This window comes from Skermanella stibiiresistens SB22 (assembly GCF_000576635.1).
GTDB lineage: Bacteria > Pseudomonadota > Alphaproteobacteria > Azospirillales > Azospirillaceae > Skermanella > Skermanella stibiiresistens.
Genome location: NZ_AVFL01000044.1, coordinates 1 through 42056, shown reverse-complemented (window position 1 = coordinate 42056; position 42056 = coordinate 1). Strand labels below are relative to the sequence as shown.

Annotated in this window: 44 protein-coding genes; 27 read left to right on the top strand and 17 right to left on the bottom strand. The window is 60.9% G+C overall.

Features of this window, described 5'->3' with window-relative positions:
* The first annotated feature begins 636 nt into the window (after positions 1 to 636).
* On the top strand, positions 637 to 2493 hold the full coding sequence (locus N825_RS32180; RefSeq protein WP_157619685.1) for a DUF4214 domain-containing protein: 1857 nt from the start codon (positions 637 to 639) through the stop codon (positions 2491 to 2493).
* Between the two features lie 23 nt (positions 2494 to 2516).
* Here the strand turns inward: N825_RS32180 and N825_RS32175 are convergent, their stop codons facing one another.
* Together N825_RS32175 and N825_RS32170 are read right to left on the bottom strand one after the other, a co-directional pair.
* On the bottom strand, positions 2517 to 2756 hold the full coding sequence (locus tag N825_RS32175) for a hypothetical protein (protein ID WP_037460802.1): 240 nt from the start codon (positions 2754 to 2756) through the stop codon (positions 2517 to 2519).
* A 453-nt stretch (positions 2757 to 3209) separates the two neighbouring features.
* The gene (locus tag N825_RS32170; protein ID WP_037460799.1) at positions 3210 to 3755 is read right to left on the bottom strand and encodes a recombinase family protein; all 546 of its coding nucleotides are present in this window, start codon (positions 3753 to 3755) and stop codon (positions 3210 to 3212) included.
* A 207-nt stretch (positions 3756 to 3962) separates the two neighbouring features.
* On the opposite strand from N825_RS32170, the gene N825_RS38295 reads away from it, so the two are divergent.
* From N825_RS38295 to N825_RS32135, 8 genes are all read left to right on the top strand, one after another.
* On the top strand, positions 3963 to 4316 hold the full coding sequence (locus N825_RS38295; protein WP_084165261.1) for a type II toxin-antitoxin system RelE/ParE family toxin: 354 nt from the start codon (positions 3963 to 3965) through the stop codon (positions 4314 to 4316).
* Positions 4313 to 4618 (top strand): helix-turn-helix domain-containing protein, encoded by a 306-nt coding sequence (locus N825_RS38290; protein WP_084165260.1) that lies wholly within the window; start codon positions 4313 to 4315, stop codon positions 4616 to 4618. The genes N825_RS38295 and N825_RS38290 overlap by 4 nt, the downstream gene beginning before the upstream one ends.
* A 423-nt stretch (positions 4619 to 5041) precedes the next feature.
* Complete coding sequence (locus N825_RS32160; protein ID WP_157619684.1) at positions 5042 to 5362, top strand: helix-turn-helix domain-containing protein; 321 nt, start codon at positions 5042 to 5044, stop codon at positions 5360 to 5362.
* Between the two features lie 108 nt (positions 5363 to 5470).
* Entirely contained in the window at positions 5471 to 8926 is a 3456-nt protein-coding gene (locus N825_RS32150) for a DUF7146 domain-containing protein (protein WP_198039001.1), read from the top strand.
* Positions 8923 to 9174, top strand: coding sequence for a hypothetical protein (locus N825_RS39380; protein WP_157619683.1), 252 nt, complete (start codon positions 8923 to 8925; stop codon positions 9172 to 9174). The genes N825_RS32150 and N825_RS39380 overlap by 4 nt, the downstream gene beginning before the upstream one ends.
* Positions 9175 to 9500: 326 nt before the next feature.
* Entirely contained in the window at positions 9501 to 10007 is a 507-nt protein-coding gene (locus N825_RS32145) for a hypothetical protein (RefSeq protein ID WP_037460792.1), read from the top strand.
* The gene (locus N825_RS32140) at positions 10004 to 11479 is read left to right on the top strand and encodes a DUF4055 domain-containing protein (protein WP_084165258.1); all 1476 of its coding nucleotides are present in this window, start codon (positions 10004 to 10006) and stop codon (positions 11477 to 11479) included. Before N825_RS32145 ends, N825_RS32140 begins: the two co-directional genes overlap by 4 nt.
* Positions 11476 to 12537: a phage minor head protein gene (locus N825_RS32135; RefSeq protein WP_037460788.1), complete on the top strand. Its 1062-nt coding sequence runs from the start codon at positions 11476 to 11478 to the stop codon at positions 12535 to 12537. The genes N825_RS32140 and N825_RS32135 overlap by 4 nt, the downstream gene beginning before the upstream one ends.
* Positions 12538 to 12607: 70 nt before the next feature.
* Here the strand turns inward: N825_RS32135 and N825_RS40580 are convergent, their stop codons facing one another.
* A complete protein-coding gene (locus N825_RS40580) occupies positions 12608 to 13987 on the bottom strand; it encodes an Ig-like domain-containing protein (RefSeq protein WP_245613296.1) in 1380 nt (459 codons plus the stop codon).
* Between the two features lie 117 nt (positions 13988 to 14104).
* On the opposite strand from N825_RS40580, the gene N825_RS39965 reads away from it, so the two are divergent.
* Positions 14105 to 14248 carry a hypothetical protein gene (locus tag N825_RS39965; RefSeq protein WP_198039000.1) on the top strand — a complete coding sequence of 48 codons (144 nt, stop codon included), beginning with the start codon at positions 14105 to 14107 and terminating at the stop codon, positions 14246 to 14248.
* Positions 14249 to 15705: 1457 nt separating this feature from the next.
* Here the strand turns inward: N825_RS39965 and N825_RS40855 are convergent.
* The 3 genes from N825_RS40855 to N825_RS32115 form a co-directional block, all read right to left on the bottom strand.
* Entirely contained in the window at positions 15706 to 18324 is a 2619-nt protein-coding gene (locus N825_RS40855) for a DUF4214 domain-containing protein (RefSeq protein WP_281174391.1), read from the bottom strand.
* A gap of 418 nt (positions 18325 to 18742) precedes the next feature.
* Positions 18743 to 19006, bottom strand: coding sequence for a hypothetical protein (locus N825_RS32120; protein WP_157619681.1), 264 nt, complete (start codon positions 19004 to 19006; stop codon positions 18743 to 18745).
* Positions 19003 to 19266: a helix-turn-helix domain-containing protein gene (locus N825_RS32115; RefSeq protein WP_037460782.1), complete on the bottom strand. Its 264-nt coding sequence runs from the start codon at positions 19264 to 19266 to the stop codon at positions 19003 to 19005. The genes N825_RS32120 and N825_RS32115 overlap by 4 nt, the downstream gene beginning before the upstream one ends.
* Before the next feature lie 99 nt (positions 19267 to 19365).
* On the opposite strand from N825_RS32115, the gene N825_RS32110 reads away from it, so the two are divergent.
* The 8 genes from N825_RS32110 to N825_RS41095 all read left to right on the top strand — a co-directional run bounded on the left by N825_RS32110 (position 19366) and on the right by N825_RS41095 (position 23675).
* Complete coding sequence (locus N825_RS32110; protein ID WP_037460779.1) at positions 19366 to 19686, top strand: hypothetical protein; 321 nt, start codon at positions 19366 to 19368, stop codon at positions 19684 to 19686.
* Between the two features lie 6 nt (positions 19687 to 19692).
* Positions 19693 to 19899 (top strand): hypothetical protein, encoded by a 207-nt coding sequence (locus tag N825_RS39360; RefSeq protein WP_157619680.1) that lies wholly within the window; start codon positions 19693 to 19695, stop codon positions 19897 to 19899.
* Between the two features lie 65 nt (positions 19900 to 19964).
* On the top strand, positions 19965 to 20198 hold the full coding sequence (locus N825_RS39355; RefSeq protein ID WP_157619679.1) for a hypothetical protein: 234 nt from the start codon (positions 19965 to 19967) through the stop codon (positions 20196 to 20198).
* Between the two features lie 12 nt (positions 20199 to 20210).
* Positions 20211 to 20717, top strand: a complete 507-nt coding sequence (locus N825_RS32100) for a hypothetical protein (protein WP_157619678.1) — start codon at positions 20211 to 20213, stop codon at positions 20715 to 20717.
* Between the two features lie 142 nt (positions 20718 to 20859).
* On the top strand, positions 20860 to 21057 hold the full coding sequence (locus N825_RS39350) for a hypothetical protein (RefSeq protein ID WP_157619677.1): 198 nt from the start codon (positions 20860 to 20862) through the stop codon (positions 21055 to 21057).
* A gap of 78 nt (positions 21058 to 21135) precedes the next feature.
* Positions 21136 to 21699, top strand: coding sequence for an HNH endonuclease (locus tag N825_RS38285; protein ID WP_198038998.1), 564 nt, complete (start codon positions 21136 to 21138; stop codon positions 21697 to 21699).
* A 63-nt stretch (positions 21700 to 21762) separates the two neighbouring features.
* Positions 21763 to 22716 carry a calcium-binding protein gene (locus N825_RS32085; RefSeq protein WP_037460771.1) on the top strand — a complete coding sequence of 318 codons (954 nt, stop codon included), beginning with the start codon at positions 21763 to 21765 and terminating at the stop codon, positions 22714 to 22716.
* A 437-nt stretch (positions 22717 to 23153) separates the two neighbouring features.
* Positions 23154 to 23675: a DUF1232 domain-containing protein gene (locus N825_RS41095; protein WP_084165255.1), complete on the top strand. Its 522-nt coding sequence runs from the start codon at positions 23154 to 23156 to the stop codon at positions 23673 to 23675.
* A 629-nt stretch (positions 23676 to 24304) separates the two neighbouring features.
* Here N825_RS41095 and N825_RS32080 read toward each other — a convergent pair.
* Both N825_RS32080 and N825_RS32075 read right to left on the bottom strand, forming a co-directional pair.
* On the bottom strand, positions 24305 to 24568 hold the full coding sequence (locus N825_RS32080; protein ID WP_037460768.1) for a hypothetical protein: 264 nt from the start codon (positions 24566 to 24568) through the stop codon (positions 24305 to 24307).
* 33 nt (positions 24569 to 24601) lie between these two features.
* Complete coding sequence (locus tag N825_RS32075) at positions 24602 to 25261, bottom strand: AAA family ATPase (protein ID WP_037460765.1); 660 nt, start codon at positions 25259 to 25261, stop codon at positions 24602 to 24604.
* Between the two features lie 363 nt (positions 25262 to 25624).
* Between N825_RS32075 and N825_RS32070 the strand changes: the two genes are divergently transcribed.
* From N825_RS32070 to N825_RS32060, 3 genes are read left to right on the top strand one after another with little or no spacing between them, the layout of a single operon-like run.
* Positions 25625 to 29191: a tape measure protein gene (locus N825_RS32070; RefSeq protein ID WP_037460763.1), complete on the top strand. Its 3567-nt coding sequence runs from the start codon at positions 25625 to 25627 to the stop codon at positions 29189 to 29191.
* Between the two features lie 3 nt (positions 29192 to 29194).
* Entirely contained in the window at positions 29195 to 29593 is a 399-nt protein-coding gene (locus N825_RS32065) for a hypothetical protein (protein ID WP_051513805.1), read from the top strand.
* Positions 29590 to 30987 (top strand): hypothetical protein, encoded by a 1398-nt coding sequence (locus tag N825_RS32060; protein WP_037460761.1) that lies wholly within the window; start codon positions 29590 to 29592, stop codon positions 30985 to 30987. Before N825_RS32065 ends, N825_RS32060 begins: the two co-directional genes overlap by 4 nt.
* A gap of 323 nt (positions 30988 to 31310) precedes the next feature.
* On the opposite strand, the gene N825_RS39345 is transcribed toward N825_RS32060, so the two are convergent.
* On the bottom strand, positions 31311 to 31859 hold the full coding sequence (locus tag N825_RS39345; protein ID WP_157619676.1) for a hypothetical protein: 549 nt from the start codon (positions 31857 to 31859) through the stop codon (positions 31311 to 31313).
* Positions 31860 to 32739: 880 nt separating this feature from the next.
* Between N825_RS39345 and N825_RS32055 the strand changes: the two genes are divergently transcribed.
* A complete protein-coding gene (locus N825_RS32055; protein WP_157619675.1) occupies positions 32740 to 32982 on the top strand; it encodes a hypothetical protein in 243 nt (80 codons plus the stop codon).
* A 26-nt stretch (positions 32983 to 33008) separates the two neighbouring features.
* Here the strand turns inward: N825_RS32055 and N825_RS32050 are convergent, their stop codons facing one another.
* Positions 33009 to 33500, bottom strand: coding sequence for a hypothetical protein (locus tag N825_RS32050; protein WP_157619674.1), 492 nt, complete (start codon positions 33498 to 33500; stop codon positions 33009 to 33011).
* A gap of 108 nt (positions 33501 to 33608) precedes the next feature.
* On the opposite strand from N825_RS32050, the gene N825_RS32045 reads away from it, so the two are divergent.
* The gene (locus N825_RS32045; protein ID WP_037460754.1) at positions 33609 to 33797 is read left to right on the top strand and encodes a hypothetical protein; all 189 of its coding nucleotides are present in this window, start codon (positions 33609 to 33611) and stop codon (positions 33795 to 33797) included.
* 809 nt (positions 33798 to 34606) lie between these two features.
* On the opposite strand, the gene N825_RS32040 is transcribed toward N825_RS32045, so the two are convergent.
* The 4 genes from N825_RS32040 to N825_RS32025 all read right to left on the bottom strand — a co-directional run bounded on the left by N825_RS32040 (position 34607) and on the right by N825_RS32025 (position 35884).
* Positions 34607 to 34810: a hypothetical protein gene (locus N825_RS32040; protein WP_037460752.1), complete on the bottom strand. Its 204-nt coding sequence runs from the start codon at positions 34808 to 34810 to the stop codon at positions 34607 to 34609.
* A gap of 62 nt (positions 34811 to 34872) precedes the next feature.
* The gene (locus tag N825_RS32035; protein WP_037460750.1) at positions 34873 to 35136 is read right to left on the bottom strand and encodes a hypothetical protein; all 264 of its coding nucleotides are present in this window, start codon (positions 35134 to 35136) and stop codon (positions 34873 to 34875) included.
* Positions 35133 to 35393 (bottom strand): hypothetical protein, encoded by a 261-nt coding sequence (locus N825_RS32030; RefSeq protein ID WP_157619673.1) that lies wholly within the window; start codon positions 35391 to 35393, stop codon positions 35133 to 35135. Before N825_RS32030 ends, N825_RS32035 begins: the two co-directional genes overlap by 4 nt.
* A gap of 242 nt (positions 35394 to 35635) precedes the next feature.
* Positions 35636 to 35884, bottom strand: a complete 249-nt coding sequence (locus N825_RS32025; RefSeq protein WP_037460745.1) for a hypothetical protein — start codon at positions 35882 to 35884, stop codon at positions 35636 to 35638.
* A 219-nt stretch (positions 35885 to 36103) separates the two neighbouring features.
* On the opposite strand from N825_RS32025, the gene N825_RS32020 reads away from it, so the two are divergent.
* Together N825_RS32020 and N825_RS32015 are read left to right on the top strand one after the other, a co-directional pair.
* Entirely contained in the window at positions 36104 to 36409 is a 306-nt protein-coding gene (locus N825_RS32020) for a response regulator (protein WP_198038996.1), read from the top strand.
* Positions 36410 to 36662: 253 nt separating this feature from the next.
* Positions 36663 to 37829: a sensor histidine kinase gene (locus tag N825_RS32015; RefSeq protein ID WP_051513803.1), complete on the top strand. Its 1167-nt coding sequence runs from the start codon at positions 36663 to 36665 to the stop codon at positions 37827 to 37829.
* A 65-nt stretch (positions 37830 to 37894) separates the two neighbouring features.
* Here N825_RS32015 and N825_RS32010 read toward each other — a convergent pair whose 3' ends face one another.
* The 3 genes from N825_RS32010 to N825_RS31995 form a co-directional block, all read right to left on the bottom strand.
* The gene (locus N825_RS32010) at positions 37895 to 38083 is read right to left on the bottom strand and encodes a hypothetical protein (protein ID WP_037460743.1); all 189 of its coding nucleotides are present in this window, start codon (positions 38081 to 38083) and stop codon (positions 37895 to 37897) included.
* Positions 38084 to 38554: 471 nt separating this feature from the next.
* Positions 38555 to 38752, bottom strand: coding sequence for a hypothetical protein (locus N825_RS32000; protein WP_157619672.1), 198 nt, complete (start codon positions 38750 to 38752; stop codon positions 38555 to 38557).
* Positions 38753 to 38829: 77 nt separating this feature from the next.
* Positions 38830 to 39495, bottom strand: a complete 666-nt coding sequence (locus N825_RS31995; RefSeq protein ID WP_037460738.1) for a LuxR C-terminal-related transcriptional regulator — start codon at positions 39493 to 39495, stop codon at positions 38830 to 38832.
* 359 nt (positions 39496 to 39854) lie between these two features.
* Here N825_RS31995 and N825_RS31990 point away from each other — a divergent pair, with 359 nt between their 5' ends.
* Entirely contained in the window at positions 39855 to 41333 is a 1479-nt protein-coding gene (locus N825_RS31990; RefSeq protein ID WP_037460736.1) for a methyl-accepting chemotaxis protein, read from the top strand.
* Positions 41330 to 41995, top strand: a complete 666-nt coding sequence (locus tag N825_RS31985) for an HD-GYP domain-containing protein (RefSeq protein ID WP_157619671.1) — start codon at positions 41330 to 41332, stop codon at positions 41993 to 41995. The genes N825_RS31990 and N825_RS31985 overlap by 4 nt, the downstream gene beginning before the upstream one ends.
* The last annotated feature ends 61 nt before the right edge of the window (positions 41996 to 42056 follow it).

Here is a 42056-nt window from a genome sequence, read left to right as displayed (position 1 = left end):
TATGCCCATATAGATGATAGTCCGGATTATTCATTATCTTATGAACAGACCATCACGAAGAGTACAACCTTCCTATTTACTGGAACTTACGACGATATAGGGGTATTTTTCATAAAATTCAATTTTGGGAAAGACACTTCAGCCAATATTATTGGTTATTCAACATTCTACTCAGTCGATGAAGCGGCATTATATTCATATTCCCTTCCATTCATTAATTATGGCACTAACAGTTTTTACCAAAATCTTAATAAAGATACATGGACAACCGGCAACGCAGGCGTTTCATCGCAGGAAGGAGCCTCTTTCTATTTAGCTTTTAATCCATACGAATACAGATATAGCCCTGTTGTATATCAAGATTACTATACATTTGTTGTTCAGGTAAACCTGCGAGAGATCCCCATCAGTCCCCCTGAACCTCCCGAACCTCCTAAACCTCCTGAAACCCCTTCAGTACTATTCACCAACAATGATGACGTCGTCAACTTCAATGCTTTGAGTGATGAACAACATAAAGCGATTGATAACTTTCCATCCAAAATCACCAATGCCCTAGACGGCGACGATACCGTGACCTTGCCGCATCCGGCGTGGTATCAACTCACTCCATCGGTGTCATGGGATCCGCTCAAGGTGTTCCATGGCGGTCCTGGGAACGACACGATAGTCGGTGGCGACGGCGACGACAGGATCGCCGGGGACGCCGGCAATGACACGATCCGTGGTGGCGAGGGAGGTTTGCTCCTGAAGCCGGACATGGACACCGTGTACCTGTCGGGAAAACCCAGCGACTACGCGTTCAGCGAGGGTGACCCTTCCTGGCTGTCGGCCTACAACTTGAAGACCGCGGAGAAGGACCTGATCTCGGCCGACGTTGAGTTCATCAAGTTCGAGGCGTTTGGCGACAACGCGGTGTCGGTGAACAATGTCTATTACGAACTGGCCAAGCTGGCGAACCGATCGTACGATGACATCAGCCCCGCCCAGGATGGCGCCAGTGGATGGCGGCCCGTCCTGGCCCAGGAGTTGGGCTTGTCCCCCAGGGCGACCGACACACGCGAATACGGCATCAAGTACGAAATGCGCGACGGCATCTACCGGTCGTTCGGCGCCACCAGCATCGATCCATTCGGCGTGGTGGCCCACGTCTCCTACGCCAAGGTCAACGGAACGCCCACCCTCGCGGTCGCCTTCAGGGGGACCACCGACTTCGAGGATGGCCTGGAGTACCTGGGCTTCTCCACGTACTACGCCCGTTACAAGCCGCTGGTCGACGCCATCAAGCACTATGTCCAGGAAACTGCGATCCCCAGGGTCTACGTGACCGGGCACAGCCTCGGCGGCGCCATGGCCCAGATGTTCATGCAGGAGCCAGGCGTCCTCCCCACAGACCCCAGCGACCCCAGCAACCACAGGTATTTCGGCGTGACCTTCGGCTCACCCGGCGCCCCGAAACACGCCGCCGATCCGCGGATGTTCCACTTCGAACACACCGACGATCGGGTGGTTGGCCTGGGGAAGCTCGCCCACTCCGATAACCTGCCGTTGCAACTCAAAGTTCTGCTGTCGATTTTCACCGAGGCTCGGGATTACGACACCTCGGGTCAGGCGATCAGGAAGGTCATCCCAGGCCTGGGACTTCCCAACACCGAACACGCCATGGATCTCTACGAGAAGACAGCCCTTCTCAGCAGGTCGGCGATCTCGGGCAAGGACACGGGCACGAGCCGTTATGTCGATGGCGAGCTGGTCCAGGACGCGCACCACTACGCCTCGCAGATCCATCGCCTCTACCAGTCCGCCCTCGACCGCCTGCCCGACATGGACGGCCTGGTCAACTGGACCGGCGCGCTGAAGGCCGGCATGACGCTCAAGCAGGCGGCCGGGGGCTTCGCCGACTCCACGGAATTCCGCCTCCACTACGGGGCACCCGACAACGTGGGCTTCGTCAAGCAACTCTATCTCAACGTGCTCGACCGCGAGGCGGACACGGGGGGCCTATCGAACTGGACCAGCGCCATGTCCGCCGGGATGACGCGCGCCGAGGCCCTGATTGGATTCTCGGAGTCCGCGGAGAACATCCAGCGGATGGCGCCAGTCCTGCGGGAGGGCATCTGGGTACGCGACAACACTGCCGCCACGGTGGCCAGGCTGTACGACAGCGTCCTCGACCGCTTACCCGACGCCAGCGGGCTTGGCGCCTGGACCGACGCCATCAAGGCCGGGATGAGCCTGGACCAGACCGCCGACGGCTTCACAGGATCCCTGGAGTTCCAGCAGCGCTACGGCGCCCTCGACAACACGAACTTCGTGAAAACCTTGTACAGGAACGTGCTCGACCGCGAGGCGGAGCCGGCCGGCTTGGCCAACTGGAGGGGCGCGCTGGATGCCGGCGTCGACCGCTCCGACATCGTCCTCAGCTTCTCGGAGTCGGCCGAGCACGTGATGAAGCTGGCGCACCGCATCGACGACGGCATCTGGCTCTTGTGATACGGGTTGAGGTTGGATCCTCGCTATTCCGCCTTCGCCGCGGCCGTCGCCTCGTCCATCGCCCGCCGCCGCTCCCGCACCGCGACCTCGTCCTTCATCTGGGCCCGGCGATCGTGCGCCAGTTCCCAAGCCCATGCCGCCTCCAGCAGGCGAGCGTCCTCCGGCTCGGCCTCGCGCCAGACCTTGCACGCCGCCGGGGTCCATTGACCCGGCCTCCGATCCTTGCCTCCGTTCGCCGCGACGAGCAGTTCCTCGAAGGTCATCACGCCATCTCCAACACTATGCCAATATCCGTATCAACGACGAGGTCATCTAATTTTCGATCTCTCCTGATTGAAGCCAAACTCGCTTCCCATTCGGCAACTGGACCAGCACGAATTCCATGCTGCTACCATCATGAAAAATGACGGTGTCGCGCTTCAATGGACCACGGACTTTGGTCCCCTTGTTCACCCTCGGACACGTTGGTCCACTCAAAAGCGAGTGGGCTTCACCGTATCGTTTCTCGGCCATTGCCTGATCCGCTTTTCGAACGGTGTCGAGCGATAAGCAAGCGGTGTCGGATCTGTTGACTACGGATTGCGCATGGACGTTCGATGGTAGGAAGCACGTGGCCATTACCACCAAAAGCGCTGCGACTAGATGCTGATGTCCTGGTCGCCCATACCTTGACGCCCCGCCGGCATCCGTCATGGCTGACTGTTTCGTAAAGGTCATCATGCGGTCCTCAAGATCCTATAGACACTCGTCCGGCCGATCTTGAGCCGGCGGGCGATCTCGCTACCTCCCAGGCCTTCCGCCTTCAAGGCCAAGATGGTGGTCTTGTCCAACTTCGGCTTCCGCCCCTTGTAGACACCCTCGGCCTTCGCCTTGGCGATGCCTTCAAGCTGGCGCTCGCGCCGCAGGTTCGTCTCGAACTCCGCGAAGACCCCCAACATGTCGAGGAACGCCTTGCCCGCAGCGGTCGATGTGTCGATCGGCTGCTCGGTCGCCTTCAGCGCCACGCCCTTCGCCTTCAACTCGCGGACGATGTCCTGGAGGTCACCGATGGATCGCGCCAACCGGTCGATTCGCGTCACCATCAGCGTGTCGCCCGGCTGCAGGAATTCCATCAGCGTCCGCAGCTCGGACCGACCCGACCTGGTCGTTCCGGTGACCTTCTCCTCGCGGACCACGAGACAGCCGGCCGCCTTCAACGTGTCGCGTTGGAGCGTCAGGTCCTGGTCGGTCGTGGAGACCCGCGCGTACCCGTAGATGGACATCTTCCCCCTCGATCTGTTCCGTTAGGATCTAGACCACCATACCATGCTGTACCGTTTGGTGAAAGTGGACCCTAATGGAACAGGTGGAAGCTAGGGTTCGGTGTTTCGCGGAACTGTTCCGCATGGGTATACCCTATAAGCCATAGCGGTTCGATTTAACACGGAATCCGTGTTGACTATGGTGCGGCATTGCCGCATATAAGGATCATGCCAGACACGCTGATCACTGTCGTTGAAACAACACCCTTTACTAGAAGAGCAGACAAGATCCTTACAACCGAAGAAAAAAAGGACTTGATAGACTTTTTAGCGGCAAATCCCTTGATGGGTGAAGAAATCGTGGGAACAGGCGGCGTGAGAAAAGTACGCTTCGGTTCCCATGGTAGAGGTAAGTCTGGGGGCGTTCGGGCAATTTACTATTACTATGACGATAATATGCCTCTATTCGCTTTGTTGGTGTATGGGAAGGGAGAACAATCGAACCTGACCCCCGACCAGAAAAGAGTGGTAACGACGTTGGCGGCAACGCTCAAGGCCCAGCAAACTAGGAGAGACAAATGAGCAAGCTTGGTGACGAGCTGATCGAGGCGATGAGCGAAGCCGTGGCATATATGGGCGGCCACCCTGGAGCTACTGTAACCCATGAGGTCCATGTTCCAGATGCCGTGGACGTCGCCGCGATCCGCAAGCGTACTGGTTTGAGCCGGCCGAAGTTCGCTGCTCGTTTCGGTTTGGATGTCCGCGCCGTCCAGGATTGGGAACAAGGGCGGCGCCGACCTGAACTGGCTGCGAGAGCTTACCTCAAGGTTATCGAACACAACCCCAAAGCCGTTGAGGAAGCTCTTCAGGTTCAAGCTGCCTAATTCGCCCTTCTTTTGATTGGTGATGAAAATTTCACGCTCTGCGCGACTTTTGTCGCGTGGGGTTTTGGTGTGTTATCCAATCAATCGCGGGAATAGGGGAGCGAGAGAAAATTCTTGGGATCCCCAAAATTAGGTTGCGGTGCCGCGGCGCCTGGATCATTCTTGCGAAAGAGAAAAGCCCCGCTTGGGGAAGCGGGGCTTTTCTGTAGTCTGTAGTTTCGCCGCCACCCAGCTCCCGTCGGACAAACGCGCTGGAGGGCATTTTGTAACGCCGTGACCGGCATCAGGAAAAAGTATTGATGCCGGAAAAAGCTGACCTGAATGTACGCGGGCTTCGATGGGATTTCAAGCGCGAGTCGCGATTTGCTAATCGATTCCTGTACGATTTCGGATAGGCTGGCACGGCTCCTGTTGGGGCAACGAATGTCAACGATCCAAGCCTTTGTACAGGCGGCATCGGACCACCGAATTCAAAGCGTGGTTACCATCCACACGATGGCGCTTCTAGCGGCTCATGCCGATTCAGACGGATATGCCCTGCGCGACAACTCCGGCCAGAGTCTCGGCGATCCGCGCCATATTGCGGCTGAGACTGGCTATGGCGTTTCCACGATCTACAAGGCGCTCACAACGCTGGAAACTCTCGGCTACATCGCTCCGGAGGAGCCGACACCCGAGCAGATTGCATGCGGGGTGATCGGTCGCATCAGGATACAGACGCCCGCCGCCAGCACGCGCGCGTGATCGGCCACCAGCATGGAGAACCACCCCAACCGCCCTATGGGGGCGGGCAGCGAACCCGCGCGCCTTGAGCTAACTGACGAGCAATGGCATAGGATCGCCGATCGATCCATGGAGATCGCCATTGATCTCGGTCTCAATCTCGTCAGCATCCATGGCACCTATGCTCGATTCGGCAGCAACACGGGCAGCCTGAAAATCTGGTTTGCCGGCCCGCATGCCGGCACCTGGTACGACGACCCTGACAGCGGCGACATGATCGCCCTGATCAGGCGGGAAAGCGGTCGTGGCTTCCGAGACGCCGTTGAGTTTGGTCTCAAGGAGCGCGTGCAGGCTCCTTTGGTCGTCAAACAGAAGCGCAAAGCCGTTAGCGCTGAGCCTGACTATGACCGATCGGAATTCGCCCGTGGGCAATGGCACGAGGCGCGGACCACCCTTGGCACGCTGGCCGAGACCTACCTTACGAAGCGGCGCGGCATCCCGCTCGAAACAGTGCATGCGCTCGACCGCGCCGGACGAATTAGATTTCACCCCCGGCACCAGGCACGGCCTGACTCGACGTCGACATGCCCCGCCTTGCTGGTGGTCGCCACGGATCTAGCCGGCAACGTGCATGGTCTCCAAGCCATCCGGTTGGATGCCACCAGCGGCAAGCGCGTCAAATTGTCGGCGGGGTCCATCGCAAGCAACAAGGCGGTCGGCTGGCTCTCCGGCGGCGACGGCGATGTGATCCTCACCGAGGGACCCGAGGACGCGATCAGTATCCATGCCGCTCGGCGGAGCGGCATGGTCGGCGCCGCGTTCGGTGGTGTGAAGAGACTGGTCGGTTCTGTTCCGCCAGGACGCCGGGTCATCATCGCGGCGCAGAACGACCCACCTGAGAGTCGGGCGGCGAAGTCTCTGACGGAAGCCTGCGATCTTCTTATGGCCGCTGGGCATGACGTCTGGGTCGCACGACCTCCTCAGGGGATCAAGGACGCCAACGACCTCCTGCGAACAGGGGGGGTGAGTGCGGTCCGCGCCATGTTGGACGCGGCGGGTCCCGTGGTGCCTCCAGGCGGGCCGAAACAGACCCCACCCTTTCCAACCGAAACCGTCGTCGATCCGAAGCCATACTGGCCCTCCACGGACGTGGACGGTGTCACCGCTCACGCGGAACTCCAAATCTTGATCGAGGATTGGATGTGCGCGGTCGAGCGGTGGTTGGACGCCAGGGACCATGCCGCCGACCAGCGGGACGCCTTCCTCAATGACGGCATGTCCGAGAAAGAGAGGCGCAAGGCCAAGCGCGACATCAAGCGGTCGATCGCGCGGGCATTTCCCGGTGTCGATCTGGAGCGGCCTCCCCGGCTCCAAGTGGCCGCCGCCGCAGGTCTAGGGAAATCGTCCGGCTTGCGCGAGGCCTACCTTCGCCATCCACGGTTATGGCGCCGGCAATTCCACGGCTTCCTCCCAACCGTGAAACTGGCCCGGGATTTCGAGGACGCCATGCGGGACGCCATGGGCGTATCGCCCACTGCCCCCCTGGTGGTCCTCCACCGCGGGCGTGACCATGAGGCCGAACTTGGAAATGCCCCATGCGCGCGCTGGAAGGCCAGCCGGCGGCTCGCCGGGAAGGTGCCATCGCTGTTCGGCGCGATGTGTGAGCGCGGGGAAACCAAATGCCCGCACTTCAGCGCCTGCGCCTACATCGACAACTACCAAACGCAGGGGCCGGGACTGCATCTGTTCGTCCATGACCATCTGACCAAGGCGAAACCCTTGAACTTCCCCAAGGCAGATTTCGCGTTCGTCGACGAGGACGCGACGCAAGCGTTGCTGACCCATTCCGTGGTGGGCGCGGCGATCCTTTCCGATCCCTCGACGTATCAGACCGCCGCCTTGACCAACGAGCAAGACGACGCGGCATCCCTCGGCAATCGCCTGCTGGTCGCCATCACCAGCGGCGCCCCGATGTTGGCCGCGATCCGAAAGGCCAACATCACCACCAAGGAACTGAAGACCCTGGCGGATTGGACTCAGCCCACGGATCAAGGGCCGGAAATCTCCCCGGCCATGTCGGACGAGGCGATCGAGGCGATCGCGGAAAAGCTCACGCCCCACCATGGCGAGATCGTCGGCCGCATCGTCCGCCAGATCGCCAGCGAGCTGCGCCATGATCGGGACATCGCGCACGGGGTCGTCTATGGCGACGGCAACCTGCATCTGCACCGACACTCGCGCGTGAGGGCGGCTCCGAAGGGGATACCCTTGCTCATCATCGACGCCGACGCGGACCTGGGTGTCAACCGCGTCCTGTTCGGTGACAACCTGACTGGCCACGCCATCAAGGCGAAGCGGCTGGGCCGGGTCGTGCAGGTGCGCAACGCGACGCTCGCGAAATCGTACATCGCCCCGGAGACCGCCTTCTCGGCTCCGACGGACCGACAGGTTGAGCACGCCAAGGCGCTGCGCGCCCGCATCCTGGCGTGGATAGCCTCGAAGGCCAAGGGCAAGCGGGTCTTGGTGGTGACCAACAAGCCGGTGCGCGTCGCCTTCACCGGCGAGCCGACAGGCAGGATCCCCGTGTCGATCGATTTCCAGGGAGCGACGTGGAGCCACTATGGCGCGGTGCTCGGGGTCGACGCCTGGAGGGATCACGACGTGGTGATCCTCATCGGCCGCGAGCAGATGTCGGCCGTCGCCGGCGAACGGCAGGCGCGCGCCATTCACTGCGACGATCCCGAACCGTTGAACCTGACCGGCGGATACCGGAAGGCCATGCGATGCCATCGGATGCGGGATGGATCGTCGGTGCCGGTGGAGGTCCACGAACACGAGGATGCCCGGGTTCAAGCCCGCGTCGAGGCCAAGCGCGAGCGCGGCATGGCGCAGGCGATTGACCGCCTGCGGCTGATCCATGGTAGGCCGGATAGGGAAATCCTCATCCTATCCAATCTGCCGCTTCCGGGAGTCACGGTGGACCGCATGATGACTTTGGATGAACTGCTGGAGGGAGGCACCACTCTCGAGCGCCTCGTGGACCACGCGCGCCGGGAATGGGGAGTGCTGCCGCTTGTTCCCGATTTCCTCGTCCAACACGCACCTGGAATCGTCTCGTCTCGTCGGACCGCAGAGCGGTTGGTGGCGGAATTTAAAACCGCCAACCCGCTAATAGAATGTTATTTGCCAGTTGGCGGTTTTAAATTGGGTAGGTTCTGGACGATGGGACAACGCCGTCCCAGCTCCGTGATCCTGTTTGGCGACACCCCCACCGCCGCGGGCATCGCCGCGTTGGAGCGGCTCGTCGGCAACGTGACGATCCAAATTCCCGCAGATGAGGTGGAGCGCTCCCCCAACGTTGATCGCCCGGTCCAGGAGGATCCAATCGTTGTAGAGCCGGCCGCCGTGGAGATGGATTTCGAGCGCCTGCTCGCGGCATACGGCCGCGAGGCGATTATCAACCGTTGGCCCATCGTTGAGCAGGAGGGGGCGGAGATCCGGGATAGACGTCCCATGATCTGGAAGGTATCCTCAAAAGTATCCTCAAAATTGACCTATGTCGGTAGGATAGGAGTGCCCCGATGAAACGCAAGTCAAATCTACCATCGGCTGAAATACAGTCTCTGTTAGATGCGGAATCTGACAGTGATTACATCATGCCAATTGAGGAATTCATGGATCGAAATTTTGGTCCAGGCACATGGAGACGCGATGTCTACGCCCGGCAGTATATAGCTTGCCGTGGTCGCACGGCATCGGGGCGTGGATACATCATCGTGAACGATGACTCCACCAGCTACCCACTGGAAATTTCCACACTGCAATTGAACTGACAACCATCACCGCAACAAAAACCTGACTACTCGAAAAAAAACGAAACAATTGATATCGAGTCTTTGGGAGAGGAGAGAGAACAGGTTTGATATAATTACGGACAGCACGATGGAGAGCTGTCTATGACATCGATTATCAGCCTGACCGAGTTGCCGCGCTCATTGAAACGGTTCACCGGTGGATCCACAGTTACATATTCTGCAGCGTACAGACGAGTCCTGAACGGCGACATCCCCGCGACGCGGAGTTCCAACGGCCGCTGGATGATCTCGACGTCCGATCTCCCGAGTATTGCCGCAATACTCGGGCTGTGGGAGGCGTCCTGATGGACCGCGTCCTCGAGCTCGAGGCTCAGGTCGCCGCACTGCAACGCCGGTTGGACGAGGCGGAGATCCGGGCTCGCCAAGCGGAGCGCGCCCGGGAGCTGGAGGCCATCACCCGCCACGTCCGCGAGGCGGCCTTGGCGGAGGGGGTGCTGCCGACCGCGCTGGACGATGTGAGTGATCGCGCCATCCGGTCTGGGCAATGGAAGCTGTCGGCCAAAGGCGACATCTACCGCGTAGAGGATGGCGTCCCGGTGGTCACTCCAGCCGGGGACTATGTGACGCCGCGCGCGTGGCTGAAGGGCCTCAAGGAGCAGGCCGGCTTTTATTTCGCTGACGATCCCCACCAACAGGCCAACGCCGGCGTGGTGAACCCTTGGACGAAGGATCATTGGAACCTGTCCGAACAGGGGCGCATCGCACGAGAGTCTCATGAAACTGCGCAGCGGCTCGCCGCCGAGGCTGGGTCGACGCTCGGCGCGACGCGGCCGTCGGAGGGGCGGCCATGACCTTTGCGACCACGACCGCACCTCCGACGGCCGCGCCCGGGTCGAGTGTCACTGACCGCCATCCGGACTACCTGGAGAACGCCCCGGCGTGGCGCCGAATTCGGTCCATGCTCGCTGGCGCGGATGGCGTTAGATCCTCTGCTGACGAATTCATGCCGCTGACGGCCGAGCAGGTCAGACGCCCGGAGGTACGGCGGGCCTATATACAGCGCGCGGCCATTTTCCCCGCGACGTCCCGGACACTGGAGGCAACCGCCGGCGCCGTGTTCCGGCGTGATCCAACGGTGCGCGTTCCCGCGCGGCTGGATGCGCGCTTGGAGAACATCGACTCCCAGGGCGGGACCCTGCTCAACCTCGCCCAGACAGCCGTTCGCGAGACACTGGCAATGGGCAGATTCGGCATTCTCGTTGACTCCGCCTATGGAGCCGATGTCCTGAACGATCCGCTGGCGGCGACACCCTACCTGGTGGGCTATACCGCGGAGAACATCACTAACTGGAGGTCCAGAATTGTCGATGGTCAGCTCGTGCTAGACCAGGTGGTGTTGCTGGAGCACTCGACAATTCCGGTGGAGTTCGGATCCACCGAGGTGGTCCAATACCGCGTGTTGGAGCTGGATGAGCAGGATTATTACCGTGTGAGATTGTTCCGGCAGGTGGCCAGCGGACGGGTGATAGAGGTCGACCGTATTGAACCACGTGCATTCGATCGGCGCCGTTTGGACCGTCTGCCGTTCGTGTTCCTATCGCCCAGCGACGGAGCCGACCAGATCCGCCGCTCCCCACTACTGGACCTGACCGATTGCAACTTGAATCATGTCTCCGTCGCCGCGGACCTGTCGAACGCCATCCACAAATTGTCGTCCCCAACCTTGATCGTGACCGGCGCGGAAAGGGACGAGGCAGACGTCCAACTGGGTGGAGTTGTATATCTACCTCGGGATACCCAGTGCGAACTGCTCGAATTCCGCGGGGATGGTCTCGGAGTTCTCGAGCGGGTGTTGGACAGGTTGGAACGTCAGATGGCGATCCTGGGAGCTCGGCTGCTGGAGCAACCGAAGCGCACTGCTGAAACTGCCGAAACAACTCGGCTCCGTCAGACTAGTGAAACATCAGTTCTCTCTAGCGTATCTCGGAACGTCAGCGATGGTATCAAAAGAGCGCTTCAAATTGCCTGTGATTGGGACCGCATCGCTGGTGAGGTTTCATTCGAGTTGAATCAGGATTTTCTTGATTCAGTTATGGAACCAGGGATGCTTGAGGCATTGACACGATCAGTACAGAACGGATACCTGCCAGTTGATGATCTATACTGGAACCTGCGCCGCGGAGAGTTGTTGCGCCCGGATCTGACGCCGGAGCAATACCGCGACGAGCTCGAGAACAACCCGCTGCTGATCGGCCGTCCCTCCCCGCTGTCGCTCACCCCCGCCCCTGCTGATCCAGCGGCGGTGTCGGAGGATGGCCCATGACCGCGGTCGTCAAGCGGGCGTCGGCGTCTGAGGATCTCGGCGACGAGCTGATCCTGCTGGCGCTGCTCTTGCTCCGATACAATTCGCACCTCCGTCGGCGCACGCTGCTGCGATTGCAGGAGTTGGGGGATGAAATCCTCCGTCAACTTGGCCCACTCGATCTGACTCTACCGACCAGACACGCAGCGGTTCAGCACGTTGAACGGTCCCTCCTCCCCCTGATAGAACGCGCCTATCTGGACGTCGACGAAGATCTGCGTCACGAACTCGTAGCCTTGGTTGCCCTCGTATCCGATCTCGTGATTGAGAGGATCGACGCACTGGTCGGTGTGCCCGGTATTAGCCGTTCGCTCCCAGAAGAGGCGCGACGTCTGATCCCGGCGAACGCGCTGGTCGATGGTGCTGTGGTCGCCTCCTGGCTCGGAGCTCAGGCCGGCGCCCTCCTGTTCAGCGTCAGGAGAGTTCTGACTGCCGGAGCCGCAAACGCATCCGGCGCCACCGGGATTAACCAGATGATCCGTGAGGCGATTGATATCGCCCAACGCCAGGCCATGCCGATCGTACGTACTGCCGTAAGCGCCGTGTTCGGCGCCAGCATTGTCGCTATCGTCGCGGAAAACTCACGGTTATTGGGTGGGTTCACTCACACGTCCATTTTGGATTCCAGAACGTCCGAGGTCTGCCGTCGGAGAGCTGGACTGCGTTTTCTTGCCGATGGCAGTCCAGTCGGGCACAGCCTGCCGTTCCGCATTCCGCCTCTGCATATCAACTGCCGGTCACATCTGACGCCGTGGTTTTATCCGGTCGATCAGATGCCACGAGGCGTCGCGTCAGCTATCACGACAGCGGGTCGGGACGAGGCGTTCGTCGATCCTCGCGCTGCAGAGCAGGATCTTGGTGACTGGTTGCAGCGCCGCAGCCAACGAGAGCAGGAGGCGACCGTCGGTAGAGTCCGACTGGACGCATGGCGGTCCGGGACGATCAGCACCGCCGCTCTACTCGACCAGAGGGTCAGACCCCTAACCCTGCCTCAGATCCGGAAGGTACTGGGCATCTAAAGGGGTGATGCCGGACTGAATGAACCTATGTCGCGGGAGTTGATATCCAACTCCCGCGACCTCAGTCAGGTTAGACGAACCAGTAGTCCGATTCCGCCATCTGGCTCGCGTTGACGTATTTGATTGTCAGGATATCGGTCTCGCTGAACTTCAGGACTGTATCGCCGCCGTACTGGGGGGATTGAACCATCCCGGCCGCCTTGAGATCGGCGAAGCTGTCGATCCCCTTGGCCACGAGGCCGAGGTCGCGCAGGTCTATGACGTCGCCCTCGCTCCTCCGGAAATCCTCGACGCGGTCCTTGCCGTCACCGAGGTGGAAGACGAACCTGTCGGCCCCAACCCCACCGAATAACGCGTCAGCGTCGCCGGCGCCGCCGGTCAGGATGTCCCTACCCGCGCCGCCGTAAATCATGTCCCTACCGGCGCCGCCATCCAGGAAATCATCCCCGTCGTCGCCCGTGATGATGTCGTCCCCGGCGCCACCGTGAACGCGATCGTTGCCAGCACCGCCGTACAGGCTGTCATTCCCGCCGTTGCCATTCAGGACATCGTCGCCATCACCGCCCGTCAACTGGTCGGCCGTCTCCTTGCCCTGGAGGAAGTCGCTGCCCGACCCTCCCCAGTAGCCGCCGTACTTCGCCTCGGTCTGGACGACCTGGGGAGCCGCCAGCGACACGGCGATCCGGGTCGCGCCCGAGGTGGCGTGACCATCGGAGGTGGTCACCTCGAAGGCGTCCGAGGTGTTGGTGGTGGCGCCTGGCGTGTAGACCAGCCGTCCGGCCGCGATGTCGGCGTCGGTGAAGACGGCTCCCGCCTTCAGCGTGGCGCCGGCCAACGTCAACGATCCCGTTCCGGGGCCGGTGGCGAGCGTGTAGGTCAGCTCCGCCGCCGGGCTGTCGATGTCGGACACCGACAAGGCGTCCCTGCCGACCACCGCCGACAGGACACCGGACGCGAGGTCCAACTTGGCGGAGCCGCCGATCACCGGCGCGTCGTTGACCGGGTCGATGGTGATGGTGTGGGTGGCGACGGCGCTCTCCAGACTGCCATCGGCCGCCTTGAAGGTGAAGCTGTCGGTGCCGTGGAAATCCTTGTCCGGCGTGTAGGAGAACGAACCGTCGGCCGAGAAGAGCAACTTGCCGTGCCGCGCCTCATCCAACAAGGCATAGGCGAGTTTGTCGCCGTTGACGTCGGTAGCCGAGACATGACCTGTCAGCGGAGCGTCCTCGGCGATGACGGAATGACCGTCGACGGCGACCGGGGCGGAGTTGGATGGCTGAAGCGATGACAGGGAGAGACGCTGGGCATGGATGTCGACACCAGTTTCGCCACTGAAGGTCTCCCAGGAGACGACGATGTCGCCGTCCGCCAGCAGGGCGATGTCCGTATTGAATTGCCCGAAAGAAGAGTCCCCCGAAGTCGATGACTTGACGATGATGGCATCGCCCACCGGATTTCCAGCGGTGTCGTAATGGCGGACCAAGGTTTCGTATGCGCCGTCATTGAAAACAAGAACGGACCATGAGGCGAGGAACCCACCACCCTTCAGGGCCTCTATGGATATGCCTTGCTGAAAACCAATGCCAGTGTCCATGAAGACGATCTTGTCGCCGACCGCTTTTCCCGACGGATCGTATCGCTGGGCGTAGAGGCCGTCCGAATTCTGTTCGTTCCCGGCCCAAGCGACGATGAATCCACCGTCGGTCAGTGACGACACCGATTGGGGAGGCGTTGAAAATCGATCGAAGCTCCCCGTCGAACCTTCAACGCGGAACACCCCTCCAACCTCATCGCCGGAGGCGTCATACCGGTGGGCCAGGATGTATGGCGTTCTCCCAAGGAATGAATCCTTGTGCCACCATGAACTGACGAACCCACCATCCTCCAAGGCCGTGATGGACGGCGCGCCGCCATCGATGTTCGTTCTGGAAACGCTCAGGCTGAGCTCGCCACCAATCGCGTTGCCGTCGCCATCGTATCGTTGGGCCTGAAAGTTAGCCCCAAGGTACCCGTTATACCAAGCGATGACAAATCCACCATCCGCGAGGCCGGCGATCGTCGGCAGCCTTTGCGCCTGCTCCGTCGTGGAGTTCACGACGAATTCGGTGCCCAGTGGTTCTCCCGTGGCGCCAAAATGTTGGGCATGGATGTCATAGGAGTTGTTGACCCAATTGACTGACTGCCAAGCGACCACGAAGCCGCCGCCCTTGAGCGCGGCGACGGTGGTTGCATTCTCAATATTGGGGCCCCAGAATGGGCTGGGCGTGTTGACGTCGATCTCACCACCGATGGCCACGCCATCCGCAGTGTAGCGTTGCGCGTGGATACCAAAGGAATTTTGATCCTCCGACGTGGTATGCCAAGTGATGACGTAACCACCATCGGACAGTGCCGTTATGGCCTGTCCCCTCTGCGCGCCAGCGGTGGTGGTGTTAACCGTGAACTCCGAACCTACCAGTCCAATTTCGTGAGACCCGACCAAAACAATCTCCTGAAACACATTGTTCAAATTTTTATATAATATTTAATAAAACTATTATATGCGTAGTTGGAAAGAGCTTTGGACCGTCGGCGCTAAGCCGATCGTGGCGGACCGGCCGTTTTCCGAGGTATCGGAATTCGCCTCTATCGGGCTAGCGGGCCACCATCCGGGTTCAGGCTTCCGCTGACGTTCTCTCCCACCCTCGCGGTTCGCCAAGCCGAGATATCGCACCCTTCACGATCGGACGGGTGACGGCGACCACTGGCACGTGGAGGCCACTCTGGTTGTCCCAACCCTAAGGTATCCCTTCGCCGCACGTTGGGGGGAAGGTGGATCTTGGCCTCTCGTATGAGTCATTCGGCGACCTCCAACGGAATGTCGGACGGATAGGTCGTGAAGCTCATGGTGTGCGTGACACCGGAGTGAAAGACCTCGGCCACGACGTCCCTCCCCCTCACCGCGTAATTCGAGGCTCATCCCGGTGAGATCGCCGATTATCTGGGTACTGTGGAAATGGCCCGAGAACGTCCAGGATCATGTTCTCCCTCCAACCATATCCATGGCGTAATTTGATACGCCCTTGGCGTCGCGCCTGTGGCTCCGGGTCCCCTCCCCTTGTTGATCGGGAATCGAGGATGCGATCGACGGTGTCGCCATGGAGCATCCCCAGGGCCTCTGGTCACTTCCTACAACAGCCAGATGCCATCGTCGATCCGGTGCGCCAGCTTCATCACGTGCTCGGCCGACTCCGAAAAGCTGAGGACGATGTCGGAGCGGTCGACGCCGGCATCCAACGCGCCCCTCCAATTGGCCAAGCCGGCCGGCTCCGCCTCGCGGTCCAGGACGTTGCGGTACAATGTCTTCACGAAGTTCGTGTTGTCGAGCGCGCCGTAGCGCTGCTGGAACTCCAGGGATCCGGTGAAGCCGTCGGCGGTCTGGTCCAGGCTCATCCCGGCCTTGATGGCGTCGGTCCAGGAGCCAAGCCCGCCGGCGTCGGGCAGCCTGTCGAGGACGCTGTCGTACAGCCTCGCCACCGTGGCGGCGGTGTTGTCGCGCAGCCAGATCCCCTTCTCCACGACCGACGCCGTCCGCTGGATGTTCTCGACCGATTCCGAGAACCCCACGAGGGCTTCGGCGCGGGTCATGCCATGGTTGACGGCGTTGGTCCAGTTCGCGACGCCGCCATCATCACCCTCGCGATCGAGCACGTTGCGATAGAGCTGCTTGACGAAGCCAGGGTTGTCCAGCGCCCCATACCGGAGCTGGAACTCAGTGGAGGTGACGAACCCATCCGCCGCCTGGACAAGCGACAGCGCGCCGGCATCCACGGCGTGCTTCCAGTTCAACAAGCCATCCTGGTCCGGCGCGCGGTCGAGCGCCGCGCCGTAGAGCCGATGAACCCGCGCTGCGGTGTCGCCGGTGTCGGTGACGTAGCGACCATCGACGAAGACGAAATGCTCGACGGCCCGAACGGTGTCGACGCCCTGGGGCCCGGATACCGCGCTGTCGCCCTTCATGTTGAGGGTGATGCCGTATTCGCGGCGGGCACCCGTCCAAGTCGCCATGTCGACGCCGTCACCGCCGTCGATCTGGTCATCACCGGCGCCGCCATTCAGGGTGTCATCACCAGCTTTACCATAGAGTACGTTGTTTCCGCCGTTGCCGGCGATTTTGTTGTCCAAGTCGTTGCCGGTACCATTGAGGTTCGTCGTTCCAGTCAGAACCAAGTTCCTCTGCTCGGCCGACAGCGTCGGCGAGGAGAAGAGGGACGTGACGGTCGCGGTGCTTGGATCGTACCGCGTGAAGCCGATGGAAGCGGTGTTTGGGAGATCGGGTTCAAGGTTCAGGGCGGCGATGGTGTCCGGGGTTTCCGAGCCCTCTCCCTCGAACCTGACCTTGGGCAAACCATGTCCAACGGCGTACTTGTCCCTGAGCTCCAGTTCGAGATCCTTGATTTGGGACCGGACGTCGATCTGGGCGGAAGCATAATGGGCAACCCTATCCAGAGCGCCCTTGGCTTGAGCCACGGCTTGGTCATAGGCTTCCTGGAACTCGGTCAGCGTTTGAAGATCGTCGTGCGTCGACCATGTGGTCGTTCCAATCTTGATCACTCCTCCGGTGTTTTTCCCGAAGATCAATTCGGCGAAATCGGATCCAAACTCCTTGACGATCAGTTTCTCGTATTCGTGCTCCCTATTGCCGTTGACGAGCGTATTCACTGAAGATCCCGCGATCTTTCCGATGGTCCAAGCCGTTCCGAGGGATTTTCCGATACCGGGAAAGAGCCCTACGATGCCGAAGGCCGCGTCCGCGAAGGATTGCGCCAACTGCAGTCGATCACCAAGATTCGCCTGTGTGGTGACCGTCTTGGAGTTGGCGATGATCGCCTCGGCCGATCGTGTCATCTCCGAGTAGATGCCGTCCTTCCGCATCAACCTCGTCAACTCGGCCATGGCGGCGTCGACGGCTTGTTGGCTCACCAATTGCGCGTTCAACTGCTCTCCGGTGATCAGCGTGTTGTCGAACTGGAATTTCTGGATGAACGCGTGGGAGTCCGTTCCGTCCGGCCCTTTTGTCACCCAGACCAGTGGATTCCTGAAATAGACGGTGTGGCTCGAACCATCGCCGGAAAGGACGGATGTGTTAACGCCAGAACCGCCATTGATCGTGTCGCTCCCCGAGCCGCCTCTCAGTATGTCGTCGCCGTCTCCACCATCCAGCAAGTCGTCGCCGCCACCACCGAACAGGGTGTCGTCGCCATCATCTCCCCAAAGCTTGTCATTGCCCTGCTCACCCAGCTCGAACAAGGCGTCTCCCGCGAGCTTGTCGTTTCCCGCTCCACCATGTAGCTCGTCGTCGCCCACGCCGCCGAGCAACGTGTCAGAACCAGAACCACCATTCAGGACATCATCGCCCACACCTCCGTCGATCTGATCGTCACCGTCGCCTCCGGTGAGGGTGTCGTCACCAGCTCCGCCATGGAAGATCTGCTTCGGGTTCCAGGTGATGCCCGAAGTGATCTGATACGCGGCCTTGTTTGGCATGGTAACGGTATCGTTGCCGCCCAAAGCGTCCTGTATGGCGTCTTGATGAGCGTCGGCCGCTTCTTTCTGCTTTTCGGTTAGGGAATTGAAATTCACGTTGTTCGCGTCACCATCGAACAGAGGAGCTGGTTCAGGTTCAGTTGGCGGATCCTTGGGGAACTCATCGGGAATGCGCCAGTTAGATGGAACTTCTTTTTTTATCCATATGCTCCGATAATAGGAGAAACTAATATCTTCAATCCAATAATCTGGCGAAGGCATGGCCGCGAAAGATGTGGATCCTTCCAATGAACGTTGTTCGAAAGTCGCGGCATCTACGGTGTAGTATGTTAAGCCTATTATTTCGGAATCTACGTTAAAATTCTTGTCTCGGTGGTATGAGATCATGCTTGGATAGGAGGAATACCATCCAGTATTGATGCCGTTGAAGAAGAGCACTGGCCCAGGGCCACGGTTTACATTGTTTGAAACCACCCAATCGATAGTGCCTGAAAGATGGAGATATAAGGTAGCCAAGGTGATGTGTTCCTATCTGAATTGGTGAACCCTAAACTCGGTTCTCGTCTGATGACTTCAGTTTTATCAACAAATTTTATATGAATTAATATTAAATAATATATAATTCTTTTTATTTTTGTCTTAACCTCAAGGGTTATGCGGTCCGATCCAGTACGACTGATCAGGTTCCCTCGCCCACGTTCTTCCAGAACCACGCCGTGTGTTCCGAAGCCGCCCAACTGATGATCTGGACAGCTCTTTTCCCGGCGTCCCATTCGGTCATCTCTGGCTTCCGCCGCATCACCTCGGCGCGGGCGGCCTTCCATGCGGGGAGATCCCCTCCGCCTTGCTGGCGGATGGTCCGGTACGCCAGGGCCACGGCACGGCGCATCTCGATGTCGGGTTCGGGTCGCGTGCTGGCGGGCGTTATTCCGCTGCCGGTCACTCCATCCCGTCCTTCCGGGCCAAGGTCACCCCGAAGCCATCGTCCAGGAAGACGACCCCGCCGTCGGCGAGACTTCGCTTGATCCCCTCGATGGTCTGGACCTTCGCCTTGCCGACCGGGACCTTGCCGGTTTCAAGGCGCTGAACGGTGTGGATGCTGACCCCGACTTGATCCGCCAATTGCTGCGCCGACCATCCAAGGAGCGCGCGGCCCGCCCTGATCTGTTCCGCCGATAGTAACAAAATACCTCCTATGAGCATGAAAAAAAAGCTCTCATGCGCTAAAATACTGCTTGTGAGATCGGCTTTTCATGCGCTAATTTAACGCTTGTAGGGCACATAAACAAGCGGAGACGCACCATGGCCATCACCGCCGACCCCGTTCTCTCCCGCGTTGGAACCGACACCGTCTATGTGGAACTGGCTCTTCGCTGGCTCTCCACCAAGGTCGAGATCACCGCCACCCGCGTCGAGCACCTGCCGGTCTCCCTCCAATGCGTCCGGGAGGAGATCGGCCGCGAGATCGTGGACGTGGAGGACGCCGTCAACGCCGCGTGCGACCTCGAATGGATCGCCGCCGATTGCCTCGACGAGACCGGCGACCGGGGTTGGAAGGACATCGGCTTCGGCGAGGCGGTCGAGCACGCGCTCGACATGGCCCACGCCCTCGCGGCGGAGTGACCCATCATGGCGCGGCGGGAAATCCCCCTCGGCCGGACAGGCACCGCTCGATACAGCCTTCGTGGGATGTGGGTCATCCGCCGCACCGGCACCCATGCCCAGCGCTATGACACCCTTCCGGATTTCGTCGCCGAACTCATGACCGGAGCGCTCGGCGGCTCCTGGCGGGAGACGCCCGAAGGCACCCGCCTGATCGACAGATTCACCGACTGACCCCACCCGGCGCCGGGGAGTGTTGCGAGCACCCTCCCGGCTCCGCCAGATGACGGAGTTCCACCGTGAAGAAGAACACCCAAGAGTACCACGCCTCCAAAGCTCTTCAACTCTCCTTCGGGCTCGCGATCACCGATCCCGACGAACACCGCGCCCAGGCCGCCAGCCGCCAGCGTCGGTGCCTCTCCTGCTCGTCGATGTTCGCGTCGACCGGCCCCGGCAACAGGATCTGCCACACCTGTCGGCGGACCGACGCCTGGAGCAGCCCGGCCGAATTTCCCATCCACGCGGCATTCTGAGGAGCATGGACCATGATGAAGCTCACCCCCTCCCAGCGCGGCGTGCTCGTTGGCTGTGTCCGTGACGCCCTGGTCGGCTGGCTGACCACCGATCCCGTGGTCGGGGACGTCTGCCGACGCCTCCGGCATGACGCCGCCACGGGCGGCCATCTCCCCTTCTCGAAATTCGCCCACGCGGCGATGGAGCGGATCGGTCCGTCCTATCACGCCCGCTCGCCCGGGTCGGCCGCCGTCTTTCCGCTCTCCATCGCCGAGGTACTGGCGCTGGCCAATGACATCGAACTCGAGCTGGCGACCGACGACCAGATCCACGCCGCCGGCCTGATCGCCGCGAGATCTCCCCTGGGGCAACCCGACCCCGGCGGACGGGACTGGGTGATCTACGAGGGCATGCTCAAGCGCCTGGGCATGTCCTCGGACGATGGTCCGGTCGGCTGGCGGGCGGATGTCCATCATCGGCTGAAGGCGTTCCGACGCGCCGTCGCGGCGGCCGCCCTCGACACAGCCGCAGCGGAGTGAGGCGCCATGATCACGACCCTCCGATGGCACGCGATCTACGCCATGGCCGCGCTCGATCTTTATCTGACCGCGGCGCTCCTCATCGTCGTGGGGGTGACCCTTGGCTGAGATCATCCCCTTCCCCCGATCCAGGGTTATCCCCATGAACAGCCAGCTTTCTCGGGAGCTTTCCACAATCGCCGAAAGGATGCGTGGAGCAAGGATCCGGCGAGAGCATGATATCGATGCTGAATCAGAGGCATATTGGCTTGATCTGGATCGTGAAGGTCAAATCCCCCTCACTCCGGATCAATATCTAGACATCTCGGGGATGATCGGCATCATCCATGCGTTAAGGTGATCATCTCAACGCATGTCAGTTCCAAGAAATACTGGGGCCGGGATTTTTCCCCGACCCCATTTTCCACATGGTGATGTCATGAAGGACAAAGTCTGCATTGAATGTGGTTCCATGTTCACGGGCAGGAGGAGTAGCCTGACCTGCTCGCCGATTTGCCAGTTCTGGACCTGCTTCGACAAGAGTGGAGGTCCCGATGCTTGTTGGCCTTGGCGATCATACGTCAGCGCCGCCACCGGATATGGCGTCGTCCCATCACGGCTGGCCGGTGGGCGACGCATGAGCGCCCACCGGAGAGCGTGGGCATTGGACAATGTTTGCGATCCGGACCGGCTCTATGTGCTCCACCGGTGCGACAACCGCCGCTGCGGGAATCCCAAGCATCTGTTCCTTGGCACCCAGCGAACGAACATCCTGGACGCGTGGAGAAAACACCGTCCGATCATGGCCGCTCCCGGCGAGGACAATGTCCATGCGAGGCTGACCGAGGCTGCGGTCAAAGACATTCGTGGCTCGTCGGAGCGCGCCTCCATTCTCGCCGCGAGGTTCCAGGTCTCCCTCTCCACCATCCAACATGTCCGCCAGGGTCGGACATGGAAGCATATCTCGCTTACCCCTTCGGATACTGACTCGATGAGTCAATAGGCCACCACTACAGGTGGCGTAAACTCTGTTAAAGCACATACCAATCAAATCTGAGGAAGAGTTATGGCTCTGATTTTCGGACACGGTCGAACGACCGTATGGGGCACGCGTTGGGCGGACGAGATTCATGTTGGCGGTCGCAGCGCCGCGTATGGACAGAGCGGGAACGACCGGATCTTCGGCGATGACGCCGCCAACCATCTCGTCGGCCAAACCGGCAACGACAGCCTGTTCGGACGAGGTGGCGATGACTTCCTGGATGGCGGCCGGGGGAACGATCACCTGTACGGCGAGGCCGGCAACGACCTCATCTGGGGTGGCGCCGGCAACGACTTCCTCGTCGGCGGCTCTGGGAACGATCGGGTGCGTGGTGATGCCGGGAACGACACGATCGTCCACGACGTCCGCGTCGCTGGTCTGCTGCCTGCTGGCACGGACGAATACACGGGCGGTGCCGGCGCCGACACCCTGATCATCAACGTCAGAGGGCAGACAGAGACCTACGGCGCGGCCGGTCCCGAGATACGGATCGACGATCATGGGAATGGAGTGCTCGCCTATACCAACGGTCCGATCGAGAGCGACTTCGTGCGGGCGGCTACGTTCACCGGCATCGAGGTCTTCCACCTGGTCGACGACAGCAACCCGCTCATCTTCCGCGGTGGGGCTTTGGACGCGACCGTGATTGGCGGTGCCGGCGACGACGTGTTCGAGGGCGGCGAGGGTGACGAGACGTTCACGGGATTGGCCGGTAACGATCAGTTCTTGGTCCTATGGCGCCCAGGCCTCCAACTCGGCCATGACGTGATCCACGGGTTCAATCCCGTCGAGGACTCGTTGGGCAAAAACTCATTCGACGAGGACTACTCCGGTCCCGATCCGCTGGCCATCTCGGCGGTCGAGCGGGGCGGCCACACCTTCTACACCTTCACCGACGCCAACACCCACGCGATCGTCGGCACGCTGGACGTCGACGCCGTCGGCCTGCCGCCGATCGGCGACTACCTGATGGGCTGACCCCCTGCCCTCCCCATCCCACTGCGGAGTCATCAACATGAGCATCATCGCCACCGTCCATCTGGTCGGTCATGTCGCGTCGGAAGTCCATCTTGTAGGCTGTGAAGCACCGAGGCGCAGGTCCTGGCGGACCGCACCATGTGACTCAGTAGATCATCTCCCCATGGCAATTGCTGTCCACGGTGCGGACAATCGTCTCCTTCCAGAGGCGGCCGAAAATAAGTGACAAGATTTGACGGTCGATGAAGCTCATTTCATTATTTAGGTGCCTCCTTCGTCTTGTATAGCTTTCCTCAAAGAAATTCGTGGCGGTTGATGCCACTAAAATCCATGAAGGTTATATACAAAATAGTGTAATGATTGTTAAAGTAACTAATGATAAGATGATTTTAAGAAAATAATATAAATAAGACGTCGTTCCGACTCTATATGACAATATGTCAATATTGGAGGAAAATATGTTGGATCATACAAGAAAATCAGAAATCTCCTCCTTCATTTATTCTATTGTGTTGTTTATCTTATCAATACTTGCCATCAAATTACTTTTTAGCACAGTACAAGTTGTTACTTTTGGTGATTTGATTATTGTATCAATCATTTTGGTATTTTTTATGTATTACATAAAATCATTTTTCAGAAGCCCCAAAATCTTTCTGAAAGCTCTTTTAGAAAGAATTGTTTTTTTGGTTTGGATACCTTTTGTTATTATAACGATAATATTCTTGTTTTTAATCAGAATGGGGTTCATGTTATCTAAAATAGTAGTATCCTTAAGTGTGTCGGCAATATATTTTGTTATGCCAATAGATATGATACCTGACTTTTTTCTTGGGATAGGTCAGATTGACGATGTTTTATTGTTTATCACTTTAATAGTGTGGTCTTTCAGCAAAACAACAAGGATGGCTTTGGTGGAATCAATAAAATTGAAAAAGCCGACAACAAAGTTCCCGTAACAATCTTGGCCGGAGACTGGAAAATTATGAAGAAAATCAAAGCTGCATTATGGGATCTTGGAATTAGCGTACTAGGCTCATTCATATTTTTATATTTTTTTACACCAGAGGAAGAGGTTCAAAAAGTAAAATTGGAATGTTTATATCCGAGTGATACCGGAATATCTGTTCTACTGATAATACTTTATTTTGGCTTGTTTATATTATTTTTATATACAATCATATTGATATTGGAATTTCTAGACATAATCGATTTGGGAAATTGAGAATATTGTTGTTATTGGTAATCTTAATCTTATTGATGTAAGAGCGACATCGCAATTTGCTTTCATCCGACTAAAAAGGAACTCCCACTGCGCTGCTTTTGACTCACGCATTACAATCTCAAGAAGACTATCGTTCTAGGCGGCCAACGAGCCGCCGACCAGCTCCAGCGCGCTGAACGTCAAGATGCTTCGCGGGGATCCGGATGCGTAGCATCTGGGCGGAAGCTTCTTGACGCCCACAAACCAAACACCCTGCTGGCCCCCTGGCTTGATTCATCAAACCAGGGGTGCCTCCTCGGCAAGAAGTATGGTTTCAGTACATTTCGCATACTAAAAACATACTGAAACGGTGTTTATTCAGTATTAAAATCCATCTCTGGAAAGCTTCTCGGCAACGGCCACCCTGATCCATGACAGCCGGGTCAGGCCGCCTGCCGACTTCCTGGCGCGGTCCACGCGACCCGACATCTCGCCGGGCAAGGTCATGGTGAACCGGACTTCGGATTCCTCCACGGACTTCTTGTCCTCGCGGCGATCGTCCACGGCGTCGGCCCCTTGGATGACCCGTTCGATGTCCGTTTGGCTGACGGCGCCTGCTGGCTTCGGTTTGCTGAACTTGCTGCTCATCGGCGGTGCGCTTTCGGTGCTATTCCGGTGGATTTAAGATGCCACTTCGGTGTTAAAAACATACCGATACAGTGCCTTCAACTCAGCGACGGCCTTCGGATCCGGCCGGCCCATCTCGTTCGCGGCCAGCCCCATGAGGTGCGCTTGAGCGATGGCCTTGCGGTTGCCGACACGGACTGGGGCAGGGGTGAGGATGTCAGCGTGCTCGGCGAACGCCGCTTCCGCCTCCGCGTTGTCGCCGCCGATGGGGTCGGCCCGATTGACCAGAGCCAAGGCCCGCAGACCCTCGTTCACCGATTTGATCTCGGTGATCATCTCGACCGCCGCGTCGATGGTCCACAGGTCGGGCCCACGGGGTGCGAAGGGCAGGAGGATCGCGTCGGCGATCGTGAGCGCCGACCGTTGGGTGGTCGTGTCCCGGGCGCCGGCATCGATCACGATCACCTCGTACTTCGGCTTGAGCCGGCGCAGCTCGTCACGCACCCCCTTGCCCACCAGCGCCACGGTGGTCACCCGGTCGGTGCTCACGCTTTCGCGCTCCCCCCGGGCGGCGGCCCAGGTCATCGTGGTCTCCTGGCTGTCGCCATCCACCAGCAGGACGTCACGGCCGCTCTGGGCGACCAGGACGGCGAGATTGGACGCGAGCGTGCTCTTGCCCACGCCGCCTTTGATGCCGCCAACCACGAGTATCATTACGGTATCCAATCGGCATGTTTTCGGTATGTCATACGCACCTAGATTACACCGCTGCGATACCGATGTTCAACGCGGTAAATGACGTGCGCCGCATCCCCAACATCGTCATCGGCGTCGGATGGGCCGCCACCAGGGAGCGCATGGTCCCGGCCCACATCTCCCGGATCAATCGGCACAGTCTTCACCGGTGAACACGCTGGAACCGAGCGTGATGAAATCCAAAGTGTTCCCCGGGGAACACTTTGGTCCCCACGGTTGGACCCCATGACACCCAAGTTTTTGGGGGTCAGGAGCAAATGATCCCCAGTCCTTCATGTCCGTTGATTTCTCCGGAAACTATAATGCCCGTTGGTTTTTGGCATGCGGCGGGTTCCGATGGCGATCGAACGGGAAGCGCATTTACAGATCCTCATCGACGGATCGAAGGCGGAGGCGTCCGCCAAGCGGCTCAAGGACGCGTTGGAGGGCGTGCGCGCCAAGGCCGAGCAGGTTCATAAGGTCATGAACGCTGTCGGTGGACAGCGGATAGACCTCAAGGTCTCCACAGATCAGCTTTCCCAAGCGAACCGGTCCATCCAAGCCCTTCAGCGCCAGATGGAGCGGACCAAGCCGATCGACCTGACATCCAGGGGCGGCGACACCCTCGCGCGCATGCGCGCCGATCTGGGCGGCATCCAGCGCCAGATCGGGATGATCAACGCCACCAGGATCTCCCCTCGGCAGGATCCCATCCGCCCCGTCACCCCACAGGTCTCGCCACGGCCGATCATGCCCACGCCGAGCGTGAGCCCCATCAACCCCGTCATCCCGAGCGTCACCCCACGCGCGCCGGATCTGAGTGGTGTCACACGCGCCGTCGGCGGCTTGAGCGACGGCTTCAAGAGGCTCGAGAGCGCTGTCCTGAGTGTCCAAGGCGTCCTAGCCGGACTCGGCGCCGGTCTGGTGGTCCGGGACATCGCCCAGACCGGCATGGCCTTCGAGAGCCTGGAGAAGGGCCTCGAGGTCGCCACCGACAGCGCCATCCAGGGCAGGGCGGAGTTCGCCCGCCTCAAGGCCGAGACCGACCGGTTGGGCCTGTCCACCCTGGACGCCGGCAAGGACTACGTGAACTTCCTCGCCAGCGTCACCGGCTCCAGCGTCAACGTCGAGAGCGCCAAGAACACCTTCTTCGGCGTGGCCCAGGCCATGGCCCTGCTGGGCAAGTCGCCGGCCGACGCCTCGCGCGCCTTCACCGCGCTTTCCCAGATGGCCTCCAAGGGGAAGATCACCGCCGAGGAGTTGACCGGCCAGCTCGCCGAGCAGCTTCCCGGAGCCTTCGCCCTGACCGCCAAGGCCCTGGGCATGAGCACGGCCGAGCTCTCCAAGGCGATGGAGAAGGGCCAAGTCGCCATCCAGGACTTCTTCAACGCGTTCGACGGCGCCGTCCGCGCCAAGTTCCCCGTGGACCGTATGGCGAGCGCTTCCGCCGAGTTCCGGCGCTTCAACAACGCCATGGACGAGGCCAAGCGCATCATCGCCGATGGCGGTTTCCTCAAGGGGGCGGCCGACGGTGCCCAGGAGTTGGCCCGCTGGCTCAACAGCGTGGAGGGCCGCAAGCTCGCCACGGAACTTGGCGGCGCGCTCAAGTCCGCCGTCGACAGCCTCATCGAAGGATTTCGGTTCCTCAGCCAGCACACGGAGGGCGTCAAGACCGCCATCCAGGCGCTGATCGCCGTCAAGATCGGCAGTTGGATCCTGGGCATCGTGTCGGCGGTTGGCGGCCTGATCGGTTCGTTCGGCCGCCTGGGCTCCGTGCTTGTCGGACATCCGCTCCTCGCCATCCCGGCCATCCTCGGAACCGCCGTCACCGCCCTGGTCATCCTGAACGGTAAGGTCCAGGACGGCACCGCCGCATGGGCCGAGCACGCGGACAAGATGCGGTCCATCCAGGGCCTGCACGACCAACTCCGCGGCGCGCAAGGCCAAGAGCGAGAGGCTATCCAGGCCAAGATCAAAGCGGTCCAGGAGGAGGCCCGCGAGACGGTCAAGGCGATCCAGGAACAGATCGACAAGCGGAAGGAGCTGATCGCTTGGGAGAACAAGCTCAATCCCGGCTCCGGCACGATGGGACCGCTGACCAACCAGGATGAACAGTACGGCGTCGCGCCCGGCCAGGATCTCGACGCGCGCCTGAAATCCGCCCAGGAGCGGGAGACGGCTGCGGGCAACGTCCTCGCCGGGAAAAGCCCCGAGGGCGTCCGCACCAGGGGCCGGCCGACGGCGGGGACGGGCAGGGGGGCCGCCACCGTCCAGCCGGAGAAGGCGAAGCCGACCACCCCCGCCACCGGGGAGAACGTCGCGAAGCGGTTCGCCGAACAGCGCGACGAGATCAAGGCGCGGATCTCGGCCGAGGGCGAACTCTCGTCCGCGTATGACATGGGGACGGACGCGGTCGAGCAGCAAACCCGCGCCATGGAGATCCTGAACCGGGTCCAGGGCCTCAATCCGAAATACACCAAAGCGCAGGTCGCGGAGTTGGAGAACCTGATCGGCGCCCTCTACGACGCCCAGCAGGCGATGCGTTTCCAGGAGGCGGCCGCTGGCATGGTCGAGTCCATCGACCAGACCAACCGCCTCACGGACGCCACCATGCGGATGGCGGATTCGGTCAAACAGGATGGCACCGCTCTGTGGGAGAAACAGGCCGCTATCGAGGCGCGGAACGCCGCCATCCAGCTTGGCATCAGCCACGACAAGGCACGGGTCGATTCCCTCACCGAACTCTTCAGGGCCCAGAAGCAGGCCAATGAGGACAAGGGAAGCGCGGAGGCCATCAACCAGATCAACCAAGGGATCGCCGCCACCGAGCTGATGACGGACGCCCTCAAGTTGGAGGGCGCGGAGCGAACCGCGGCCATGGCCCGGATCCAGGAGGAATCCCGCCTCCTAGCGGAGAACGCCGACCTCACGACGGAACTCTCGCGTCGCCGCATCGACGCGGCGGCGACCAAGGCGCTGGCGGAGAACGACAACAGATCCCAGGAGGATATCGAGGATCTGCGCGCTCAGATCAATGCCGCCTCCCAGTACCAGTCGGCTTTGGGTCTCACGGGTGAGGCCCTGATCCGCAAGAACGCCGAGATCGAGAAGACCATCCAGCTCGAGCGCGACGGCATATCCGCCACGAACGACTATGGCCAGCAGCAAATCCGCCTCGCGGGCCAGTTGGCCGTGGCGACGGACCGCCTTCAGCGCCAGCAAGACGCGCTGATGGACCTCGCCAACTCCGGCATGACGTTCAACGAGCAGATGCGCGCGATCTCCTACGGCGGTCTCCTGAGCATGGAGGACGCGCTGGTTGGCATCATCGACGGCACCAAGGGGGTGAAGGAGGCATTCGCCGACATGGCCCGCAGCGTGGCGGCCGACCTGGCGCGCATGGCCATCCGGCAGGCCATCACCATCCCGCTCGCCGGCCTGATCGGCGGCGCCTTCGGTGGCGCGGCGGGAATTGGAACCGCCAGCGCCGCGAATATCGGTGCCGGAGTGGGGCAGGCGGGGTCGATCGCGCTGGCCGGCGTCCATCACGCCGGCGGCATCGCGGGCAGGGACGCCGCGCCATTCAGGCAACTGCCGATGACGACGTTCATGGCACCGTCCATTCCCCGCTATCACACCGGTGGCATCGCTGGAGCCGAGGTGCCCGCGATCCTCAAGCGCGGGGAGGGGGTGTTCACCGAGGGGCAGATGAAGGCGCTGTCCCCGGCTGGCGGCTCCGGCCCGGCCATCACGAACACCGTCTCGGTCAACATGCCACAGGGCGCCTCACAGGAGGACGGTGCCCGCTTCGGCAAAGCCATCACCCGCCAGCTCGAGGGCATGGTCCAGGAGCAGCTTCGTCGCGCCGCGCGCCCGGGCGGCATGTACAACCCCAATGGAATGAGGTGAATTATGACCTCTCCCAATAAAACGGACAACGCCGTCCAGCGCGGTCGGCCGCCGTTGGAGATCGACTGGGGACTTGCCGAGAAGCTGGCGCAGATCGCATGCACCGACGAGGAGATCGCCGCCATCGTCGGCGTGTCGCTGGAAACTTTCAAGCGCCGCAAGCGGGATCCGGAGTTCGCGGAGATGCTGGCCGGCGCCAGGGCCAAGGGGAAGGGGAGTCTCCGGCGGATGCAGTGGCAGGCGGCGAGCGCCGGCAGCATCCCCATGATGATCTTCCTCGGCAAGAACCTGCTGGGCCAGCGTGACCGGTTCGACGAGGAGACCAAGGAGAACGCCGCCGAGAAGGCCAAGGAGATCGCCGCCGCGCTCAAGGCCATGGTCGCCACCGAGGCGGATGAATGATCGGGCGGGAGGGCAGGGTCTATGGCCCCGGTGGCGAGGTGGCGGAGGGGCTGACGCCGCGCTGGTATCCGCTCATCCCGCATCCGGAACACCTGCGGCTGATCAACTCGCCGGCGCGGTTCAAGGTGGTGCCGGCTGGGCGTCGCAGCGGCAAAACGGAGCGGGCCAAGCGCGCGCTCATCATCCAGGCGCTACGGGAGTCGGCGGAGGGAAAGTACTTGGACTACCGGTACTTTGCGGCCGCGCCGACCCGGGATCAGGCGCGTCAGATATTTTGGTCCGATCTGAAGGCGATGATCCCAAAACGGCTGCTGGGCGGCCGCATCCGCGAGTCGGATCTGACCATCCCCCTCATTACCGGCGCGGAGATCTGCGTCGTCGGTCTGGACCGAGCAGAGCGCATTGAGGGGCGCAGTTGGAACGGCGGGATCATCGACGAGATTGCCAACACCAAGCCGGGGATCTGGAAGGCGAACATCCGCCCGGCGCTGGCGGATAGGGCGGGGTGGGCATGGTTGATCGGAGTCCCTGAGGGGAGGGGCGAGTACTACGACCTGTACCAGTACGCGATCAGCGGCGAGGATGAGGAGTGGGATGGATTCACATGGCTGAGCGCCGATATCCTACCGGCGAGAGAGATCGAGTCCGCCCGGCGCACGATGAGCGCCGAGATGTTCGAACAGGAATACGAGGCGTCGTTCATCGTGTTCGGTGGAAGGGCCTACCATCCGTTCGACCGGCGCATCCACTGCGCTCCCCTGAGGCACAATCCCGTGGCGCCACTCATCATCACCATGGATTTCAACGCCGAACCGGGGACTGCCACGATCCTCCAGGAGATGCCGCTTCCGAACGCACGGGGCGAGATCCTCCCCACGGCGTCCAGCGGGACCGGGGTGATCGGAGAGGTCCACATCCCCCGTCACAGCACGACGCCAGCGGTGTGCCGGCGCATCGTCGCGGATTGGTCGGAGCGGCATGCCGGGCCTGTCCACGTTTATGGCGACGCCACGGGTGGCGCGCAGGGAAGCGCGAGGGTTCAGGGATCGGACTGGGACCTGGTGAAGGCCGAGCTTCGGCCCGTGTTCAAGGACAGGCTCTCGATCCGCGTGCCGCAATCCAACCCCCGGGAGCGGGTTCGGGTAAACGCCGTGAACTCGCGGCTCCTATCGGCGGCCGGGGACGTCCGGCTCATGGTCGACCCTGTGAAGGCGCCCAACGTCGCGCGGGATTTCGAGGGCGTCCGGGTCTTGGAAGGTGGCACGGGCGAGATCGACAAGAAGGCGGACCCCGGCTTGAGCCACTTGACGGATGGCATCGGCTACTACATCGCGCGGGAATTCCCGGTGATCCGGCCGGTCGTAGGAGTTGGCGATCTGGCGTGGAGGACCTGATCCAGATCGACCACGTAACGCCTGTAACGCTTGTAACGGCACTTCTCTGTTAATCGCTATACGCGCGGGCGCATGTACGCGCGCGTAAGGGCATTATGCAAAAACACGCGTTACCTGCGTTACGGGCGTTACATCCAGGTGGGAGGCGGCATTCGTCGATTTTTCGGTCGTGGGATAGCCTCTGGTGCGGAGGGCTCCATGGGGGGCGAACATCCATTGGACCGGCATGGGGGAGCATCCTGCGGCCGGTCAAGGCACAGTGGTTCAGCCACGGGTGGGCGCGGGGGTGGTCCTTTGATTGGGGAGGTGCGTGGTGATGGGTGTTACTTCACTGCTTCTTGCAATTCTTCAAGGCGATTTTGAAGTGCTGGGCGAGCTACGTCATAATTCTCCACCGCTTGTATCATTGTAACCGTATTAAAAGCGGAGGACATTGAAATATAAACTAATACCATAGCGCAAATAAAGAACAAACCGGTAGAGAATAAAGCAAAAAAGTATACCATTTTGTCATACTTAACGCCTTGGTTCTTTTTCTTTAACTCTGTATATATGACGTATAAAAAGCAAATAATCCCAACAAATAGCATTACAACAATAAATGCAAGTGCACTTAAAGAGAAAAGTTTTTTGAACAAGTAACTTAAGTAAGATGTTTGAGAACCATGAATTAAATCAAGTGTTTCGATTTGATTTGTTACACTGCTTATTTTGTTTTTCTGAAAACTTTTTGAAAATGATGCCAGCCAAGCTATAATTGGGTCATTAGTCGCACTTTGGAAAAGACCAAATAGATAACTTCCCAATAAACCTCCAATCGCTAAAATTACTTTTATCACCGGATGTTTTTTTCGCGTCGGTTGGTCAACCATGCTACCTCTCACTTGTGATCATCGTTTCTAAGCAGTATGGCATACCTTAACCGCACTTTCTTTTATTCATCTCGGTGATCTGCCGTCTCAGCTCGTCCATGAACATGCTGATGTACCGGGCTACGGTGCAGATCACCATCAGCCCCGGGTTATGTCCGCATTGATGACTTCGACGTCATGGACCTATAACAGCATCCGCTGCAGCGTCGGTAATGGGTCCAGTGGTCAGGACAGGGGGTGTATCCCCTCTTCAAATAGCCCGCCGTCCGTGAAATTTTTACGAACCAGGGGTTTTTCCGTTGGCCCGGATGCTGCGCCGCGTCATGGTGGCGGCGGATGCGGATCGTCATTTGTGCGCGCTACCCAGCGATCCGCGTCGCGCCGCATTTCGGCACCTGGAACCCCGTCGCCACCCCTTGGCGATGGGGTTTTTCATGTTTGCGAGTTTGTTTCCCGCGCCTCCAATCGTTGCCCGTCACTTCGGCTTGTGCAGTTCCTGATCAAGGACGTGGCCCTCCTCGGCGTCAGCCTCCTCGTGTTCGCCGAGGGCTTCGCCCGCCTGATGCGGCGTTGAACCACCCCGACATCCCAGGCGCGTCCGCTGCCGGCCAGCGGACCCGAGGTGGCCACAGCTCCGCCGGAACGACGTATTCCCGATGAGAGCGGTAAGGATGTGCCCCAAGGCCCGTTGGTGCGCGTGTCGGCTTCCCTCCGACATCCGAGCCTGTCTATCGCATCTTGGAAGGATGCCCGCTCCAGCCCATGGGAGCGGGCATTCTCATCAGCCCCTTGGCCTGAAACCATTTCTAAATTCGTAATGTTTTCTTAGCTTTTCTGACTTATTCTTCGCGTGCTCCCCTTCGCGAACAAGGTCGAAAAAGTGTGCGCCGCCATCCCTGAAGAACCTGACGCCGAACTGCGTCGGGCCGTTTGCCTTTCCCACGACATTTCAGACGCGTTCAACCTGCCTCTTTACGATGCTTGGTTCGCCGCTCGCGCCATGGCGGTGGAGATGCGTCCCGACTTGGACGAGACGGAGATTGGCAGACGCGTGGCGATGATCATCGCGTGGAAGGAAGCCCAGGACGATATCGCCTTGTCGTGGAAGGCCATCGCCGCCTGAACACCACGTTTTGCTGGTCGCCCATGTCAGTGGTCGTGCTCAACGGCCTCCGCGATCCGCATTCCGGTCATCCGCTCGAGGTCGTCGGCGATGCTCTCCCAAAGCCCGTCGTTGCCACTCATGAAACGGTGATCCGTCCGCCGCCACAAGTCCAACTTCGCGGCGACGCCGGCGGTGGTGTGTGCCTCGGTGTAGATGATCTCGTTCATCAATCGGCACTGACTTTCCGCGACATCGTCATGGTCGGTCTCACTATGCCACGCGGGAGTGTGACAATATCGATCCTGCCACTCCCCGACACCAGGACCAGATTTCGGGCACTCTCCGATGGTCGCGATGGTGTCGTTCCGGACCTGGATGTGACGATCCCACAGGCCGGTGATCACCGGGTCCAGCGCCACGTGCTGGCGGCACAGATCGATCAGTCGGGTGTCATCCGGAGCGGCGGCGACACACGGGGCGGAGATGGCCACCGCGGCGGCCGGTGCCATTGCGACGAACGATCTACGAGATACCATGGACATGTCCCACTCCCTCGGCCATTGTGTGCGGTTGAATGCAGATTGCGCCATCAACACAAGTGCGGTCAACATCTATCTGCACACATTGAGTGAGGATAAGTTCCAATGGTGGACGGTAAGAGGATCGAAGCCCGCACGGCGGCGATCTCGGTCAGGGTGCGGCCGGCGGTGAAGAGCGCGCTCGAACAGGTTGCCAAGGCTGACGACAGGACCATGGCGCAATACGTGGAGCGCCTGATCATCGGCCATCTCCGGGAGCGGGGAGTGCTCGGCGACGTCGAGGAGGGGGATTGAGGAGGGCTCCATCCCGCCGGCGTGCCCGGTCCGGTGTCGCTCGTTCCGCCGATTCCGGGCCGTTGGCGAACGCATGGAAACGGGGCTGTACGATCCCGTCAGGGGTCGCTTGGTCTGAAACGGAATACCGCCTAAACAATTCAGTACGACCCAGGTGACATCGGGTTACTTTGGGAAACTGCTGGTGAAACGGAGCCGTACGACTTGGAAACGTTTGACCGTCAGCGATGGCGCCTTCAATGACCACCATCACCACCCTTGAAGGTGTATTCCCACCGAGCAGCGTGATGTTGGATCGTGGAGATTATTGAAGTTTGCGTGCTGGAGCATGAGGTTCAGCCACTGAGTCAACTTCGAACGACGCACATGAGGCAACTGCCCGCCCCCATTTCAGGGAGCGGGCATTTTTCATTGCCGGAACCCGCTCATGGGACCGTCATATCCTGGAATAGGATAATTTCAGTTCTCACGGAAAACTTTCGGTATGTTGATCGTTTTCTTGGCGAACATCCGGGGATGTTGGTCGCCACCTTAAGCAAGACTCCAAGGGAAAAGTCCACCTCTGGCAGAAGGTGGGCCTTTCCGCTTGAGCACATCATCCTTGGCTTCACGACAGTATCCTATGGAGCACGATGATCAGGGCGGTGAGGACCCATATCACGGCCACGCCCGTTAGGATGTTGCGGATAAAGCCTTGAAAATCCTTATTCATTTTGCTTCAACAAAGTGAAAAAGGGCAGTGTTACAGTACTACGTCGCCATGCGTAATATCGACGGTGACTTACCCTGGTGGCTGAGCATGAACGATCCTACCCTAAGATGTCCTCATCCGTTATGCGCAGCCGCATGGGCCGTCCCGCCCGACCTTCCCGGATGGCGATCCGCTGGATCCTCGCGACGCGTCGCAACGTCCGCGCCGCCTGGGCGTAGTTTCTCCCGGCGTACAGCCAAGACACCTTGGCGAACATGATCAACCCATCCAGGTGGGTGGTCAGGAAGAGTTCGGGTTCCATCCCAATCCAACACCTGGGGCGGCCAAGGGTCCGGAGTGTCCAGAGGGTGATGCTGGAAAGCGTTATCCGAGGAGATCCTCGTGGATGATCCTCAAATCCACGTCGTATCCCACCCGACGCGCCACGGCCGCCACCCCATGCATCCGCCCGACGAGTCGGAACACGCGCGCCGCATTGGCGTATTCGCCAGATGGTGAGTGCCACGAGACCTCTGCCAGCAGGATCACGCCGTTCAACTGGTCGGCCAGTGATGGATGTTCCTGTGCCATCCCCGGAGCATAGTCCCAACGCGGGAACATCCGCGAACGGAAATTGATCTGGATCAACCGGGGCACTTGGACGAAGGCGACCGTCGCGCCGCAGCCCGGGTGACGATCTCGACCGTCCGCTCCCAGGTGACGCGTTCCGCTGGCGAGGCCCGCAGGACGAGACTCAACAATCGCTCCAGGCGGGCGCGTTCATCGGGCGCCGCTTGCCGGGCCAGTTCGGCCAGGCATTTCAAACGCGACCTCGACGCCTCGGATGGGGCCACCGTCTCAGTCCGGATCGGTTGGAACAGCCGTCGATCGACCGCGCGCCACATGATCTCCTCCAACGAGGGTGAGTCCGGTCATCACCAACGGCGACAAACCCGACTGGAGAAACATACTGTCCGTGGTGCGGTGAGGCATGAAGCGAGATTTGGTACGTATCCAATCAATCAGTCGGAGCCTCCCGCCGCGGAAAGCCCGTCAAGCGATGCCGTGATCGCTGGGGATACGCGACTCCGTCCGCTCGACCAGGTCACTGACCTGATACGGCCCGCCGACGAGATACAGGTCGCGATCAACTTTCCGGGCTGGTGATCCCCGGGTCCCGGCCGAGTGGTGCGATCTGCCTCCGCGCCGCGGCCTCGTCCATCGCCAATCGTCGTCTCGCCGCTTCCCGTCGCCGTTCGGCTTGGAGGATCAGCTCGCGCGCCCGCGTGACGCGCCCGATCGCGTCCTCCAGGTGGCGCCGTTCCCCAGGCGTCGCCGTGTGGAGTTCACCCACCAAACGCTCCAGATGGATGTCCAAGGCGGTGAGCAGGGTCATGGTCGCTCTCCTCCCTCGATCAAGGCGTCAACCCACTTGCCGTCCGGGATCATGGTTGGCCACGGCGGGCGCGGTGACAAGGACTTGATCGTCCGATCGGGAAACGGATGCCACACGGTTCCTCAGGGTGTCCGCACGACAATTCATCGTCGATGATGTTTCCATGAATTCCATGGCATGTTCCGGGCGGTGATGTCGCCCGAAGCTTGGGGGAATTGGATGAGGGTGCTTGTTGTCGAGGACGAGTGGATCGTCGGCCTGGATCTCCAGGGCATCCTGGAGGAGGCGGGACACACGGTCGTCGGCGTGGCGCCGACCATCGCGGAGGCGATGGACCTGGTCGCGGGGGATCTTCCCGACCTCGCCTTGGTGAACATCAATCTCGGGGATGGCAGGGGCTCCGGCATTGATCTGACGCGCGACCTGCTGGACCGCCACGGCGTACCGACCCTGTTCGTCTCCGGTCAGGTGCGCGAGGCGCGGGAGAACAGGGGCTCGTCCCTGGGTTGCATCACGAAGCCTTGACGGAGTGGAACCATACTTGAGAGCGTCGAGGTCGCGCGGCGGCTCATCAATGGACAGGATACGGACCCGGTCCCGCCGGAGTTGGAGCTGTTCAAGGGGAACGGAGGAGACCCGCGCTAGGTACGGAGCCGAGGTGCCCGCGTACTCCCTTTGGTCCCGAACCGCCCGCTGATGGGAACGGGCCGACCCGGGCGCGGAATGACGTTCCGCCGGCGCCCGGGGAACCGAAAACCAATCGCGTGGTTTCCAGGCGATGAGTGAAGATCAGCCACCCTCTCCGATCCAGTCCTACCACGCCACGCTCCACCGGGAGATCCTGGTGGACTACAGCCGCATGGTCTCGGAAAGCTCCGACTTGGCGCACCTTCTCCAGCTCACGGCCAGCCAAGCCGCCCGTGGCACCGGCATCCGCCACACCAAGATCATGCGCCATCGACCCGACAGGGGGGACATGCTGATCGTGGCGGGCGTCGGCTGGAACCCCGGCGTGGTCGACCACGTCACGATCGGCACGGATGTCGGATCGCCGGCCGGACGCGCCCTCCAGTCGCGACGGCCCGTGATCGTCGAGGACCTCCCCGGCGATCCGGAGTTCCGATATCCACCGGTGCTGCGCGACCACGGCATTGTATCGGCCCTCAACGTGCCAATCAGTTTGGACGGGGTTCTCTGGGGGGTGCTGGAGGTGGATAGCGACGTTCCCCGGCACTTCGGTCGGGCGGACGTCGATTTCCTGCTGACAATGGCCAACATACTGGGATCATCCATCCATCATCGGCGTGTGGTCGAAGCGGCCACGATCGCCGCGGCGGACGCGGCCTTGGTTCGCTCCCGGCTCCAGACCCTGTTCCGAGAGTTGCTGCACCGGGACAAGAACGACTTCCAGCTCATCGTCTCGATCCTACTCATGCAGAAGCGCGGGCACCAGGATCCGGACGCGAGGCGCGGCTTCGACCACGTGATCGACCGGGTCTCGGCGATCAGCTTGGCGCACGACCAACTTTCGATCCAGGAAGGCACCGGCAACATCGACCTCGCGCGATATCTCGGCGCCCTGTGCGGTGGCCTCGACCAGCGGCGGGAGGGTGTCGCCGTCCATGCCGATCTGGAGCCGGGTGAACTAACCCATGACCGGGCGGTGTCGCTCGGGCTGATCGTCAACGAGCTGGTGACCAACGCCCTCAAGCACGCGTTCCCGGACGACCGGACCGGCGTGGTGCGCGTCACGTTCCGGGCGGATCCGAATGGCGAGGGGCGCGTCGGCGTCGCGGACGATGGCGTCGGCATGGGACCGCCACGTTCCGGCGGCTCGGGCATCGAGCTGGTCGTGACACTCGCCCGGCAGATCGGCGGGACCGTTACCCAGGACGACTCCGACTGGGGAACGAGCGTCACCATCCGGTTCCCACTCGTGATCTGAGGGCGGAGATTTCCAGCCGAGACACTGGGCTGCACACTGGTCTTTCGCGACATGACGGTCTTTGGTCATGTCAGCAGCCCTCCATAGATGAAGGCGAGACCGGAGACGCCGGCACCGATGGTGAAGCCGAACCACACGCCATTATGAAACGCCTGGTCCCGCTGTCGGCGCGGATCCCACACGAGATGCTCCTGGCAGAAACGTTGGATCTCGCTGGCGCTTGGATGCCTTTGATGTCGGATCGTCGTCACCAATCATGCCTCCGCTGGAAGTTTCCAACCCTGCCAGCGTCGATCACGGTTCGCCGGACGGGCGTGAAACGGGACATCGGTGTGATGGTTTCAAGCGCCGCCTTCGGCCGCCGACACGTGAGTGTCGGCCAAGCGAAAGGCGATTGGATTTTTGGTGTCAACGCGGATTTCATCGACTGGGATGGAGCTAACCGGGAGGGACCCAGGGCAATCCATCATGATTTCGTACATGGTTCGCCCCTTGATCCACGCTCCATCCGTAACCGCCTGGTGTGCCCAAGTCACGTCCATCCGTAACGGGATCGTTACCCAATCATGCGCGATTCGTACGTCTTGTTATCCGGTTCGTCGATGATCGGGAAGTTAACCGACCGTTCCAGACCAAGCGATCCCTGACGGGGTCGTATCAAGCCATGATTGAGACATTAAAACGCGCCAGCACGCCATCATTGGCACTTGGCTCATCCATGTCCGTCAGCGTTGGGCGTCGGCCCGTCCACGCCGGTTGTCCCATACGTCCGACGCTGGATCATCGATCGGCATGCTCCGCAGGACGCTGTCACAGACCACATCCGCGCTGTCCTCGAAGCCGGCCCATTGTTCGCGGGGGATTGGCTGTCCCAGCATGAGCATGCGTCCGACGAAGTATCGCGCGGCCGGTTGCATCGTCACCGGCACGTTCCCATTACCCGAACCACTTTCCACGACATCCCATTCCTTACCCAGCGAACCCGGTCCACTACCGACGATCAGGCGGAAATCGCCTGAAGATGGCGTGTCGGAGCGGCGGCGGTCTCGGCGGCGAAGCCGTTGTTCATGGCCCAGATGGCGGCCTGGGTTCGGTTGTTGACGTCGAGCTTGCGCAGCAGGGTCTTCAGGTGGACCTTGATGGTCGCCTCGGTGATGCCGAGCCGGTTGGCGATCAGCTTGTTGCTGGCGCCGCCGACCAGCGACTGGAGGATTTCCTTTTCCCGAGTGGTCAAGCCCCGGACCGAGTTCAGCGGCGACGGTTGGTTGTTCATGTCCATCAGCATCGAGGCGAGGTTGGTCGGGAACACCTTCTCGCCCAGCATGATCAACTGGAGCGACTGGACCAGGGCCTCGGGCGAGATGTCCTTCATGAGGAAGCCGGCGACGCCGGCGCCCATGGCCTCGCGCAGCGCGTCCACCGATAGGTCACTGGCCAGCACCACGATGTGGGCGTCGGGATAGGCGTCCCGGAGCCGACCCGCGTCACCCGGTTCCTTGTCGGACTGGCCGATGATCACGAGCGTCGACGGGACCGCGCCATCCACCGCCTGATCCATCGTGCCGAACTCGGCCCCGATCGCGAACTCCGTGGAGGCCAGGAGATGCTTCAGGCCATCCCGGAACAGCCGGTTGGCTTCGATCAGGACGGTGCGGGTCGAGGTCATGGCGGGTTCTCCAAAAGCGTTGTTGATCGTACGAAGGCGTGTTCCGGGGCGGTGCGCCCTGGCGCGTTCGACGTCGCGTTGGAGGGATGGTGCACGAGAAATCGCAGGCAATAAAGATAAAATTAATACTTTATAAAGAATAAAACAGCTTATGCGTTTCGCTTGGCCGGCGTATGCCATTCCGCGTGGACGAGGATCATGCCAACCATCAAGCGAGCACGTCGGAGTGCGACAGACGACGATCCACCGGAGCGTGCGGGAAGGAGTGGCGGCCCGCGATCGGACCCCTGTTAACCATCTTTATGGGATTTTTCGGATACACCAAATCAGATTTGTCCGAAACTTGATGGAACCGAACCATGCTGGGCGCATTCAAGAGAAACGACGCGTTGAAGGTCAGGATGGCGGCGCTCGATGCGCTCCGGACCAACGTCATGATCGCCGATCCGGACCTGACGATCGTCCACATGAACCCGTCGGTGATCGGCCTCATGCGCGAGGCCGAGGCCGATCTCCAGAAGGAGCTGCCCCGGTTCAGCGTCGCCACCCTGATCGGCAGCAACATCGACGTCTTCCACAAGAACCCGGCGCACCAGCGCGGGATGCTGGCCAAGCTGGACAAGCAGCACAACGCCACCATCCGGGTCGGCGCGCGCGTGTTCGACCTGCTGGTGACGCCCCTGTTCGACGCCGGCCGCCGCATCGGCTTCGCCGTCGAGTGGTCCGACGCCAGGGAGCGCCTGCTCAACCTGGACTACGCCGCCCAGTTCACGGCGATCGGGAGGTCGCAGGCGGTCATCGAGTTCACCGTCGACGGCGTCATCCTGAACGCCAACGACAACTTCCTGAGAGCCATGGGCTACACGCTCGACGAGGTCAGGGGCAGGCACCACGGCATGTTCGTCGAGGCGGGCTACAGGAACAGCCGCGAATACACCGAGTTCTGGGAGCGCCTGAGGCGCGGGGAATACCAGGCGGCGCAGTTCAAGCGCCTGGGCAAGAACGGCGCCTCGGTCTGGATCGAGGGATCCTACAACCCGATCTTCGACCACGACGGGAAGATCAGCAAGATCGTCAAGTTCGCCACCAACGTCACGGACCAGGTCACGCTCCTGACCGACCTCAAGACCCTGATCGACGAAAACTTCGGCGAGGTCGACGAGGCCATCGGGCGGTCCAACTCGGAGGCGCGCTCGGCGGCCACGGCGGCGGACGAGACGTCGGGCAACGTGCAAATGGTCGCCGCCAGCGCCGAGGAGCTGGCGGCCTCGATCGGCGAGATCTCCCAGAGCATGGCCAAATCGCGCTCGGCCTCCGACAGGGCCTTCGATCAGGCCGCCGCGGCGGGGGAGAGCACCGGCAGGCTGACCGCCGCCGCGCAGGCGATGAACGGCGTCGTCGGCCTGATCCAGGACATCGCGGGACAGATCAACCTGCTGGCGCTCAACGCCACCATCGAGGCCGCGCGCGCCGGCGACGCCGGCAAGGGCTTCGCCGTGGTGGCGTCGGAGGTCAAGAACCTCGCCAACCAGGCGGCCAGGGCGACCGAGCAGATCTCCCAGGAGATCGAGGGGATCCAAGCGACCTCGGGCGAGGTGGTCGACGCGCTCGACGCCATCCGGACCGCCATCGGGACGGTCCGCGAGTACGTCACCATCACCGCGTCGGCGGTCGAGGAGCAGAGCTCCGTCACCCGGAGCATGTCGGCCAACATGCAGGGCGCCTCGGCCTCCGTGTCGACCGTCTCGTCCAGCGTCGGGGAGATCTCCGGCGCCATCGAGCAGGCGGCGCGGGCGGTGACGAAGACGAAGGAGGCCGCGCAGGTGCTCGTCCGATGACGCCGGGGGCCGGCACCGCGGGGTTGGACGGCCAGGCGCACAGGGACCCGGTGACGGCGGACGCGTCGCTCGCCGGTCCCGCTCTCCCATGCCTTGGCATCCCACGGGCCGTGGCCCTGTTCGGCGAGGACGTCGATGGGGTGGGGGCCTACAACCACGAGGTCGGCGACTTGGTGGCCATCGTGTGCGGTCTGCTCGGTTTCGACGCTTGGGAGACCGGACGCTGGCGGCGGGCGGCCGCCCTCCACGACCTCGGCAAGCTCTGGATCCCGGTGGGGATCCTGCTCAAGCGCGGTCCCTTGGATCAGGACGAGGTGTCGATCATGCGGGATCACGTGGTTCTCGGCCACGCGCGCCTGAGACACCATGACCGCTTGGCCGCGGAGATGGCCCTGCACCACCACGAGAACCATGACGGCACCGGATACCCGTTCGGCCTAGCCGGTGAAGACATTCCGGTGAGCGCCCGGGTGGTGCGGCTGTGCGACGTCTACGACGCGCTGCGCGCCGCCCGGCCCTACAAGAGGGCGATGTCCCACGAGGAGGCCACGCGGATCATCCTGTTCGGTGACGACCGGATCCAGCCTGGGATGTTCGATCCCGAACTGCTCCACCTGTTCGCGCTCCACCACCAGCGGTTCGCAGCCTACTTCGACCGCTGACGACAACGGTGAAGGATTCATTCGGTGCCAGCCTCCGGCATCTCAGTTCCGTTCACCTATC

Coding starts and splice junctions, on each gene's coding strand:
- N825_RS32175 (WP_037460802.1), bottom strand. CDS start 2,756: ATGACCTTCGAGGAACTGCTCGTCGCGGCGAACGGAGGCAAGGATCGG.
- N825_RS32170 (WP_037460799.1), bottom strand. CDS start 3,755: ATGTCCATCTACGGGTACGCGCGGGTCTCCACGACCGACCAGGACCTG.
- N825_RS38295 (WP_084165261.1), top strand. CDS start 3,963: ATGCCAGACACGCTGATCACTGTCGTTGAAACAACACCCTTTACTAGA.
- N825_RS38290 (WP_084165260.1), top strand. CDS start 4,313: ATGAGCAAGCTTGGTGACGAGCTGATCGAGGCGATGAGCGAAGCCGTG.
- N825_RS32160 (WP_157619684.1), top strand. CDS start 5,042: ATGTCAACGATCCAAGCCTTTGTACAGGCGGCATCGGACCACCGAATT.
- N825_RS32150 (WP_198039001.1), top strand. CDS start 5,471: ATGGAGATCGCCATTGATCTCGGTCTCAATCTCGTCAGCATCCATGGC.
- N825_RS39380 (WP_157619683.1), top strand. CDS start 8,923: ATGAAACGCAAGTCAAATCTACCATCGGCTGAAATACAGTCTCTGTTA.
- N825_RS32145 (WP_037460792.1), top strand. CDS start 9,501: ATGGACCGCGTCCTCGAGCTCGAGGCTCAGGTCGCCGCACTGCAACGC.
- N825_RS32140 (WP_084165258.1), top strand. CDS start 10,004: ATGACCTTTGCGACCACGACCGCACCTCCGACGGCCGCGCCCGGGTCG.
- N825_RS32135 (WP_037460788.1), top strand. CDS start 11,476: ATGACCGCGGTCGTCAAGCGGGCGTCGGCGTCTGAGGATCTCGGCGAC.
- N825_RS40855 (WP_281174391.1), bottom strand. CDS start 18,324: ATGCCTTCGCCAGATTATTGGATTGAAGATATTAGTTTCTCCTATTAT.
- N825_RS32115 (WP_037460782.1), bottom strand. CDS start 19,266: ATGCTCATAGGAGGTATTTTGTTACTATCGGCGGAACAGATCAGGGCG.
- N825_RS32110 (WP_037460779.1), top strand. CDS start 19,366: ATGGCCATCACCGCCGACCCCGTTCTCTCCCGCGTTGGAACCGACACC.
- N825_RS39360 (WP_157619680.1), top strand. CDS start 19,693: ATGGCGCGGCGGGAAATCCCCCTCGGCCGGACAGGCACCGCTCGATAC.
- N825_RS32100 (WP_157619678.1), top strand. CDS start 20,211: ATGATGAAGCTCACCCCCTCCCAGCGCGGCGTGCTCGTTGGCTGTGTC.
- N825_RS39350 (WP_157619677.1), top strand. CDS start 20,860: ATGAACAGCCAGCTTTCTCGGGAGCTTTCCACAATCGCCGAAAGGATG.
- N825_RS38285 (WP_198038998.1), top strand. CDS start 21,136: ATGAAGGACAAAGTCTGCATTGAATGTGGTTCCATGTTCACGGGCAGG.
- N825_RS32085 (WP_037460771.1), top strand. CDS start 21,763: ATGGCTCTGATTTTCGGACACGGTCGAACGACCGTATGGGGCACGCGT.
- N825_RS41095 (WP_084165255.1), top strand. CDS start 23,154: ATGTCAATATTGGAGGAAAATATGTTGGATCATACAAGAAAATCAGAA.
- N825_RS32080 (WP_037460768.1), bottom strand. CDS start 24,568: ATGAGCAGCAAGTTCAGCAAACCGAAGCCAGCAGGCGCCGTCAGCCAA.
- N825_RS32075 (WP_037460765.1), bottom strand. CDS start 25,261: ATGATACTCGTGGTTGGCGGCATCAAAGGCGGCGTGGGCAAGAGCACG.
- N825_RS32070 (WP_037460763.1), top strand. CDS start 25,625: ATGCGGCGGGTTCCGATGGCGATCGAACGGGAAGCGCATTTACAGATC.
- N825_RS32065 (WP_051513805.1), top strand. CDS start 29,195: ATGACCTCTCCCAATAAAACGGACAACGCCGTCCAGCGCGGTCGGCCG.
- N825_RS32060 (WP_037460761.1), top strand. CDS start 29,590: ATGATCGGGCGGGAGGGCAGGGTCTATGGCCCCGGTGGCGAGGTGGCG.
- N825_RS39345 (WP_157619676.1), bottom strand. CDS start 31,859: ATGGTTGACCAACCGACGCGAAAAAAACATCCGGTGATAAAAGTAATT.
- N825_RS32050 (WP_157619674.1), bottom strand. CDS start 33,500: ATGGTATCTCGTAGATCGTTCGTCGCAATGGCACCGGCCGCCGCGGTG.
- N825_RS32045 (WP_037460754.1), top strand. CDS start 33,609: ATGGTGGACGGTAAGAGGATCGAAGCCCGCACGGCGGCGATCTCGGTC.
- N825_RS32040 (WP_037460752.1), bottom strand. CDS start 34,810: ATGGAACCCGAACTCTTCCTGACCACCCACCTGGATGGGTTGATCATG.
- N825_RS32030 (WP_157619673.1), bottom strand. CDS start 35,393: ATGTGGCGCGCGGTCGATCGACGGCTGTTCCAACCGATCCGGACTGAG.
- N825_RS32025 (WP_037460745.1), bottom strand. CDS start 35,884: ATGACCCTGCTCACCGCCTTGGACATCCATCTGGAGCGTTTGGTGGGT.
- N825_RS32020 (WP_198038996.1), top strand. CDS start 36,104: ATGAGGGTGCTTGTTGTCGAGGACGAGTGGATCGTCGGCCTGGATCTC.
- N825_RS32015 (WP_051513803.1), top strand. CDS start 36,663: ATGAGTGAAGATCAGCCACCCTCTCCGATCCAGTCCTACCACGCCACG.
- N825_RS31995 (WP_037460738.1), bottom strand. CDS start 39,495: ATGACCTCGACCCGCACCGTCCTGATCGAAGCCAACCGGCTGTTCCGG.
- N825_RS31990 (WP_037460736.1), top strand. CDS start 39,855: ATGCTGGGCGCATTCAAGAGAAACGACGCGTTGAAGGTCAGGATGGCG.
- N825_RS31985 (WP_157619671.1), top strand. CDS start 41,330: ATGACGCCGGGGGCCGGCACCGCGGGGTTGGACGGCCAGGCGCACAGG.